The organism is Nitratidesulfovibrio sp. SRB-5 (assembly GCF_019931275.1).
In the GTDB taxonomy this organism is placed as follows: Bacteria; Desulfobacterota; Desulfovibrionia; order Desulfovibrionales; family Desulfovibrionaceae; genus Cupidesulfovibrio.
On the sequence record NZ_JAIOTY010000001.1, the window covers coordinates 173014 to 230086 of the forward strand.

Consider the following 57073-nt stretch of genomic DNA (forward strand, 5'->3'; position numbering starts at 1 on the left):
TGGCCTTTCTGGGGCGGCAGGACAGCCGCCGCATGCTGCCCGACTGCGACGCGTTGCTGGTGCCTTCCGTACACGGCGAAGGCAGCAGCGGGGTGATCAAGGAAGGCTGGGTAACCGGGCTGCCGGTGATCTGCTCCGGCCTGGCCTCCAATCTGGAACTGGTGCGCGACGGCGAGAACGGCCTGGTGGTGCCCCCCGGCGACGCCGAGGCGCTGGCCTGCGCCATGCGCCGCCTCGCCACCGACGCAGCCCTGCGCGAACGCCTGGCGGCGGGCGGCACGGCCAGCGTCGCCCACTACACCGACGCGCGCATGGCCGAATCTTACATGGCCCTGTACCGCCGCCTGCGCTAGGACGCTTCATCCGCCAGCGAGGCCGCTGGCATTCCCATGCGTTTCCCTCTGACGCCCATCGTTCCTGTCCCCCCCTTCGTTCCTGCCGTCACGCCTTGTCACCCCCCCCCTGTCACCCCTGTCATCGCTGTCGCCCGGCCCCCCCTGTCGCCCGGCCCCCCAGGTCATCGCGGCCCCCTCGCCACGCCGGTCGCCACCGCTCACCTCCTGTGGCCCCATGGCCCCTCGTGGTTGGCGCGCGGGCGCTTTGGCGTCCGTTCCCGTCGTCCCTTTTGTTGCCATTGCGGCGGCTGCCGTCGGGATTTCCGGCGAACGGAGGGGAAACCTCGCTCCATGCGCCATGTACGTGCCCACGCCATGCGTATTGCACGTCACAGCGGATATGAGGGCGGATACTGTCGAATCCGCCAGGCAGCACATGTTCTGATGATGTGTGTTCTGTAACGTTGGGGGGAGCATCAGTAGTGCGCGGCTTGCGGCGTATTTGGAAGGCGCGCAAGGCGCATGTCGATGTTTTTATGAAAATATGCCGCAATGCATGGAGATGTGTTTGCCGGGAATGCCCTGTGCGATGTCGCCAAAGGTAGGGTTTTCCCGCAGTGACATGCAGCACAGTGCGGTGTAGACAGGTCGCAAGTGAGTGGCGAGGGGGATTCTCCATGACTTGGGTGTTCATGGTCGTGGCGCTGGCGGTGCTGGTCATCCTCATCGCCCGCGACAGGTGACGCCCCTGCGGCAGCCGTGCGCCAGAGGCGAAACGGATACGGAAGGGGCAGGATCCGAAAGAAAGGGCCGGACGTTCATCGTCCGGCCCTTTCTCGCGCACGGCACCGCCGGTCTTGCGGCGTGTGCGTGCGCCGCCACGCAGGCGCAGGCGGCATTGACTGCCGCCGTCAGCGGCGGAGTGGGCGTGCCTTTCCCCCGCCCTGCGGGGGCATGTGTAAGTGACAAGGGCCGGACGTTCATCGTCCGGCCCTTCAGGTTATTGACAAAGTCTGTTTTTGGAAGCCTCCGGCGGCCAAGGACGGCAGCCGTTAGTCGAGCTTGCGAGCCTTACGGATGACGATCGCAGAGCGGCTACCGCCCTTTGGAACCCCATGCTTTGTGGTTTTGTAATATCCAGAAAATACAAATAAAAGTTTTTGGGGGAGGGGGTGCGGGGGAGGGACCCTTTTTCAAAAGGGTCCCTCCCCCGCAAGAATTTGGGTTTGTCATCAACCTGAAGGGCCGGACGAATATCGTCCGGCCCTTTCCTGTCATCTTCGGTTGGCGCCACGGAATGCCCGTCACGCCGTGCTCCCGGCTAGCTGGCCGGGGCCGCGGCGGGCGCGGGCGGGGGAATCAGGCGGGTCTGGCCGTCCCACACGCGCGGGGCCTTGGGGGTGAGCGGAATGTACTTGAACCACTTGTGGGTGGCCATGTGGGCCGGGTCCATTTGCAGTTCGCGGCTGTGCTTCAGGATGGGCGGCACGATCTTCTTGATGTCGCCGTCCAGATCCTTGGCGGTGGTGAAGGCTGCTGCGCGGATGGCCACGTCCACGGCCTTCTGGCTGTATTGCTGCGACTGGGCCAGGGTGTTCAGGGCCTTGGTGGGGTTGTGGAAGCCCACGCTGTTTTCGGCGGAGACGAGATCCCAGAAGAACTGGCCCTTGCGGCACATCTGGCGCGCCTCGATCATCAGGTCGTCGTAGTCGGCGGGCTTGGGCCCGGTGTATTCGGCGGCCATGCGGATGGCCTCATGCGCCTTCACCGAGATGTCCTGGGCCACCATCAGCTGTTCCCACACCTTGTTCTGGGTGAACAGCACCCGCTGGCGCAGGTAGTCGGGGGTCTTGTCGGTGTGGCACTGGCGGCAGGCGCGCAGGTCCGGATCCTTCAACGGCGACGTCCAGTGGTGGGTGGACATCTTCTTCTTGCCGTCAAGCCGGACGTACGACATGTGGCAGTCGGCGCAGGTGACCCCGGCGGAGCCATGCACGCCGTTGATCCACGTTTCGTATTCCGGATGCTGGGCCTTCAGCATGGGGGTCTTGGACACGGGGTGTACCCAGTCCACGAAGTTGCCCTCGAAGCCCTTGGTGGTCGTGTTGCCGTGGGTCTTGTAGTACTCGAACATGTCTTCGGGGTCGAAGCCGTTGGCCCACGGGAACACGGGCTTCTTGGCCGCGCCGAATTCCTTGTCCTGGAAATAGTATTCCACGTGGCACTGGCCGCAGACCAGGGCGCGCTTTTCGTTGCGGGGCAGGTTCTTGAATTCCTTGTTCTGGGACTTCAGGTAGTCCTTCAGCGGTTCGCTGTACAGGCGCAGTTCCATGGTCTGCGGCTCGTGGCAGTTGGCGCAGCCGATGGTGTGGTCGTCCACGTCCAGCTTCTGGCGGAATTCGTGGAAGTCCTTGGCCCAGAAGTCGTCGCCGTTTTCCTTCACCCATTCCATCATCTTGGGCGTCTTGCAGTTCCAGCAGGTGGAGGGCAGGCCCGCCTTTTCGCTGTAGTTGTTCAGCCGGTCGATGTGCAGGATGTCCTTCACCGCGTAGGTGTGGCCGCGCGCAGCGCGGTATTCGTAGCTGAAGGGGTACCCCAGCCACAGGTTCTTCAGGTACGGCTGGGCGTGCTTGTACCCTTCGGGCAGGGGATCCACGTTGTCATGCTTGTTGTACGGCACAGACCCGCCGTACTCGGTCATGATCTGCGATTCATTGTTGCGCAGGTACGTTTCGTAGTGCAGCGGGAATTCCGCCTTGAAGGCGGAATTCTTCATTTCTTCAGCGGAAAGTTTGGTCTTGTAGGTCGGTGTCATGGGTTCCGAGGGCTCGGAACAGCCCGCCAGCGCGGCGAGCGCCATGGCCATCAGCGCTACGAGAAGGCGACGGCTAGACATCGGCGGCACTCCTTCTGGCTATGGGCAGCTTGGGGGTATGGGGCACGTGACGGTGGCAGTCGGTGCAGTACTTCTTGGTTTCCATGGATACGGTCATGGTGGTGGCCACGTGGCAGCGCCTGCAGTTGGCCTGCACCACGTCCTTGGTCTCTCCGCCGGGGTGGATCAGGTCGGGGATGGTGCCAAGGGTTGTTGCGTAAATGTCGCGCGTGCCTTCCTTGGCCTTGAAGGGCAGCTTGGCGGCCAGGTTGTGCGGCGCGTGGCATTCATTGCACGCCAGCTTCGCGTGCGGCGAACGCTTGTGGGTAAGCGCCGCCTCGGCCATGGAGTGGCAACTGCCGCAGAACAGGGCCTGGTCCGTGGCAGTCATGGCCAGGGCCGCGCCTACGGTGACGGCAACACCCGCCAACGCGGCCACGAGCATGATGCGCCATGGTCGCCCGGTGGTGTCGCTCCGCAGAGCATGCATGGTTCCTCCTCCTGTTGGTGTGTCGTGCGTCTGCCCGCCGCGAAGGGCGGTGCGTCCCGCGTGCGGCCATGGACGGTTCGCGTGCCGACCATTGGTCGCAGGCGCTGCGCGGCGGGCGTGGCAAGGGTTCCCACCTCATTGTATGGGAAAACAACGTCCTGTGATACAATGATTTTTTTATGGAGCGGGGGAATCTGAACTTTTACAATTTTCTGATTAGATGCTTAATATGCTGTTTTGGCAGAGAAAAAATATGCTCATTGGTGCGCCGTACAGTCGGGCGACTTCGCCTGTCTCTGCGGTGGCTACAGGCTGTAAAAATAAAAATCTGCATGAAAACAGATTATTATCGTTGTATTGATAGTGCATCCCGCACGATCCGCAAACGAGTTGCTGTACGAATGTACAATATTCATTGTGCGGCCCCAGAAGGCTCTGGGGGGCGCAGTGCGCAAGCGGAGCAACCGGGTTGTGCCGGGGTAATTGCGTAATAAAAATGTTTTATTCAGATAGGTTGCAATTCATTCTGTGGCAAAAATGTAATATTTTGCAGTACAAATATGTAATAAAAAAACCAGTCTGGCCGCCATCAAAATCGCGTTCTTGCCGTTTTTGGAATTTTCCGCTATCGCACGTGAACCCGCTGCGGATTGCGCATTTGTGTCATTCCGGGGCGGAGTCCACGCCATCCGGAGAACGCGTCCATGTGTCGATTGTTCGCCTTGACTTCGGCGGAACCCGTCTCCCCCATGGTGGCCATCAATGCCCTGAATGTGATGAAGGAAGGGCATGACGGCTCCGGGGTCGGGCTCTATCTATCCGGTCTGTCGGGTCCCTTCGCGGAGCACCCCGAATATCCCATCCTTTCCGGCATCTTCACCGAAAAGGGCCTGAAGCGGCTCGACGGAATCATGGACGACCTGGGGTTTCGTCCGTTCCATTCGGTGTCGATCATCAAGTCCGATCCGCCCGCAGGCACGCCCAGGCGCGGCGTGTACCTGGCCCGCGCCTACGAGCCGCCGAAAGCCTGGGCCGACATGCCCGAGGCCGAGCGCACCGCGCAACTGGTGCAGACCCGCGTGGCCATCCGCCAGCAGGGCGAGGCCGAACGCGACATGATGGCCTTCTCGTTCTGGCCGGGCGTGGTGATGATCAAGGAAGTGGGCGATCCGCTCACCGTGGGCGAGTACCTGGGCCTTGACCGGCCCGACCTGCATGCCCGCCGCATCCTGTGCCAGGGCCGCCAGAACACCAACTACGCCATCAACCTGTACGCATGCCACCCGTTCTTCATTGAGGGCGTGTGCACCATGACCAACGGGGAAAACACGGCGTTCATCCCGATCCGCGAATACCTCTCGTCGCGCAACGTGCCCGGCTACACGGGCTACCAGTCAGACTCAGAGGTGTTCACGCACATCATGCACTTCACGCATTACAAGCTGGGCCTGCCGGTAGAGGCGTACAAGCACGTCATCACCCCGCTTTCCGACGCGGAAATGGCCGGGCACCCCGACCATGACATGCTGGCCCGCCTGAAGGTGCTGTGCCGCAAGATGATCATCGACGGACCCAACTGCGTCATCGGCTGCCTGCCGGACGGCACCATGTTCATGGTGCAGGACCGCAAGAAGCTGCGCCCCGGCGTGGTGGGCGGCAAGCCCGGCATGTACGCCTTTTCGTCCGAGTTGTGCGGCCTCGACGCCGCCATCCCCGACCGCGACAAGACCCTCGACTTCCAGCCCATGCATCTGGACACGGCCTACGTCCGTCCCGAATGCCAGGAGGTGACCGTATGCAGCCAACTGCAGGCATTACCCCGTCAACGCTGAGCGTGAAGGACCTGCCCTGGCAGGTCGAGTGGAACAAGGACACCTGCACCCTGTGCGGGCGGTGTACCTCCGTGTGCCCGGTGAGCGCCATCGAGCTGGCCGTGCACAGGAAGCGCGTGGTCGAAACCACCACCGGCCTCCTGCAGAAGCCCAAGAACATCTATTCGGTGTTCCACGGCATCCGCCAGCGCACCGACGCGGCCTACGCCTGCATCGGCTGCGCCATGTGCACCATGGTCTGTCCCAACAACGCCATCCGGCCCATGCGGCTGGATGAAGGCACCGCGCTGCGCTTCCACAACAACCGCGGGGGCCACGCCCGGACCCGTGGTGGCCGCCGCAACGCGCCCGACAGCCTGCTGGACCAGATCAAGTTCATCCGCATCTCCATGCTCACCGACCCCGCGCTGGACGCCGGGCGGCACGAGTTTGAACTGCGCACCCTGCTGGGCCGCGTGCTGCCGCCCGAACAGGGGCTGAAGGCCTTCCAGGAAAACGGCTGGGTGCCCGCGGTGCGCGAAATCTACCCGCTGGTCATCGGCTCCATGTCCTTCGGCGCGCTTTCGCCCAACATGTGGGAAGGCCTGCAGATGGGCGTGGCCTACCTGAACGAGGAAATGGGCATGCCCGTGCGCATGTGCACCGGTGAAGGCGGCTGCCCGCCGCGCCTGCTGCGCTCGCGCTTCCTCAAGTACGTCATTTTGCAGATTGCTTCCGGCTACTTCGGGTGGGATGAAATCCTGCATGCCATCCCCCAGATGAAGGAAGACCCCTGCGCCATCGAGATCAAGTACGGCCAGGGCGCCAAGCCCGGCGACGGCGGCCTTCTCATGTGGCACAAGGTCAACAAGCTCATCGCCTCCATTCGCGGGGTGCCGCCGGGCGTGTCCCTGCCCAGCCCCCCCACCCACCAGACCCAGTATTCCATCGAGGAATCCGTGGCCAAGATGATCCAGTCCATGAGCATGGCCTGGGGATTCCGCGTGCCCGTCTACCCCAAGATATCCGCCACCACCACCTCGCGCGCCGTGCTGAACAACCTGGTGCGCAACCCCTACGCGGCGGGCCTTGCCATCGACGGCGAGGACGGCGGCACCGGGGCGGCCTACAACGTGTCCATGAACCACATGGGCCACCCCATCGCCTCGAACATCCGCGACTGCTACCACGACCTGGTGCAGCAGGGTTGCCAGAACGAGATTCCGCTCATCGCGGGCGGGGGCATCGGCAAGAACGGCAACCTCGCGCACAACGCCGCCGCCCTGATCATGCTGGGCGCCAGCATGGTGCAGGTGGGCAAGTACGTGATGCAGGCCGGGGCCGGGTGCGTGGGGTCGGAAATCGACCGTTGCAACATCTGCAACCTGGGCCGCTGCCCCAAGGGCATCACCTCGCAGGATCCCCGCGTGTACCGCAGGCTGGACCCGGAAAAGGTGGCCGAACGGGTGGTGGACTTCTACCTGGCCTTCGACACCGAGCTGCGCAAGATATTCGCGCCGCTGGGCCGGTCCACCTCGCTGCCCGTGGGCATGTCCGACGCGCTGGGCATTGCGAACAAGGATGCGGCGGAGCGGCTCGGCATCCAGTACGTCGTCTAGCGAGCTGCGTCCTTTCGTTCTCCGGCGGTGTCAGGCTTCATCTTTCATTTCGGTCACGTACCAAAGAGTACGCTCCCTGCATGAAAGACTCGCCTTCCTGGCCGGAGAAACGAAATCACCGCAGCTCGCGTGGAGGAGGAAACTCCTCCAGATGCCGGAGAGGTGCAGCGCGTGCTGAAGGACATCGCCGCAAGACGAAATCCCGTCGGATGCACGGGCCAGATGAAGTGAATATCCGCGCGGCGGGACGGAAAACATGTCCGTCCCCGGCGCGGCGAATGAAGATAACGCCGGAAAGGCAACCATACAGCAGCGGAGTGACGCCATGTCCCCCAGCGAAGTGGTCCGCGTAAGCGGCATGGAAGACGGAAAGCGCATCGAATCGCGCATTCTCGAAGAGCGCCTGCAAGGCGTCGTGCGCGACGGCGCGCGTAACGTGGAAGTGGATGCCTGCGGTCAGCACGGCATCGGCGGGCGCTTGTGGATATCGGAACAGGAGCCCCTGCACGTCACCGTGCGCGGCTCGTCGGGCCAGCGGCTGGGTTCGCTGGGCAGCACCGGCACCACGGTGGAAGTGTTCGGCCCCGCGTCCGACGACGTAGGCTGGCTGAACGCGGGCGCCAACATCGTCGTGCACGGCAACGCCGGCAACGGCGCGTGCAACGGCATGGCCCAGGGGCGCGTGTACATCGGCGGCAACATCGGTTCGCGCGGCATGACCATGACCAAGCAGAACCCGCGCTTTTCCGCGCCGGAACTGTGGGTGCTGGGCGGCGTGGGCGACTACTTCGCCGAGTTCATGGCGGGCGGCACCGCCGTGGTCTGCGGCGTGGGCGCGCAGAACCCCGCCAACGTGCTGGGCTATCGCCCCTGCGTGGGCATGGTGGGCGGGCGCATCTTCGTGCACGGCCCGCACCAGGGCTTTTCGCAGGCCGACGCCAAGCAGGTGCCCATCGACGACACCATGTGGGCGTGGCTGGCCGAAAACCTGGCCGGGTTCCTGGCCGCCATCGGCAGGTCGGACCTTTTGGCCGGGCTTTCTGTGCGCGAGGACTGGCAGTGCATCGCCGCGCGCGGCCCCTTCGAGAAGGTGGGCAAGAAGCGCCGGGACGTGGCGGATTTTCGCCGCAACGTGTGGGAGAAGGAACTGGGCATGGGCGGCCTTGTGGGCGACCTGACCTCGGTGGACCGCAGCCCCATCCCGCTCATCACCACCGGTGAACTGCGCCGCTTCGTCCCGGTGTGGGAAAACGGCCAGCACATGGCCCCCTGCCAGTCCAGCTGTCCCACCGGCATGCCGGTGCAGGAACGCTGGCGGCTGGTGCGCGAAGGCCTGATCGACGAGGCGGTGGACGTGGCGCTGGCCTACACCCCCTTCCCGGCCACCGTGTGCGGCTACCTGTGCCCCAACCTGTGCATGCAGGGCTGTTCGCGCAGCCTGCAACGCATGAAGCCGGTGGACATCACGCAAATCGGCAAGGCCGGTGCGGCATCGCGCGCGCCCAAGCTGCCCCCGCTGACCGGCACCAGGGTGGCCGTCATCGGCGGCGGCGCAGCAGGCATCTCCGTGGCGTGGCAGCTGCGCATGCGCGGCGTTGCCGCCACCGTGTACGACATGGAAAAGGAACTGGGCGGCAAGATCAGCTCGGCCATTCCCGGCAGCCGCATCCCGCAGGACGTGCTGGACGCGGAACTGGCGCGCGCCCGCGAGGTGCTGCCCCACGTGCACCTGCAACAGCGCCTGGGCAAGGACGAGTTTGCCCAGCTGCGGTCCGACAACGACTTCGTGGTGCTGGCCACCGGCGCCAACGCCCCGCGCATGCTGCCCGTGCCCGGCAAGGAACTGGCGCGCACCGCGCTGGAATTCCTGAAGTCGGCCAAGTCCGGCTCCGGCAGCGTGGGCAAGCGAGTGGTCATCGTGGGCGCGGGCAACGTGGGCTGCGACGTGGCCACCGAGGCCGCGCGGCTGGGGGCGGAATCCATCACCCTCATCGACATCCAGACCCCGGCGGCCTTCGGCAAGGAAAGGGAAGAAGCGGAACACGTGGGCGCCACCTTCCGCTGGCCCTGCTTCACCAAGGAGATCACCCCCGAAGGGCTGGTGCTGACCACCGGCGAACTGCTGCCCGCAGAAACGGTCATCTTCTCCATCGGTGACGCGCCCGGCCTCGACTACCTGCCCGACGACATCGCCGTGGAGCGCGGCCACGTGGTGGTCAACGACATCCAGCAGACCACCGACGCGCGCGTCTTCGCCATCGGCGATGCGGTGCGCCCCGGCCTGCTCACCCAGGCCATCGGCATGGGCCGCAAGGCCGCCGAAGCCATCGTGGAGATGGCCGAAGGCAAGCGCCCCGTGTCCGACACCCGCAAGATGATCGATTATGCCCGCGTGAAGCTGGAATACTACGACCCGCGCATCGACAACTTCCAGGATCTCGGCCAGTGCGGCGATGCCTGCGCCAGTTGCGGCGCCTGCCGCGACTGCGGCATCTGCGAGACCATCTGCCCGCAGGCGGCCATCAGCCGCCGCGAAGTGCAGGGCGGTTGCGGTTTCGAGATGGCGGTGGACGCCGAAAAGTGCATCGGCTGCGGCTTCTGCGCCGGTGCCTGCCCGTGCGGCATCTGGAATCTGGTGGAAAACACGCCCATGGAGTAGGGCCTGCCACCACTACGGCCTTTTTGCCCTCTGCCTTCGTCAGAGTGCGTTTTTATTCCGGTCGAGTACGGTAAGAGTACACTTCCTCCATAAAAACGCATTCTTCCTCGGCAGAGAACAAAAAACCTCGTAGTGCTGACAGACCCAGGCGGGTGCAAACTCTAAGCAAAACGGGCGGTCCCTTCCGGTGAAGGGGCCGCCCGTTCGCGTTGTTGGCGTGGTGCTGCCAGTCTGGTCCTGTTTCGGCGGGCTGCCGCTACAGGGTGTCCAGCAGCCTGGTGACGGGGGTGTCGTGCATCCACGGAATGGTGGCGGTGTGGCCCGCGCTCAGCGCGTTGACCCTGTTGATCCAGCCTGCTTCGGCGGCAGCCCTGTGGCGCAGTATGGGGCTGTCCGTTTCAAGAAGCGAGAAGCACTGGTTGACGACCCACCATTGGGTGTGAATGCCCGCGCGGCGCAGATCGGCTTGCAGCCTCTCTGCCTCGAATACGGGGGTGGCCTCGGGCAGCGTGACGATGACGACTTCCGTTTGCCGAGGGTCGCGCAGCCGGGGAAGAAGGTTGCGCACGGAAGGCGGGATGATGCCCTTGGTCCGCTGCACTTCCTTGTGATGGCTCTGGGTGGCGTCCAGCAGAAGCAGCGTATGGCCCGTGGGAGCTGTGTCGATGATGACGATTTCCTCGCCGGCCTTTTCCACGATCTCAGCGAAAGCCCGGAACACGGCAATTTCCTGGGTGCAGGGGGAGCGCAGGTCTTCCTCGATGTATGCGACGTCGTCCTTGCTCATGACCTGCATTGCCGTGTCCAGCACCTCCTTGCGGTATCTGTCCAGTTCCTCTTTCTCGTCGATGCGGCTCAGGGTGATGTTTGCGGGATTCTTCAGGATGGTTTGCAGGTCGCTTGCCGGGTCGGTGGACGTAAGGTGCACCTTCGCCCCCTTCCGGGCCAGCCCCAGGGCGATGGACGCGGCGATGGTCGTCTTGCCCACGCCCCCCTTGCCCATGGTGAAGATGACCTTCTTTCCCGTGGCATGCAGATCGGCGACAAGGTCGCCCAGCGTTCGGGTGCGTTCCGGATGCTCCATGGCAGCGGGCTGTTCCGGGCGCGTGCCGGAGAGGAAGGCGCGCACCGCGTCCAGCCCGAGAATGGTGTAGGGCACCAGCGGAATGGCGTAGGTGCGGATTTTCGCCAGTTGTTGCGGCATGTCGCGCAGCGCGGCCTGCTGCTTCGCATGGAGCTTGCCCGAGACTGCGTCGGTGGGGTTTTCCAGAACGGCGTTGATGATGAGTATCTGGTTGCGTATCCCCAGCTCGCGCAGTTCCGCGCTGGAACGGTCCGCCTCTTTCAGCGGCGCGGCATCCGGCCGCGAGACGAGAACAAGTGTCGTCGCGGCGGCATCGCCAAGGGCGCCCACGGCGTGACGGTACATCTGCTGCTTGCCTTCCAGCCCGGCAAGCTGCCCCAGGCAGGATGCGCCGTGCGTGCTTTCGCTGATGAAGGAACTCCACGCCGAGGGCAGTTGCAGCATGCGCAGGGTATGTCCTGTCGGCGCGGTGTCGAAGATGATGTGGTCGTATTCCCGGTTGATGGCGTCGTTGGTGAGAAAGGTCGTGAACTGGTCGAACGCCGCTATCTCCAGGGTGCAGGAGCCGGAGAGCTGTTCTTCCATGCTGGCGATGGCGCTGTCGGGCAGTTTGCCCCTGTACGGCGCAACGACGGATTCCCGGTATTCCCGCGCGGCTTCTTCCGGGTCGAGGTTGGCGACCACCAGTCCGTCGACACCCCGTATCGGCACGCCATGGCCGTCGAGTTCGGTGTCGAATACGTCTTGCAGGTTGGAGGCCGGGTCGGTGCTGATGAGGAGGATTCTTTTCCCCTGATCGGCCAGCGTTACCGCAACGGCGCAGGCGACCGATGTTTTTCCCACGCCGCCCTTGCCGGTGAAGAACAGGTATTTGGTCAGCGGAATCGAGCCAAGGTCGAACGGCGCGAACATGATGATCCCTTTCATGTCTGTGTCTGCGACAGGTTTCATGGCGTTACAGCGGCATGAGCACCTTGCGGGCTCCGGTCCAGCTGATGAATTCCTCGTTGGTGGGGTAGGCGCGCGATTTGATCACCTTGCCGTCAACGAGGGTCAGCGGCAGTATTTCCGCCCCGTCCCGTTCAAGGGCCGCGCTCACCACGGGGTTTGCGATGAACTGCTGCGGCTGTTGCGCAAGGTTGAACCGCTCGCATTCCACCCCCTGTGCCTGCAACTGGCCGATCATGGTGGCCACCCGCAACAGTTCCGGGTCAACGCCCGGTCCGCATATGCCGGTGGCGCAACACAGGGCAGGATCGTAGATCGACATTTTGGCCATGGCGGCATCTCCCTGGCACGGCGCGGCACCGTTGGCGGCATTTCACGCCAATGCTTGTTGTACTATTGAAATGTTGGGGCGCAACAGGGCATGCCCCGCGCCTTGTCCATGTATGCTTCGGGTTTGTGCATGCTTCGGGTTTGTGCATGCTTCGGGCCTGTGCGTGCTTCGGGTTTGTGCGTGTCCGGGGCTATGCGTCTTCCGGCAGCATCTGGGGCAGCACCTGAGGCACCACCTTGCTCGCCTTGCGGAAGTTTTGGCATTGCTCGGGATTTCCGGAACAGCACTCGGAGGTCAGGTAGGCGATCAGGTTCAGCATGAGGGGGATTTCGGCGCGGTAGCGCAGGAACTTGCCTTCCTTCTCCATGGTGATCAGCCCGGCGTGCACGAGAGCCTTGAGATGGAAGGAAAGGTTGCTTGCGGATATGCCCAGCAGCCTTGCGATATCCCCGGCGACAAGCCCCTCTGGGGCGTGCCTGACCAGCAACCGGAACAGCTCCAGTCGCGTGCCCGAGGACAGCGCCTCGAAAAGCGTCACCGCATGTTTTGTTTCCATGTTTGAACAATACAACGAATGTTGAATTGTGTCAAGGGTGCCGTTCGGGGCGGGCACGGCTCAAGTCCGGGGGGCCAAGCCTGCGGAAGCAGGCCGGGGGAAGCGGGCCGGGCCGCGCTGGCGGATGGAGGCGAGCGCCGGGGAGGCCTTACTGCAGGATGAACCCCATGGCCTTCAGGTCCTTGGCCCAGCAGCCCCACGGACCGGTCAGGAAGGTGACCTGCATGGTCTTGGGGTTGAAGCGCACCTTGGCGTCCTGATCCAGATGGCACTGGCGGTCGTAGTTGGTGTGGGTGATGCGCAGGGTCCACGTGCCGTCCTTGTTGGGGCAGGTTTCCTCCACGTACACCGGGTGGCCGGTGGGCATGCCCCGGCCCTTGTTGGCATCCAGCACCATGACCGCACCCGGCGTGGGCGTGCGGGTGGTGGCCCCGTTGCGCTGGGCGCAGGCGAACCACTGCACCGGGCTGGTGTCGCCCAGGCGGCAGGTGTCGATGCCGGTGCGGCAGCGGGCGTAGATCAGGCTTTGCGGCTGGCAGCGGCCCGTGACTTTTACCGTCTTGCCCTTCTTGTCCTTTTTCGTGGTGGTGGCGCCGGGTCGCAGCGAATAGCACTGGCCGCGCGTCTTTTCCTGATTCATGGACACGCACTGGCCTTGCAGCACCCCGGTCAGCGGATCGCACGCGGCGTCATCCGGCGTGGTGGGCGAGTGGGGTTTGCGGGCCGTTTCGCGCATTCTGGCGGCCTCGGCATCCTGATCGAGCGCCTGCGTGGAGGCAGGGGGGGCGGCGTCGGGCACGGGCGCGGGAGTGGGTTTGGCGCAGCCGGAAAGCAGCAGGGCCGTGGTCAGGAAAAGTGCCAGCAGGGGCAGCGGGCCCCGCGTGGCGGCGGTGGGGGAAAGGCGAAACGGGCGAATGCCGGGCACGGTTCCTCCGTTGGACGGGTGAGGGCTGCGAATAAGGGACGGGGCCTGTCCTGAGCGGCGGGGCGCGGGCGGTTTGGTCCCGATCACGACCGCCAGTCTGGTTGGCGTATATCCGTTGTTGTCGTCTATCTGCGCGGGTGCGGGCCGTCAATTGGATGATGCCCGCCGGATGATGGCGGATGATGGCGGACGACGCCCCCACGGAAGGCCGGAGAACGGCGGTGGGCCGGTGCCTGACGGCGGGGAAGCGTCAGGCTGCCTGCGCCGGGTTGCGTGCATTTTCCGGAGCCCGTGCGGCCCCGGGGGGTTGCGGCGCGCTGCCGGTACGATATGGTGAGGCCAAGTACCGCAGGGACAACCGGAACGGACGGGGTGAACGATGCACGCGGCACAGAAGGCACACGCCCTGAAGGCATGCGAACGGAAGGCATGCGAACGGAAGGCATGCGAACGGAAGGCACGCGAACGGGCGCAGCGCGCCGGACACGTGAGCGACCGTGTCGACCACATCGGGCACATCGGGCACATCGGGCGCATCGGGCACGGCGGCGCAACCGGCTTCGTCCGCCGTGCGTCGCTGGCTGCGCTTGCGCTGCTGGCAATCCTGCTTGCTCCCGCCCGCCCCGCCATGGCGCTGGACGACATCGCCAACCTCAAGGGCATGGGCGTGGTGGCGGCGGGGCCGGTGAAACGGCTGGATTGCCCCATGTCGGGCCGGTTCGACTGCAACTCGTGGCCCACCAACTTCCTGAAGTTCGAGTACGAGAACATCTGCTTTGCCGTGGACCCCGGCGTGTGCGGCGCCTACTGCAAGGGCATTCTGGCCACGGACAAGGGCAAGACGGTGTATTTCTTCGAATCCCAGCCGGGGGGCGACCTGGCCCAGCGCCGCGCGCGCGGCTACGAGTGCCCGCCGGGGTTCTAGGGGCTGTTTCCGGATTGTCTCCGCCGGGCGCACGGCACGAAAAAATGGGCGGAACCGCATGCGGTTCCGCCCGTGTTTTCTGCTGCTGTCGGTTCTTCGCGTCTACTTGTCAGACGCGTTCTGCACGAACACCTTGAACTCGGTGTCTTGCTCGTGCTGCGGATGGTACGGCCCGTAGGGCATGGCGTTCAGGGCGATGGCGTTGGCCTGCATGGCGTAGGGCACGTAGTCGGCCATGGCCGTGTTCATGGCCGTGACCATCACCTGCACCAGCAGTCCTGCTAGGCCGCCACCGGTGTTGTGGCTGGTCAGGTCGATGACCACCGTTCCGGAATAGTTCCACATTTTTTCGCCGGTGGTGGTGGACTTCAGTTCGCATTCCACGGCCACGGTCAGGTGCGAGGCCACCACGGCGTACGAGGTGTCCCACTTCTTGATGCGGGTGAACAGCACCGCGTCGGCCCCGAAGTATTCCTTCAGGGTGTTCAGCGGCAACTCGTACAACTGGTGGCCGTCGGTGATGCCCTCGTGGGCCAGGATGTCCGACGATACTTCGTACGGCAGCACGTAGTACCCGGTGTACACCAGCGGCTCCTGGATGGTGGTGGAGTAGTATGTGGGCGCGTCGGCCGCCGTGGATTCGTTGATGGGCGGCAGCACCACGATGGAGCGCGGCTTCTGTTCGTACATTAGCGGAAAGAGTTCCGCCTTGGTGGACTGCTGCGCGGTGTGGGCGCAGCCGCCCAGCAGGGCAAGCGCCAGCAACAGCGCGGCGGCGATCAGTCTATTCATGGGCGGCCCCCTCCCCGGCGGGCAGCATGGGCGCGTCGGTCACTGCGTCGGCGGGGGTGATGACACCCCCCTTGCTGTCCATGGGCGCGCCCTTCGGGGTGGCTTCGGACGCGGGCTTATCGCCGTCGGTTCCGGACGAGGCGTCCGCCCAGGTCAGGAGGCGGGTGGTGAACACCTTGGATTCCGGGTACAGCCGGTTTTCCGCCTCGAAGTACTTCCGTGCCTCGGCCATCTGGCCCGCCTTCAGGTGGACGTAGCCAAGTTCCGCGAAGATGCCGGGCGGCACGCGCAGGTTGCGCTGCTCCGACTTGGCGACGATGTCCTCCATGGCCTTGACATGCTTGTCCTGCTGTTCCTGCGCGGGGTTCTTGCGGCAGGCGTAAAGAGTGGAGGAGTAGTTGTCCATGCAGTACATGGAGTCCGCGCGTTTGGCGCAGCCGGTGCACAGGATGCACACGGCGGCGGCCAGCAGCGCCAGTTGCACGGTCCGCAGGGGGCGTCGGGTCATATGGGCGGTCTCGTGCGGCATGGTCATGGGACGAGAATCTCCTTGGTCATGCCTGCGCCGACCAGCACGGTGCGGTTCACCACCACCACGCCGTCGCGTTCGACGATGACGGTGTAGCGACCGGGGGCCACCTCGTAGATGGTGTCCTTGGTCTTGGGGGTGGTGTTCCAGTCCTTGGCCCCGCTGGACTGCCCCAAGGTGAAGGCGGGCAGGTCGTTCAGGCGGGCCACGGCGCCCTTGGCGTTGCCGGTGAACCAGAAGTAGGCCTTAGTGTCGCCCTGCACCACGCCCTCGCGAGAGGCGCAGCCCGCGAACAGTCCGGTCAGGAGGAGTACGGCGGCCAGCGCCGCCAGCGTGGCGATGCGTACGGATGTCTTGCGCATGAAGCCTCTCCCTAGCGTACTTCGCGGATAAAGAGTTTGCCGTAGTCGCCGCTGGCGTCCCACGTGACCAGCGACCCTTCCTGCAGGGCGCAGGCGGAAACTTCGCTCTCCGGCGTGTCGCCCAGCGTGGCTGCCACGCGCAGTCTGCCCACCACCTTGCCGGGTAGCGTGATCTCCATGTTGGTCTGGGGGTTGCGTACCTTCTGCCCCTCGGCCACCACATCGAACAGATCGCCCGCCTTGATGTTCTGGGTCTTGCCGCCGGAAATCAGGTACTGCCCGCTCTCTTGGGCCAGGATGTAGCCCTTCCACGGGCGCTCCAGCAGGTTTTCGATGATGTTGGACGAGACGTTGGTGATGGCGGCCTCGATGGCCTTGTCGTTGAGCGTGGTGTCGTACCCGGCGCGGCTGCCCACGCCCATGACGCTGCCCGCCTCGGAATAGGCTTCGCCGCTGCCTTCTTCGGAATGGATGATCTGACCGGTGGAAACCTCCACCAGGCGGATGTGCACCTTGGCGAAGGCCACCTGGCGCTTGGTGCGGCTGAACACGCCCACGTCGCCCACGTCCTTGCGCCCGAATTCGGTGACGGAACCCAGAATCAGGTAGTCCGCCATGTTGCGGTATTCGCCCGCCCCGCCGATGCCCAGTTCCTTCTGGATCTTGTCCAGGTCGGCCCGCTCGATGAGGATGAATTTTTCGGTGGCCACCAGCTTGGAGGACAGGATGTCCACGGCCTGCTTGCCCAGGCGGTCGCGCGAATCCTTGTCCAGAAAGAAGCTCTGGCCGTACTTAGTCTCGTTGGTAAAGCGGCCGATGGCGACTTTCCGCTTCACGCCTTTCTTGTCCATGGCGGTGGCCTGCTGCACGGTGGGGCTCACCGCTGCCGGAGCCCCCTCCACGCGTTCCGCCTTGGGCCGCTCGGTAGTGGCGCACCCCGTCACAAGGAGCGCCGCGGCCAGTATGGGAATCAGCCTTTTCAACACGTTGTACCTCCCCATAAGGTTAGAACGGAATATGAAAGTGATTGCTTACCAATAGATACGTGCCGTTACAATATGCATGGATGGTTGCGGACTGGATTTGCGAATTTGTATAGTGCCGGCGGATGGGAAGCGGCCCGCCACCATTGCCCCCGCGTGGCCGGGCAGGGCAACCCTTCCGGTGCCCGCCGCCGGAGCGCGCCGGGATGTCATGCTTTGCCCGTACCTGCCGATATGCTACGGAAAGCGCACGCCTCGCCGCGCGGGGCCGCGTCCGTACATTTTCCGGAGGTTCCATGCCCGCCACCGACGCCCCCCTCGCCAAATGGATGTTCCTGCACCTGCTGCACGGCCTCAGCCAGTCCGGCTACGCCATGGCCGGGGCCAACGAGCTGCTGGGCGAACTGGACAAGCTGCCCCCGCAACAGCAGAAGGCGCGGGTGTTGTTCGGCACCGGGCTGCTGCGTCAGGCCCTGCTGCTGAACCCGCTGGACGCCGGGCTGCGCGGGCTGGTGGGGCAGCTTGGGGCCATGGCCGCGCCATCGCCCGCCTATGCCGCGTGGCTGAAGGCGTCCGCCGCCGTGCTGGACGGCCAGCCGCAGGTGCCCGCCAACGAGGCCTTCGGCAGGGCCTGGGACCTGCCCGCCGACCCGGACGCGGTGCTGGCCGAGTGCCGCGCATCCGCCGCCCCCGGCGACGTGTTCGCCTGCCTGATGCGCCTGTGGGAAATGGGCACGTGGGAGCATGCGGCGGCGGGCATCGCGCATTTTCTCGCATTCCCGGCGGCTCCGGCGGGCGCGGGCGTGCTGGCCCACGCCGCCCACGCGGCGGGCGATGTCGCCCTGCGCGACGAACTGCTGGGCAAGGCGCTGCCGTGTCCGTTGACGATTCTGCTGCGCGCCCGCATGGCCGAGGCCGCCGATGACCTTTCCTCGGCGCGCTCCCTGTACATGGAGGCGCTGGACGCCGAGCCCGCCCTGCTGTTCCTGGTGCGCCACCTGGCCCAGATGGGCAGGCCCGAGGCTCCGGCCTCGGTGCTGGAGGGGCGGCGCATCGGCGTGGGGTTCTACACCTGGAACAAGTTGCAGGTTACCCTGGATACCCTGGCCAGCCTGCTGGATTCGGACATTGGCGGGGCGCACGTGGCCCTCATCAACAACGGGTCCACGGCCTTCCCGCGTGACGAGTTCGAGGCGGGCGTGCGCGCGGTGGCCGCCGGGCGGCAGGTGGAACTGATCCAGCTGCCCATCAACATCGGCGCGCCCGCGGCCCGCAACTGGCTGTGGCACCTCGATTCCATGCGCGACAGGGATCTGTTTGCCTTTCTGGACGACGACGTGCTGCTGCCGCGCACCTGGCTGCGCAGCTACGTGCAGGACATGGACGAGATGCCCGGCACCGTGGTGGTGGGGCCGCAGGGGGTGAACCCCGGCAGTCTGCCCACGGTGCAGTATGTGGCCCGGTACTTCGAAAAGACCGGCAAGCACCTCATCCGGTTCACCAACAACGCCCCGCTGGTCATGGATTTCGGTCAGTACGGGCAGCGCCGCCCGTGCCTTTCGGTGATGGGCTGCTGCCACCTGCTGGACAAGGCGGCCTGCGCCCGGCTGGGCGTGCCCGACTTCGACCTGCGGTTCTCGCCCTCGCAGGTGGACGACCTGGAGCACGACATCCAGGTGTGGAAGGCGGGGGGCCGGGTGGTCTACGACGGCAGGGTACGCGTGGTGCACCGCCAGGATGCCGGGCGCGCCGCGCCGCTGTCCGAGGCCTCGTGGGGGCATGTGTGGGGCAACCACTACAAGATGGAACGCAAGTTCACCGAGCAGGAGTTGGCCAGCGTTGACCGGGCCACCCGCGCCGCCGACGTGGCAGACCTGGTCACGGCCTACGAGTCGGTGGCCGCGCAACTGCCCTCCGCCGCGCGGTCGTACGTGGGGCTGTGCGTGCGCACCCTTCAGGCGGCTGCGCGGGAAGGCATGCTGTAGCCTGGCGCAGCCGGGCGGATGCAACGCAGGAAAGCGGGGGGTGTCGCCACTCCCCGCTTTCTGTTTTTCGTGCGTTGCCCAGTCATGCCAGCCACACCTGTCACGCCCGTCTCGTATCGCCGGGCGCGGCGGGGCAGGGCCGGGCGGCTACCGGTGGGCCTTGGCGGGACCGCTGGTGTAGTTCAGCAGTCGGGCCTGCATGGGATGCTCGCCCAGCCATTCCACCTTGCCGTCGTCAATGTGGTAGATGGCGCCGACAACCTTCAGCTTGCCCGCGGCAACGCGGGCGCGAATGATGGGGCTTTGGCGCATGGTGTCGTCGATGGCCTGCCAGACATTGGCTTCGATGACCTTGGGCACAAGGGCCGCGCGGTCGTGCTTGGGGTTGGACTTTTCGACGGCGGTCACGGCGGGGACAATGGGGGCCACCAGCATGGGGATGGACCCGTGCACCTCGGCCCCCTGCACCACGGCGGTAACGGCCCCGCACTGGGTATGGCCCATCACCACCAGAAGCGGCACGTTGAGGTGGTCCGCGCCGTATTCCGCGGTGCCGACCTCGTCGGTGGCGGCCACATTGCCCGCCACGCGGATGACGAACAGGTCGCCGACCCCTTCGTCGAAGATAAGTTCCACGGGTGCGCGCGAATCGGCGCAGGAAAGAATGGTGGCGTACGGGGTCTGGCCGTGTTGCGAAGTGGCGAGGCGCTTGGCCGACAGGTTCTGCCTGGTCGGTGTCTCGGCCACGAACCGGGCGTTGCCTTCCTTCAGGCGTTGCAGGGCTTCATCGGGGCCGATGCCTGGCCCCGTACTGCTGGCGAGTGCCGTGCCGACCATGGCGACCACAAGAAGCAGGGCGGACAGGAAGCGAAGACGCATGGGTATCCTCCGGATATGGGGGTGCAATACGGGATTCTTCTCCCTGCACGATCCCGGAGAAAAAGAAAAGACATCTTGCATTGGGTGAGCATGCAGTTGCATGCGTGACAGTCATGGTCTCGCGGTGATGGTTTCTTCCGGGATGGGGCTGTCAGGCGTGGCGGGCGCGTACCGTCCGGAACAGTTCGGGCATGCGGTCGTACTGGTGCACCATGACGGCGGGCAGGCCCGCGTCGTTCAGGATGTCGCCCCGTGCGTCGATGGCGGGTGGGGCGGCCTTGTAACCCAGGGTCAGGATGGGTCCGGCGTTGTCGTGCACGGTGACCGTGGGCAGGAGACCGCCGTGCAGCAGGTGATTGTGCACCCCCTGGTCGTACCCGGCCATGCCGATGGGCGGCGGGGGCGTGCCGCCGGATGAGGATGCCGATGGCGGGGGCGCGGGAGAGAACGGCAGCAGCAGTCCGGTCAGCCGTTCCAGATAGTCCGTCATGGCCGCGTGGTTGCCCACCGTGGTGCCGGAGCAGGAAATGCGCTGTCCTGCCAGCACCCGCCAGGCCGTCTCGCCCAGATGGCCGGTGACCCAGCGGGTCATGTACGGGCAGGTGCCGATGGTCATGCGGGCGTCCTCCAGCGTCACGTTCAGGCCGTCGGCCCACGGAAAGGAGAACGGGTCGCGCTGGAAGACGACGTCGCGCACGTCGGTGACCAGAACGCGGGCGTACGGGCGCGGGGCCTGCCGCAGCAGGTCCAGGTACAGGAAGTAGCGCAGGGCGTTGTAGGGCAGGTGGGCCAGCGCGGGCGGGCGCTCGAAGGGCCGGATGTCCGCGCCCATGTCGGCCATGCGGTCGGTGTCGCGGGTGGTGGGCGAGGTGAACAGCACGCAGCGCCCCGCGAAGCCGGTGGCCCGCAGGGAAGCGAGGAACGGCCGCACGTCGCCCGCGTGGTATCCGGCGGCCAGCCCCATGATCAGTTCAGGACCAAGGTCAGGACCAAGATCGGGGCCAAGATCGGGGCCAAGATCGGGGCCAAGATCGGGGCCAAGGTCGGGGGCGGACCCGGAATCGGGCCGGAGGTCGGAAGCGTTGCACGCGGACGCGCCGTGCAGGCGGGTTGGGCGGTTGTCCGGCCCGGCGGCGTTATTGTCCTGCGCTGCGCGGGACGTCTCGTGGGTGGGGGGTGTGGTCACGCCACAGGCTTGCCCCGCACCGCGCCAAAAAGCAAGCGCTGCGGGGTCGCGCCATGCGGGCCAGCCCGGCGGGTTGTGCCAGCGCGGGGCGCTGTCGTGCCGCCCGCGTCCGCGTGCAAGCCAAAGGCCCGCGCACGGGGCTGTACCTCGTTCATGGAGTCGAGCCGGGTGGCGGTTTTTCCGGGGGCCTGATCGCCCTGCGGTTGATTGCCCTGCGGCTGACCGGGCGGGGCCTTGCTAGCGTGGCGCGCTTGCGGGCAGGGCGGGCAGAATGGCCGCATGGAGCGCGTCATACACAGCCTGATGCGGGGCAGCCTGATGCGGGGCCGCGTGCCGCGCGCCCCCCCGGTGCGGGGCCTGCGGCGCGCTGGCCTGCGCGCTGGCGTGCATGTCCACCGGGGCCACCCGGCCTTCGGCAAGCACGGCGGCCTCGTCGCAGAACAACGGCACCAGCCGCACGTCGTGGGTCACGAACAGGTAGGCGGTGCCCGTGGCGCGGCGCAGCTCGGTCAGCAGATCCAGCACGCGGGCCTGCACCAGCATGTCCAGGCTGCTCAGGGCTTCATCCAGCAGGATCAGCCGGGGCCGGGGCGCCAGGGCGCGGGCGATGCACACCCGCTGCAACTGCCCCCCGCTCAGGCGGTGGGGCAGGCGGTCCAGCAGGGTGGGGGAAAGGTGCACCTGTTCCAGCAGTTCACCGGCGCGGGCGCGGCGCTGGCGGCGGTTCAGCGTGGTGAAGTTTTCCAGCGGCTCGCCGATGATGCGTTCCACGGTCAGGCGCGGATTCACCGCGTTCACCGAATTCTGGAAGACCACCTGCACGTGGCGGCGGTCCTTGCCGAGGCCGTGGCGCACATCCCGGCCCATAAACCGCACCATGCCGTCGTCGGGCCGTTCCAGCCCCAGGGCGATGCGGCACAGGGTGCTCTTGCCCGCGCCGCTGGGGCCGACAACGCCGGTGCAGCCGCCTTCGCGCACGGTCAGGTCCACCCCGCGCAGCACCTGCCGCTCCTGGCGCGGGGCAAACCACCCGCCGGTGCGGTAGCTGCGGGTGACCCCGCGCAGTTCCAGCAGGGGCGGGGCGTCGTTGCCGGGCGTACCCGTCACGGAAGAAGCGGACGGCGCGGCGGGCATGGCGGGAACAGCATCGGGATGCATGGCGGTATCCTTCATGGGCGGCCTGCGGCGGCGGGAGTTGTGGCGGGATGGAGCGACGCGGCGCAGGCCCCGTGCGGCGGGCACAGGCCGTACAGGCGATGGTGGGCGGACAGCAGGGCGCGGGTGTACGGGTGGCGCGGCGCGGCGAACAGTTCGCGCACGTCGCCCTGTTCCACCACCCGGCCATGGCGCATGACGGCCATGCGGTCTGCCATGCGGGCCGCCACGCTGAGGTCGTGGGTCACCAGCAGGATGGCCATGTTGCGGCTGCGCCGCACCTGGTCCAGCAGGTCCAGCACGCGGGCCTGCGAGGGCAGGTCGAGGTCGGTGGTGGGCTCGTCGGCGATGAGCAGGGGCACGTCCAGCACCAGCGCCAGGGCGATCATCACCCGCTGGAGCATGCCGCCGCTCATCTGGAACGGGTAGTGGCTCAGGATGGCCCGCGCGTCGTCAAACCCCACCTCGCGCAGGGCGGCAAGGGCCGCCGCGCGCCAGTCGGGGCGGGTGCTGCTTCCGGGTGCCGTGGGCAGGTGGGCGGCCAGGGTTTCCTGGAAATGCGCGCCGATGGTGAACACCGGGTCGAAGCAACTGGCCGGGTTTTGCAGCACGTAGGCGGCCGCGCGCCCGCGCAGCAGGCGCAGCCGTTCCGGCGGGGCGCCGTACGCGGCCTGCCCGTCCACCGCCTGTCCGTGCATGGCCTGTCCGTCCACAGCCTGTCCGTCCACGGCCTGCCCATGCACGAGGATGGTGCCCGCCGTGCGGGTTATGCCCTGCGGCAGCATGCCCAGCAGCGACATGCAGGTCAGCGACTTTCCGCAGCCGCTGGGGCCAACAAGGCAGACCACCTGGCCGCGTTCCACCGCAAGGTCCACAGGCCCGACCAGTGGGGGAGCGGGAGGGGCCGTTGCCTCGCCGGTGCCGGAACGCTGGCTGTTGCCGGTTTCCGCATCGCCGGGACGGGCGGTGCGGCGTAGTTCCAGCCCGCGTACCACCAGTGCGGGCTCAAGCACGGAAGCGGGGCCGGGCGTGGAGCCGCCGGGCCAGGCCGTGATGTCGTTCATGCCGCCCCTCCGCGCGCACCCGCGCGCACGCCGTGGAAATCCGCAGGGTTGTCGTATTCGCCGCCTTCCGCGTTCACCGCATCCGGATCGTCCAACAGATCCGGCTCATACGGTCCGTCAAACCCGTCAGTCCCATCGGGGCCGTGCGCCGCGTAGGCCGCGTCCCGTTCCGTGTCGCGCGCTGCGGCAGGGTCCAGCGCGTCACGCAGGGCGTCGCCCAGCAGGTTGAAGGCCATCACCGTCACGAAGATCATCAGGCCGGGGTACAGCAGCTGTTCCGGGTGGGCGCCGATGTATTCGCGCGCATCGCCGATCATGACCCCCCATTCCGGCGTCGGGGGGCGCACCCCAAGACCCAGGAAGGACAGGCCGGAGACGTGCAGCAGCATGTGGCCCACGTCCAGCCCGGCCATGACCAGCAGCTGGGCCAGCACCGGCGGCAGGATGTGCCGCAACACCAGCCGCGCCGGGCGGGTGCCCGCAGCACGCGCGGCCAGCACGTATTCGCGCTGCTTCAGCCCCAGCACCAGCCCGCGCGCGAACCGCGCGTACCAGGCCCAGTGGGTGCAGGCCACGGCGATGATCACGTTGGTCAGCCCCGAACCCAGCACCCCCACCAGAAACAGCGCCAGGATGAAGGTGGGAAAGGTCATGAACACGTCGCAGGCGCGCATGAGCAGGCTGTCCACCCGGCCCCCCGCGTAGCCCGCCACGCACCCCGCCGTCAGCCCCACGGCCACGATGCAGGTCAGGATGGCCCCCACGGCGAACAGCGAAACCCGCGTGCCATGGCACAGCCGGGCCAGTACGCTGCGGCCCAGGTGGTCGGTGCCCAGGGGTTCCTCCAGGCTGGGGGCCTCGAACTTGCGGGTGATGTCCACGTCGTCGGGGGCGCGGGGAGAGAAGGCGGGCGCGAACACGGCCATGGACACGATGATGCACAGCAGGGCCAGCGCGGCCAGGGCCGTGGGCCGAGACAGCAACTGGCGCGGCAGGGTGTTGTCCGGGGCCGCGTCCGGGACGGTGGCCGGGGCGGTGGCGGGGACAGGCACGGTGAAGGGCGCGTCGGCGGTGGGGGGTTGCGGACCGGACGGCAGGCCGGTGCGGCCGGTGCTGGTGGTCATGCGCGATCCTCCCCCAGCCGGATGCGCGGGTCGGCCCACGCGTACAGGATGTCCACGGTCAGGTTGCACAGCACGAAGATGGCCGTCATCAGCAACATGAAACACTGCAATATGGGGTAGTCGCGGTTGTACACGGCGGACACCGCGTAGCGGCCCACGCCCGGCCAGGCGAACACCGTTTCCACTATCACCGCGCCGCCCAGCAGTTCGCCCACGTGCATGCCGAGCGAGGTCAGCACCGGGATCAGCGAGTTCTTGAACATGTGCCGCCACACCACGCCGCGTTCGGGAATGCCGCGCGCCCGTGCATACATGATGTGCCGGGCGTGCATGTTTTCCAGCAGGCTGGCGCGGATGAGCCGGGTGTTGATGCCCATGGACATCAGCGACAGGGTCACGGCGGGCAGCACCAGGTGTTCCAGGCCGCCGCGCCCCAGGGCGGGCAGCCAGCCCAGCTTGACCGCGAACAGCCACACCAGCAGGAAGCCCAGCCAGAAGTTGGGCAGGGACACGCTGGTGAAGGACAGGGCGCGGGCCGCGTTGTCCAGCGGGCGGTCGCGGTGCAGGGCCGCGCCGACCCCCAGGGGGATGCTGACGATCAAGGTGAGCAGCAGGGCCGCCCCGGCCAGTTGCAGGGTGGCGGGCAGGTAGTGCAGCACCTCGCCCAGCACCGGGCGGCCCGTGACGTAGGAATTGCCGAAGTCGCCGGTTACGGCGCGGGCCAGCCAGCGGGCGTACTGTTCCCACAGGGGCAGGTCCAGTTCCAGCATGCGGCGGGCGGTGGCCAGGGCCTCGTCGGTGGGGGGGATGCGCGACAGGCGCAGGTAGGCCATGGCCGGGTCACCCTGTGCGGCGCGCAGCAGCAGGAATACCACCACCGAGACCAGCAGCAGCAGGGGGATGAGGGCGGCAAGGCGTTTCAGTATGTAGGCGGGCATGCGTGTGTTCCGGGGCTGGGGGATGAGGAGGGGTGGGTACGCCTCCGTCCCGCGCTCACGCAGCTTGTGGAATCCGCGCGCTGCGGTCGCCATCCGTAAGATTCGCGCTTCGCGCTCGTCTAACGGATGGCGCCTTTTGGGGCCGGGCGGCGTTGGCGCTTGTTTTTCACTGCTCACGTACGTCAGTACGGCGTTGCTTTCGCCATCCGTACGACTCGCGCGTTGCGCTCGTCCAACGGCTGCCGATCTCCGCGTGAAATTCGCGCGCCGCCTTGCCCGGCCTCAAAAATCGTAATTCCTTGCTTCGCGACCGCACCAGCCATCCGCACCGGGAAGACCGGCGCGGAGTATAAGGAAGAAAGACAGTTCCCCTCTGAAATATCAGGAAGACAAATGCCGCGAACGCGAAAGGCGCCCATGCGTCTTCGCGGATGGGGCAAGAGGAGGACGGCGCGTGGCCGCCCTCCTGCTTCCCGCTTCTATTTCAGGCGCATGTCCTCGAAGGGAATTTCCGTGTCCATGGCGCCGAAGTGCACCCCGTCCACGCGAGCGGTGTGCACCACCATGCTGGTCTGGTAGGTCAGCGGCAGGTACACGGCCTGCTCGTGCAGGGTGGTCAGGATGTCGCGGTACAGGTTCTGGCGCGTGGCTTCGTCGGTGGTCACCAGCACCTTGCCGATCCTGGCGTCGATGTCGGCCTTCATGGGCAGGCCCAGTTGGGCCTGGTAGTCGGCGTGGGTGGGCACGCGCATGCCGCTGACAAAGGAATGCGGGTCGTAGGGCGCGCCCCAGGTGTCGCCGAAGATCATGCCGAAGGCCCCGCTCTTCTGGCGTTCGCCGATGGCGTCTTCTTCCTCGCCGATGAGGTTGGCCTGCATGCCCACGCGCGCCAGCTCCGATTGCAGGAATTCCGCGATGGCCTTTTGCAGGGCGTTGTTGCCCACGAAGCACAGGTCCACGGACAGCGGCTTGCCGCCCTTCATGCGCGGGCCCTTGGGGTTGGTACGCTTCCAGCCCGCGCCGTCCAGCAGGGCTTCCGCCCTTGTGGTGTCATGGGCGTAGGGGGGCAGTTTCAGGTCGCAGTAGGGGGACGTGGGCGGGAACAGGGCGTCGGCGCGGGCTTCCGCGTTCAGAAAGATGCCCTTGACCATGGCGTCCTTGTTGATGGCATGCAGGATGGCCCTGCGCACGGCAGGATCGGCGGTGGGGCCGCTCTTGCTGTTCAGCGCGATGACCCGGCTGGCCTGCGGCGGCGAAAGGTAGGTGGCATACGTGCCGGCCTTCTTCAGGGCGTCGAAGGCTTCCAGGCTGATCTGGCCGCCGCCGTGGCCGCCGCCCCCGAAGACAAGGTCAAGCTCGCCCGCCTGCAGGGCCACCAGCCGGGTGTTGGGGTCGGGGATGACCTTGACCACGATGCGCTTGATGGCGGGCTTTTTGCCCCAGTACGCGTCGTTGCGCTCGAACACGTCGTATTCGCCCTTGCGGGTTTCCACCAGCTTCCACGGGCCGGTGCCGATGGGGGCCTTTATGCCGTCGTTGGTGTTGCCCGACGGCGGGAACGCCGAGGGCGACAGGAAGCGCACGGGCCGGATCAGCGCCAGTTCCTGCAACGCGGGGTAGTATGCGTTCTTCAGCACAAGGCGCACGGTGCGCGCGTCGGGCGTTTCCACCTTGTCGATCTGGGCCACCAATTCCAGCCAGTCGTGGCGGGCGCGGTTGGCCAGCACCGTTTCAAGGTTCATGCGCACGGCGCTGGAGTCGAAGGGCGTGCCGTCGGAAAAGGTCACGCCCTTGCGCAGCGTGAAGGTGTATGTCTTGCCGTCGGGCGACACGGTCCAGCTTTCGGCCAGCCAGGGTTCCATGGCGCCGCCCTTGGCGTACTTGACCAGCGGCTCGTACACCATGCCCTGGGCGAACATCTGGTTGGGCGAATACTTGTGCGGATTCAGCTCGCCCACGTTGGAGGGCCAGGAATAGCGCAGGGTATCCGCCGGGGTGTCGGCGGCATGCGCGGCAGGGGAGGCGGCCAGGCCGCCCGCCAGAGCCACGGCAAACAGCATGAGGACGGCGAACATCGACCGCAGAAGTGGGCGCAGCCAGCGGCGCGGAAACGGGGCGACAACGAAAGGCGACCAGGGCAGCATGTCGTTCTCCAAAATTTGAACGTGCATCATGAATAAAAAAATACAAAGTGTGCTACCATGCATGCCAGAGTGAAAAAATCATGTCAACGACGTGGCGACATGGTGCGTTTTCCTTTCTGACCGCGCCGGGTTTTACGCGGCTATGTGGGATGCGCCCGTGCTGGGGGCAACGACGGCGATGACAGGATTGCGGACCGGGGGCTGGGGGGGCGGCATGTCGGGACCCCGCAGGGGCTGCGCGGCATGGTGTGGCCTGGGGCAGCCACTGCATGTTCGCAGTCCGGGGCGTGCGAGCATGATATTTTCACAAAATACTGTCGCGGCACTTTCGTGATTGTTCTCCGGGATGTATGATCGACGTTGAAAAACCCGGAAACAGTCACGAATTTTCAGGACAGGCAATAGTCACGATAATTTTATTTTGCATGACTCTGCACAGGTGTTATCTTGTATGCATGAATCCCCCTGCGGCGAGCCGTTCGCGCAGGAAGTTGCATAATCACGCATAGCACACGGCCATGATCTGTCATGGCAGGAGAACCAACATGAAAGTCAGCGCCCGCAACCTGATCCCCGGCAAGGTCAAGGAAATCACCGTCGGTGCCGTCAACTCGGAAGTGATCATCGAAGTGGCCCCCGGCATCGAGGTGGTGTCCATCATCACCAAGCGCTCGGTGGAAGACATGGGCCTCAAGAAGGGCTCGGACGTGAAGGCCATGGTCAAGGCCTCCAACGTCATGATCGTCACCGACTAGCACGTTCGGCACACGGGCCACGGGCATGCATGCCCGCCGCCCGTGGCTCCACGGCAACGAAGCCCCCGCTCCGCAAGGAGCGGGGGCTCTTGATTCGTGCCGTTTTCCGCAGCAGTTGCGGCGTTCGGTTGTCATGTGCAACTTGATTGATAGTGCACCCTGCTGATAATTGAAGTGCACCGCATGGCAGGACATTGTCGGCGTTCCGCATGCGGCATGAACCATGCAATTTCCGGCAGTCCATTGAGAGTGCATACAGCGTTGGCAGTTGCACCATTCGCGTGCCGAAAGGAGCGGCTGCCAGGCGTGTCGCCCCTCCCTGTAGCGGCTTCACGGGCACAGGCGGCAGATGCAGGAGGCCCCGGCAATGCGTTCGCGGGCACTGTGTCCGGACATGCAGCCGGCCCTGCCGATTCGCTGCCGCTGTGCGCATCACTGCCAGCATCGTTGACGGCGTCAGCCAGGCCGCGCGCAAGAATACGCTTGCCGTGCGGGCGGCAACGGATTGCGGGCCAGACCCGCGCGGTACAATCACCACGGAGGACCGATGGAAGCCATCGACAGGGTATTGCGGGACTTTGGCGCACGCATGGGCATGGACGGCCTTGCCTTTGACGGGGATGGCATCTGCGTGCTGCGCTTCGACGATGTGACGGTGAATCTTGAGCTGGAGCGGGACAAGGGCGCGGAAGGCCTGCTCCATGCCTTCAGCGTCATCGCGGATCTGCCGCGGGACGAGGCGCAGGCTGCGGCGGTGTGCCGCCATGCCCTGGAGCAGAACGTGGGCCTGATGCTGGCGGGGGCCGGGGCCGTGGGCTTGCGCCAACCGCATGGACTTGTGCTTGCCAACACCGTTGGCGCTGCCGGTCTGGACGTCAACGGACTGGAGGCGTTTCTGGAGCGCCAGGTGACGGTGGCCGAGGGCATGCGCGAGGCCGCCGTGTCGCTCTGCGACAAGGCCGAGGACGCTTGCACCATGCTGATGCCGGGTACGGCGCTGCGCATCTGATTGCCGGTGCCCATGGCGGCGGCACGTTTGTTGTAATTGCCCGGTCATCACCAGTACCGATGGCGTCGGGGCGCGTGCGCGGATACGGTGTCCGCCGCGTCGGAAACTGCCCGGCACAATCCGAAGGAGAAAGCGCATGGTCGGCGATTTGCAGGTTCTCGGAAGGATGCACGCCTCGCTGGAGGCCATCGGCAACGAGCACGTTGGCGCCCAGGGCGGCGATGTGGTGGCCTCCACGCGCGGGGCGTTCGGACGCGCGGTGAACTGGATGCGTTCGGCCTTTGGCGGGGCTGGTGAACGGGCGAACCGGGGCGTCATTGGCAACCTGGTGGCCCAGATGCGTGCCGCGCACGTGAGCGACGCGGCGCTGGACGTGGCCCAGCGGCTGCTTTCCGCGCAGTCTGCGCCGGGCAAGCCGCTTTCCGGCAGGGCAGCGGCCCAGGTGCTGGATACCGTCATCAAGTGGACCAGCGAGGAGCAGGCGCAGTCGGCCAACCTCGATATCAACATCACCGGCCTGCAGGATCACCTGGCCGACGAGTTCGACACCATCTTCACGCAACGGTACGACCGCTTCGGCATGAAGGACGTGGCCCCCACGGCGGAAGACCGTGGCGCCATCATGGATGCCTTCCGCACGAAGTGCCGCCAGTGGGGCGAGAGGCACGGCATGCACGCTCCCGGCATTGCCGAGGCCCGCGAAATGCTGGGTGATGCCTGCCGCGTGCGCGGGCTGGCCCGGCTTGACGCCTCCCTTGCCGCCCGTCTGGAAGAAGTCGGCGGCCATGCGACGGCCGATGCGCCGCTGTGCCAGCGGCTGCGCACGGCCATGCAGACGCGCGGCATGGAATTCGATTTCGCCCCCGCGGACCTCGACAAACTGCACTCGCGCCTGAAGGCCAAGTTCGAAACCGCGTTCAAGATAGTCAACACGCATCCACCCACCGCAGAAGAGGCTGCTGCTGCGGCAGACAAGGTTGTCGGCGCGTTTCTGGACTCGGTGCAGGTGATCGACGACGCGCAACTGAGCGCGGAACAGAAGGCGGCGGCCCGGGCAATGGTGCTGAGCGCACCATTCACCATCAATACCGCCATGGCGCAGGCGTTGTGCGAATGCCTGCCCCAGGTTTCGCAGGCGGTGGGGCAACTGGTGGCGGGCGGCCAGGATGCACAGGCCATCGCCACTACCCTTCGCGCCATCACCGACGCGGCGGCGCAGGCGGTGGAGATACCCGGCGGCGATCCCATGCGCCCCGCCCTGCGACCGGGCCTTGAAGGCGCCGACGAAGTGACCGCCGTGCGGGCCTTTGCCATCGGTGCCGGGCTGCAACTGGCCGGTGTGAACAGCAGCGAGGGCGCGCAGGCGCTGCTGAACGGCTTTTCGCAGATCGGCAGCGAATTTCAGGCCTGCCGTTTTGCCCTGGCCCAGAGCGACCCGGGCGACAGGCGCCGGGCCAACGACACGGAGGCGGCGGTCCATGTGCTGGACACTCTGATCAGAACGGCCGGGGTGGGCGGCGTCGACCGTTCGCTGCTGCTCGAAATGCCGGGCGTGGGCCAGCTGAACATGGCGCAGGTGCGCGCGGCGATTCCCGCCAACGTGCATGGCGTGGGAAGAATGGAAACGCAGCCCCAGGTGGATACGGCGCTTCTGGGGCAGCAGGTGGCCGCAGAGATGACGAAGGAAGCCGCGCGCCACGGCAGCAGCCTGCCCATTGCCAATGTTTCCCAGGAGTTCCAGCAGCACTACCTTTCGAAGTTCGGCGCTGATTTCCTGAAGGATTTTTTCCGCAACGGCATCATGCTGGACGGGCATCAGTACGGCGCCACCGGCACGCAGGATTCTGCGGCCATGGAGCAGGCCCTGCGAAACTTCGCGGATGCCTTCCCCAGCGTCGACGTGGCGGCGGACATCAGCCGTTCGCTGCATCAGGGGGTGGTGCCCATGGTGCTGACAGGGCTTTCCTCGCAGCCCGGCGCCCAGGGGATGACCATGGCCGTGCTGACCGGGCAGGGCACGCGGCTGGCGGAGGGCAACCGCATTTCGCTTGCCACTCGCCAGGACGGCAGCTACACGGCCACCGTGGCCATCAACATGCAGTATGGCGAATTTGATCCGGAGGGGCTGCCGGCGCCCGGCATGGGCATGTGCGTGGAACTGCAAATGTCCATGCGCGCCGGGGAAGGGAACGTTGCCGTCCAGCCTCAGGGTTGCGATGTGGTCTTCAGTCAGAATCAATGGGGGCGTTAGGCGCCCCCGGACGGCCAATGCCGCACGGACGGAATGAAATGCCGCGCCCCTTGCCGGGGCGCGGTTTTGGGGAGATGCGCATGACGGGACTTGGTTGGGGGCCGCGCGCCCGGATGTTGTCTGCCCGGATGGTGTACGCCCACATGCTGTGCGCCCGGATGTTGTCTGCCCAAATGCTGTGCGTCGTGCTGCTGGCGGCATGGTTCTGCATGGCCGCATTGCCCGCGCAGGCCGCCGCGCCGGAAGCAGGCGCCAGGGTGTGGCGGGTGGCCTACATAGAGGGCGGCCCGTACACCGACTACCAGCAGATACTGGCGGGCACGGTGCGCGGGCTTGCGCGCCTTGGCCTTATTCCCGACGGCAACGTGCCGGTGCCGCAGGGCACGGAAAGCACGCGCGAGATGTGGCAGTGGCTGACCGCCCACGCCAACGGCGGGCGCATCGAATTCCTGGCCGACGGCTACTACACGGCGGACTGGGATCCGGCCCGCCGGGCGGCCAACCGGGCCGAGCTGCTCAAGCGCATCCGCGAGCGCGGCGACGTGGACATGATCTTTGCCTACGGCACATGGGCCGGGCTGGACATGGCCACCGACGACCATGCGGTGCCCACCTTTTCCATGTCGGTAACCGACGCCGTGGGCGCGGGCATCGTGAAGTCGGTGGAGGATTCCGGCCACGACCACGTGCACGCCCAACTGGAGCCGGGCCGCTACGAGCGCCAGCTGGCGGTGTTCCACGACGTGTTCAAGTTCAAGCGGCTGGGCGTGCCCTTCGACGATACCCCGGAGGGGCGCGCGTCCATCGCCATGCCGGTCATAGAACGCACCGCCGCGGAACTGGGCTTCACCATCGTGCCGTGCCCCGCCCGCTTCGACGTGCCCGACCTGGACGTGGCCTTCGGCAACCTGCTCCAGTGCATGGAAACCCTGTCCAGAACGTCCGACGCCGTCTACCTTACGGTCAACACGGGCATGCAGGGCAAGCGCATGGTCGAGCTGTTGCAGCCGGTGATCCGCGCGGGCGTTCCCACCTTTTCGCAGAGCGGGCCGGAAGAAACCAAGCTGGGCGTGCTGCTCAGCCTTGCGCAGGCCAGCTTCGACGACGTGGGCCTGTTCGAGGCAGAGGCCGTGCAAAAGGTCATCAACGGCGCGAAACCGCGCGAGGTGAGCCAGGTGTTCGAAGGCCCGCTGGGCCTCGCCATCAACCTGCGCATGGCCATGCTGATCGGCTGGAATCCGCCGTTCGACATCCTGGCGGCGGTGGATGAAATCCACCAGCAGATCCAGAATGCGGAAAACTAGCGGCCGCGCCATGAGGCAGGATATTACCCCCACCGGGCCGGGTGCCGACGCGGCATCCACCACGTCTTCCCCCATGTCTTCCGCCACGGCGTCCGGTACGGCGTCCGGCACGGCTCCCGCCGCTCCCGCCGCTCCAACGGACGGCGCGGCCCTGCGCGGCCTGCGCGCACGCCTGCTGGCGTGGGGCGTGCTGGCGCTGCTGTGCGCCCAGCTGTTCTACGGCGTGCTGGTGGGCTCGTCGCTGCACCGGCAGTACCGGGGCCCCATGCTGGCCGTGCAGGCCCTGACCTGCGACGACCTTGCGCTGCGCCTGGGCCGCATGGCCCGCCTCGGCAAGCCGCTGGACCGCATCCGCGACCTTTCCGGCATGCTCGCCCCCTTCCGGACCGCATCGCCCGCCGCCGACCTGCTGGTGACCGACGCCGCGGGCACCGTGCTGGGCGCTTGGGACGCCGCCCGCGTGGGGACGTCCATGACCGTCCCGCGCGATGCCGCCCCCGTGCCGGGTTCCAACGCCTTCGAATTCGCCGCCGGGGGTGACACCTGGCTGTCCCGCCCCATTCCCGGCAAGGATGGCGCGGCCGTGGGCCACGTGCTGCTGCGGCTGGACGCGGCCCGGCTGGACGCGGACCTTGCCGGGGCTGCCGCCCACCTGCCCCTGTTCGGGGGCATCGCGGCGGGGTCGTGCCTGCTGCTGGCGGTGCTGTGCTTCGTCCTGCTGCCCGGCGGCGGCAGCACCCTGACGCAGGCGGCGTGGCGGCGCAGGGCGCGCATGGTCCTGCTGCTGCCGCTGCTGGCCGGGCAGGTGTGCCTGATGGTGGTCATGGGCGGCCCGCTGAAGGACATCCACGTGCGCCAGAGCGGGGACATAGCCACCCAACTGGCCGGACAACTGGGGCGCGATCTTTCGTCCATCGTGGCCAAGGGCGTGCCGCTGGAGCGGCTGCCCGGCATCGAGACGCACCTGCAAAGCCTGCAACGCGGCCTGCCGCAGGTGGTGGGCATCGGCATGCTGGGCGCCGACGGCACGTTGCTGTCCGCCGCCAGCGCGGCGGGCCCCCTGGACGCGGCGGCATGGTCCGGCCTTGGCGCGGATGCGCCCCAGGGCATCAGCGTGGTGCCGGGGGTGGCGCTTTCCGGCGGGCAGGGCGATGCCCCGGCGGCGGGCACCGTGCGGGTGCTCATGTCGTCCGACGCCATTGCCGCTGGCCTGCGCGAGGCCCTGCTGGACACGGCCACGGTGTCCGTGGTGGCCATGCTGCTGCTGGTGGAGCTTGCCTCGCTGCTGCTGGTGCAGGCCGAGCGGGGCGTCATGTCGCCGCGTCCGGCGCTGGCGGACATGCCGGGCTTCATGCGGGCGGTCATCTTTTTCTGCATGTGCGCCATAGATCTTTCCGTGTCGTTCATTCCGCTGCGGCTGGCGGAACTGGACGCCGGGCTGTTCGGCCTGCCACGCGACGTGGTCATGGGCCTGCCGGTGTCGTTCGAGATGTTCATGGTGGGCATTGCCATCGTGGCGGGGGGCACCCTTGCCGCGCGGCACGGCTGGCGACCGCTGCTGCTGGCGGGCGTGGCGCTGGCCGCCGCCGGGGCCGCCGCCAGCGGCGTGGCCGCCACCCCGCTGGGCTACATCCTGGCGCGCGGCGTGGCGGGCGCGGGGTACGGGTGCATCAACCTTGCCGCGCAGGTCCACGTGGTGTCCCATTCCACAGCCCGCAACCGCGCAGCCAACCTTGGTTCCATGTTCGCCGGGCTGTTTGCCGGGGTGATGTGCGCCAGCGCCACGGGCGGCCTGGTTGCCGACCGGCTGGGCTACGGTCCCGTGTTCCTGGTGTCGGCGGTGCTGTTGTGCGCGGTGCTGGCATGGCTGCTGCTGTGCCCCTCGCGCGACGTGCCCGGCGCCCGCGTCACCACCGACGAACCGCAGGCTCCGGCAGAGCGGCGTGGCGGCGTGGCGGCCTTCCTGCGCGACCGGCGCATGGCCGCGCTGCTGCTGTGCAACATCATGCCGCTGTCCTTTGTCACGGTCTGCCTGTTCCAGTTCTTCGTGCCCGTGTACCTCAATGCCGACGGGGCAAGCCCGGCGGACATCGGGCGCGTCTCCATGCTGTTCTGCCTGGTGGTGGTCTATCTGGGACCGTGGTGCGGCAGGCTGGTGGATGCCTCCCCGCGCAAGTACCGGGCGCTGACCGTGGCCGGGCTGCTGGGCGCGGCATCGGTGGCCGCGCTGCTGGCGGGCAGCGGCATCGGCGTGGCCGTGGCGGCGGTGAGCCTGCTTGGCATGAGCAACGCCGTGGCTTCCAGCGGGCAGGGGACGTATGCGCTGCAACTTCCCGCCGCCGCGATCATGGGCCGGTCGCGCACCATGAGCCTGTACAACGTCATGGAGCGGGTGGGGCAGGTGCTCGGCCCGGTGTCGTTCGGCGTGGTGCTGGCGATGTGGGGGCGTGACGCCGGGCTGGTGGTCATGGCGGCGGGGATGGGCGCGGCAAGCCTGTTGTTCTTCGCCTGCACGGCGGGCCGATCCGATGCGGTCCCCGGTGCGGTCCCCGTGGCGGCCATGCCCGGTGACGCACGTCCCGACCACGGGGAGCGACCGTGACAACCGCAGCATCGCGCACGGCTGGCGGCACGCCGCCAGGAGGCAAGGGGAACGACCTGACCGCGCTCTGGGCCGTGTTGCCGCACCTGCCGGACCTGCTGGAGGCGTGGCGCGGGCGCACCGTGGGCGAGGTGGCCGGGCAGTTCGGCGCGCCGGGCGCGGCCCCTGCCCCGTCAGGTGCGCTGATCGACGCCATGGCCGACCTTGCCGCCGCCAGCATGGGGCAGGGCACGGCACGCGCGCTGCGCCGCAGGCTGGCGCGGACGCCGTCGGTGCTGTCCGCCAATCACCACGCCATCGAATGCTTTCCCGAACTGGCCCAGGCGGTGCATTTCTTCGGCCTGGCGGAACTGCTGGCCCGGCCTGACGAACCGGCGGAACCGACGGAACCGACGGAACCGGCTGGACTGGCAGAACGGGCTGGAATGGGCGGGACCGGCCAAAGGGGCGCAGCGGTCGCCGTGCCGCCTTCCGTCCCGGAGCCCGGCGAGCCCCGGCGGGTCATCCCGGTGCTGTCCTGCACCACGGTTTCGCTGCAAAGTCAGGTCTATCCGCGCGGGCTCATGCTGTCGCGCCGCGTGGCGCGCGACGGGCACATGGTGCGCCTGCCCCTGTTTTCCGCCGCCGAGCAGGATACCATGGTGGGCGCGGCCCCGCCGCTGACGGCTGCGGGCGTTGCGGCCATGCGCCGCCGCTGGGGGCAGGTGGGGCTTGCCGCGTGGGAGCGGGATGCCGCCAACGCGCTGGTGGACGCGCACGTGGACCGGGCGGAGGTGTACGACCTGCCCACCTTCACCGCGCAGGTCGGCCACATCAACGCCAGCCTGTGCCGGGCGCGCTTTTCCGACACCCCCGACGTGGCCGTGGCCTACGTCGGCCTGGAGACACTGGCGGCGCGCCTGCTGGAGCGCGACCTGACCGACCCCGGCTCGCCCGTTGCCGCGCTGCTGTTCGACGGCGCGCTGCGGCACGGGCTGCTGGAGGCGCTGGCGGGCGCGCGGGCCTGCTGGGAGCGCGACGTGTTCGACGGCGGCACGGCCTCGTTGCCGCGCACCGGTCGCACGGGCACGGCCTTTTTCTGGTGGGTGGACGATGCGGGGCGGCGCTGTCCGTTGCGTTGCGCGCGGGACGGCGCGGGGATGGCGCTGGTGCGCGACGGGGTGCGCATTCCGCTGGAACCGCAGGCCATCACGGACGCACTGGGGCGGGGGCGCATCGTGCCGGGGCTGTTCTGCTCGTACGCCACGCTGGTGGCCGGGCACGGGCTGCGCTGCCACGGGGGCATCTTTTTCGCCGCCTATCTGCCCGTCATGCTGGCGGCGGTGGGACGGGTGCTGGGCCATGCGGACGACGCGGCAAGAAGCGGCGCGGCTGGCGGGGGAACCTGCGCGGGGGGAGGGGCCGGATTTGCCAGATGTGCCGGATTGGCAGGAATTTCCGGAGGGGCCGGGCTTCTCGCGGCCCTGCCGCTGACGGTGCTGTTCGATGCCGGGCGCGGTCCGCGCCGGGTGGCGGGGGCGGTGGAGATGTTCGCCGCCGGTGGGCTGGCCCGCCGCCATCTGGAGCACCTGGCCGCGTTGCCCATGGATGCCGTGCTGCCGGTCAGCCTGCGCGAATGCTACATGGAATGTGTGCCGCAGGACGCCCGTGCGCCGGGCTGGTCGCGCCGTCTTGCCGCCCCCATGGACGAGGGCGCGGGCGTGGTATTGTCGCTTTCGCGCTGACGCTTCCCGCAGTCGCCGCCCCCCGGACGTTGCCGTGCAGACGCCGTCCCCCAGCCATCCCGCAGCCGCCGAGTATTCCGCCCCTGCCTGATCACGCGGCGCCGCCGACGCGATCGTTTCCTTCCCCGGACTCCCGGCCCGTCTCACCCGGCCCGTCTCACCCGGCCCGTTTCATCCGTCAGGGCGTGACCGCAACGCGCCGGGCACGTTCCCGTCCCTTTCCGCGCACCCTTGCGTCCTTTTTCCTGCCGTTCCCTGCTGTCTTTCCAGCGGTCCTTCTCCACCAGTCCCCAGCGGTCCTTCTCCAGCGGCTGGCCCCGTCTTCCCTTGCCGGTCAGGCCGCCTCGCGCGTGAAGCAGAGCATGGTGATGTCGTCGGACTGCTCCGCCGCGCCCCGGAAGGCCACCGTGGCCTCGTGCAGCGCCCGCAGGATCCCGGCGGGCGTATCCTCGCGGTGGGCGTGCAGCACGTCCATCAGCCGCGGCAGGTCGAACAGCTCCAGCCTTTCGTTCATGGCCTCGGTCACCCCGTCGGTGTACAGCAGGCAGCGTTCGCCCGGCGCGATGACCGCGTGCAGGGTTTCGTACTCCACGTCTTCCATGGCCCCCACCAGCGGGCCGCTGATGCCCGGCAGTTCGCGCGGGGCCTCGGCGTCCGGCCCGGTGACGCAGGGGGGGCAATGCCCGCCGTTGGCGAACTCCAGCGCGCCCGTTGCCGGGTCGAACAGCCCGATGAGCAGGGTGACGAACATGCAGCCGGGGTTGTTGGCGGCAAGCTGGGCGTTGATGCGGGTCATGGCCGCGCCGGACGCCAGGCCCGAGGCCACGGCGTACCGGCACAGGGTTACCGCCATGGACATGAACAGCGCGGCGGGCACGCCCTTGCCCGACACGTCGCCGATGACCACCACCTGCCTGCCGTCGGGCGCGATGAAGAAGTCGTACAGGTCGCCGCCCACCTCCTTGGCCGGTTCCAGCAGGGCCGAGGCGGCGTAGCCCGCCTGCTTCGGCGCGGCATCGGGCGCGGGCAGGATGCCCATCTGGATGTCGCGCGCGGCGTTCAGTTCGCCCTGCATGCGTTCCTTGACGGCGGTGGTGTCCATCAGCGCCCGCACGTTGCGGGCCAGCGCCCGGCCCATCTGGGTGAAGGCGCGGGCCAGCTGCCCCACCTCGTCGGAACGCGACGTGGGCAGGCCGTTTGCTGTCAGGGTTTCCGCGTCGGGCGCGGAAAAGTCCGTCTCGGCAAGGGCATGGGCGCGCCCCGTCAGGGCGCGCAGCGGGGCGATGAGCCGCGCGGTAAGCAGCAGGGTGCCCGCTGCGCTGACAAGCACGGCGGCCAGCGCGATGAAGGCCAGCTTGCGCACCAGCGCATTGGTGGGGGCCTCTATTTCGGCCTGCGGCGCGGCGGACACCACGTACCAGTCCAGGGCCTTGAAGTAGGCGGCGCGAAAGATGGCCACGCCGAAGGCCGGGCCGGTGTCCGCGATGGTTTCCGTCCGGCCCCTTTCCCTGGCTTCCGCAAGGGCGGGCGGCGGAATGAGCGCCACCTCGCGTCCCTTGGGGTTGCCGTGGTGGGCCAGCAGTTCGCCCTTGCCGGAAACCAGCGCGATGAACCCGCTTTTGCCCAGGGACAGGGTCTGGAATTTTTCCTGGGTGCTGCGGATGATCTGCTGCTCGTTGTACAGGGCCTGCCGTTCGATGTCGGACAGCAGCATGGCGGAAACCACCACGCTGTCCGTTTCAGGCATGGGCAGGAAGTACACCAGCAGCGGCTCCGACGCTCTGCCCGGACCGGGAGTGCCGGGCAGGGTGTCGAACACGGCGAATTCGCCCTCGGGCGAAAGCTGCGCCAGCGAAAGCAGCGACCCCACGGGCCGCCCCTTGAAGTCTGTCATGTTCGGGCGGGCGGACAGCAGGGCCAGCTGCGGGGTGCCCGCGCGGGGGGCGCCCTGCGCGTCGAAGATGTCCATGTGCACGCCAAAGCTGCCCAGCCGCTCTATCCAGTTGGCGATGAACCGCTGGCGGGCGTCGCCCGGCAGTGCGGACACGTCCTGCCACGCGGAGCGGGCCAGCTGCGAGTAGCGGCGCAACTGGTCCTTGCGCAGCAGCACGTCCATCACCTTGTTGGTGAGGTGGCCGAGGTAGCGCGACCCGATGTTGTCCTCCATCAGCACGATGACGTTGCCGAACGCCTCTCGTTCCAGTTCGGCGTTGGATTCGCGCAGGTCGCGGTAGGTGAAGGAGATGACCGGCACCACCGCCAGGGCGATGGAGGCAAGCACCAGGATGAACAGTTTGGAGCGCAGTGAGAAGGTCATGTTCCGTACCGTGGGCTAAAGCCCGTTCTGGCCGCCGTCGGCAATGCCGAGACGCAGCAGTTTCTTGCGCAGCCCTTCGCGGGTGATGCCCAGCAGCTCGGCGGCGCGGCTCTTGTTGCCGCCGGTGCGGTCCAGCGCGCGGATGACCATGTCGCGCTCCATGTCTTGCAGGTTCAGGCTGCCGTCCGGTGGGGGCGTGACGGCGGCGCGCGCATCGGGCAGGGGCGTGGCGGGTTTGGTGAACGCGTCTTCCGCGCCCTGACTGCCCTGTATGTCTTGCCCGGCGGCCTCGGGTTCGCCCGGGCCCGGCGTGGCGGTCAGCAGGCGGGGCGAAAGGTTGGCGGCCTCCACCCGGTCGCCCAGGGTGAGGGCGGCGGCGCGCTCCATCTCGTTGTTCAGTTCGCGCACGTTGCCCGGCCACGGATAGCGCAGCAGCCGGTCGCGCGCGCCGTACGAAAGGGCCAGCCGGGGCCTGCCCATCAGCGTGCAGTGCCGGTCCAGAAAGGCCTGCGCCAGCAGCAGGATGTCGTCACCCCGTTCGCGCAGGGGGGGCAGATGCACTTCCGCCACGTTGATGCGGTAGTACAGGTCCTCGCGGAATTTTCCTTCGCGCACGGCGCGTTGCAGGTCCACGTTGGTGGCGGCGATGACCTTCAGGTCCACCGGCACCGCCTTGCTGCTGCCCACGCGCTGCACCTCGCGCTCTTCCAGCACCCGCAGCAGCTTGGCCTGGTGGGGCAGGGGCATGTCGGCCAGTTCGTCAAGGAACAGGGTGCCGCCGTCGGCTTCCTCCACCAGCCCCTTGCGCGCGCCCACCCCGGTGGCCACGCCCTTTTCGATGCCGAACATTTCGCTTTCGAACAGCGCCTCGGGAATGGCCGTGCAGTTCACGGCGATGAACGGCCCTTCGCGGCGCGGCGAATTGTAGTGGATGAGCTTGGCCACCACTTCCTTGCCCGCGCCGGTGGGGCCCAGCAACAGGGTGTTGATGGGCCGCCGGGCGATGGACAGGGCCATCTCGATCAGCTGGCGCATGGCCGGGCACTGCCCGATGACCCGCCGGGCCTGAAAGCTTTCCTGCAAGGTGTGGGTGAGGCGCGCGTTGCGCTCTGTGAGCAGGCGGCGGGCTTCTTCCAGCTCCGCGTTGCGGGCCTTCAGTTCCTCGATGAGTTGGGCCTGCTGGTATTCGCGCGCCTCCACCTTGACCAGCATCATCCCGAAGGCTTCTGCGAGGCGGGTGGTGCTGGCCGGGGCGGAACCGGCTGCGGTGAGGGCGAACAGCCTGTCCTCGCTGGCGGGACGCGCCCAGGCGAGGTCGTCGCACAGGTCTATGAGCACGTCGAGCAGTTCATTCTGGCTCATGGGCATGGTCCTTGAAAGATGGGGAGGGGGTGCGGTGCGCGCGGCAGGGGACGGGCCGGTCCTAGCGCCCCTGCAACGACTGCACCCAACGCAGCACTTCGGCCACGGGCCCGATGAGGTCCTTGGGGATGTAGGCGTTCTCGGTGCCTTCGGCGAACAGGCTGCGCGCCAGCGGCACGTTCTGCATCACGGGTATGCCTTCCTCGCGGGCGATCTCCACCATGCGTTTGGCCAGCAGGCCTTCGCCCTTGGCCAGTATGACGGGCAGCGGGGTGCGGTCCTTTTCGTAGTCCAGGGCCACGGCGTAGTGGGTGGGGTTCGTCACGATGACCTTTGCCTTGCGGACGTTGGAAAGAGTGTTCTGGGTGATCATTTCCTGGTGCAGTTGCTTGCGCTTGCCCTTGATGTGCGGATCGCCCTCCATTTCCTTGTACTCGCGCTTGACCTCGTCCTTGGTCATCATGTGCTGCTTGTTGTACTGCCAGCGCTGGTACATGTAGTCCAGCGCGGCAATGACGCAGAACACCGCGGCGGAAATCAGCACCATGTCGCGCGCGGTGATGCCAAGCACGGTCAACAGCCCGCTTATGCCGCCGTCGGGTATGGCGAACAGGCCGCGCATGTGGTCGGAAAGCACCTTCCACACGGCCCATCCAAGCACGGTCACCTTGATGCAGTTCTTCAGCATCTCCACGGCGTTGCGCACCGAAAAGACCTTCTTGAACCATTTGCCGGGGCTCATGTTTTCCAGCTTGGGCATGGCGGCCTTGAGCGCGAACAGCACCCCGGTCTGGGCCAGGTTGGCCAGCAGGCCCACGCACATGGCCAGCCCCACCACCGGCAGCACGATGCCGATGGCCCCCCGCGTCACCGCCGTGGCCAGCAGCGGCAGCGCCTGGTCGAAGGGCAGGGACATCTGGCGCATGGAAAGCTCGGTGACGGCCATGATCTCGGCGAAGATGTCGCCGCCCTTGATGGCAAGGTACGCCCCCACGGCCAGCACGGTCAGCGCGGAGCCCACGTCCTGGCTCTTGCAGATGTCGCCCTTTTCGCGCGCCTCGCGCAGGCGTTTGGGTGTTGGCTGTTCGGTCTTGTCGCTCATGCGTTCCCAGGGGCTGTTTCTAAAGTAGGATTTTCGTTCGTTGGCAAGGAAAACGAGCCCGCCATGAGGGAGTATGCCTCAGCCGTTTGGCGAGCTTGCGAGCCTTACGGATGAGGACCGCAGCGCACTCTTATCGTATTTGACCGAGCCTTAGCCGTTAGGTGAGCTTGCGAACCTTACGGATAAGGACAGCAGAGCTATGGCAGGTGAAGTTTGACCTCGTTGCGCACGATGTCCGTAGGGCTCGCAGGCTCGCCCGACGGCCACGCTTCACGCCCTTCGGGTCGGATGCCAACGGGCGAAAGGACAATTTGGAAACTGCCCCTAAGGCAGCAAGCCTTGCAGGCGTTGCAGGTCGGCGGCGACTTCGGCGAACAGGTCCGGCGTCTTGGCCGCCAGCGCGCCGAAGTACAGCACCAGCAGCAGGCTGGCCACCGCGCTCTTCACCGGCATGGCCAGCACGTACACGTTGAGCTGCGAGGCAAAGCGGTTGACGAGGCCCAGCGAAATGTCGGCCAGCAGGCAGGCCACCACGAGGGGCCCGGCCAGCAGCACCATGTGCGACATCAGCCACGCCACCCGCCCGGCGAACAGCAGGGGCACCTCGATGCTCCATGCCAGCGGCGCCAGCGAGGGCACGGGCCAGATCTCGTACGAGGCGTACAGCAGGCCCAGAAAGGCCAGGAAGGCCCCGCTGGTGTAGAACAGGTACATCATCGTTTGCAGCAGGAAGGCCCCGGTGGGCGTGGTCTGTTCGCCCGACATGGGGTCGGATTCCTCCGCCATGGAGGCCCCGCGCTGGTTGTCGATGAGAAAGCCCGCGCTCTGCACCGTCCAGAAGGCGATGCCCGCCAGCAGCCCCAGCACCAGCCCCATCAGCGATTCCTTCAGCACCAGCGCCCCGTAGTGGCCAAGCAGGGTCAGGTCGAACACGCTGCCCTTGGGCAACTGCCCCAGTATCACGGGGTGCACCGGCAGGTAGCAGGCGAACACCAGCACCATGCGCAACTGCCCGGTCACCACGCTGCCCGCCAGAAACGGCGCCACCTGGGCGACCATGAACAGTCTGGGCATGCCCGCCACCACGGCCAGCAGGTGGTCGAACAGGCCCAGCTGGTCGAACAGGGCCTGGATGGGCAATGCCGGTACGTGGGGGGCCATGGCGTGCCTACAGCAGGTAGAAGCGCACGAAGATCTCGTCCGCGAAGCGCAGCAGTTCCGCGCCGAACCACCCGCCCATCAGGAACAGCGTGAGCACCACGGCGATGAGCTTGACCCCGAAGGTCAGCGTCTGTTCCTGCAACTGGGTGATGGCCTGCACGAGGCTGATCAGGATGCCGATGACCGAGGCCACGACGATGGGCGGCATGGACAGCATCAGCACCAGGTACAGCGCCTTCACCGCGTAGGTCATGGCCATGGATTCCACGTGGGTTCTCCTGCGGCCCGGCTACAGCCGGATGCGGTTGACCGGCTGCACCGATATTTCGGGCGTCAGTTCCTGGTACGAGATCACCGCCAGCCCGTAGTGGTCGCCCTCTATCAGCCTGCGCACGTAGCGCCGGATGTCCATGGAGGTCATGATCACCGGCTTCTGGGCGTGGCTTGCGTAGCGCCCGGCGGCATCGCCCACGGCCTTCATGAACCGCTCGGTCACCGAAGGCTCCAGCGCCAGGAACGCCCCCGCCGAGGTCTGGCGGATGGCCTTGCGGATGGTTTCCTCCACCTGCGGGTCCAGCAGGATGGCGGGCAGCATGTTCTGCCCGCGCGAATGCATGTAGCTGATCTGCCGCTTCAACGCGCCGCGCACGTACTCGGTCAGCATGACCGTGTCCTTTTCCTTGGGGCTCCATTCGATGAGCGCTTCCAGGATGTTGCGCAGGTCGCGGATGGAAATCTGTTCCTGCACCAGGCGCTGGAAGATTTCCGCGATGCGTTGCACCGGCAGCAGGCGCGTTGCCTCGCGCACCAGGTCGGGCGCGCGTTCTTCCATGCGGTCGAGCAGGTACTTGGCCTCCTGCATGCCCAGGAAGTTGCTGGCGTGGCGCGAAAGCACCAGCGACAGGTGGTAGGCCAGGATGCGCGCGTGGCTCATGTGTCCTATGCCCGCCTTGTCCAGCAGGTGCAGCTGCTCGTCGGGCACCCACAGGGGGTCCACGTCGGGCAGGAAGCGTTCGCCCGTCTTTGCGGCAACGCCCAGCATGGCCAGGTTTTCGCTGGTGTCGCGGGCCAGGGACATGCCCCGTTCCAGCGTGCCGCGCGACATGGGAATCTCGTTCAGGTTCAGGACGTAGGAAAGCCCTTCCAGGCCGGGACTGGGCCGGATGTTGATGCCCGGGAACGGCACGCCGAGGTCGAAGTACAACGCCCGGCGCAGGTTGATCAGTTCCTCGTTCAGGGCATCGTAGTGCAGGGCCTCGCCCAGTTCCGCCGAAAGGTCCAGGATGATGGGCACGGTGGGGGCGAAATCGTCGCCGGGCTGCCCCGTGCCGGGGCGCGGCGTGCGTGGCCGCGCGGCCGGGGCCAGCGAGCGGCTCAGTTCCGCCCTGGGGTCGGCGGCCACGGGGGCCTCGGCCATGCGTTGCAGCACGTAGCCGAACCCGCCGATGGCAAGGGCCAGCCCGAACAGCTGCGGCTTGGGAAAGCCCGGCACCAGCGCGAACAGGAACACCAGCCCGCCCGCCATCAGCAGCGCCTTTGGCTGGCCGAATATCTGCCCGCCGATCTGCGCGCCCACGTTGCCGCCCGAATCGCCCGTGCGGGTAATCAGGATGCCCGCCGAAATGGACACCAGCAGCGAGGGTATCTGCGAGACCAGGCCGTCGCCGATGGTCAGGATGCCGTAGGTGTGCAGGGCGTCGGCCCCGGTCATGCCGTGCTGGGTGATGCCGATGACCGTGCCGCCCACGATGTTGACCACGGCCACGATCATGCCGGCGATGCTGTCGCCCTTGACGAACTTCATGGCGCCGTCCATGGCGCCGTACATCTGGCTTTCCTGCGACACCATGCTGCGGCGGCGCTGGGCTTCCTCCATGTCGATGACGCCCGCGCGCATGTCCGCGTCGATGGACATCTGCTTGCCGGGCATGGCGTCCAGGGTGAAGCGCGCGCCCACTTCGGCCACGCGTTCGGCGCCCTTGGCGATGACCAGGAACTGCACGATGGTCAGGATGACGAAGACCACCGCGCCCACCACGAAGTTGCCGCCAAGCGCGTATTCGCCGAACACGAAGATGATTTCGCCCGCGTCGGCCTGCAGCAGGATGAGCCGGGTGGTGGTGATGTTCAGCCCCACGCGGAACAGCGTGGTGAACAGCAGCATGGTGGGAAACACCGAAAAGTCCAGCACGCTGCGCACGTACATGGACATCATCAGCATGACGAACGAAAGGGCCATGTTGGCGCCGATCAGCGTGTCCACCAGCGGGGTGGGCAGCGGCAGGATCATCAGCGCGACCACCACCACCAGCAGGGCGACGATGGCCAGGTCGTTGTGCCGGGTAACGGCATTCACGGCGGTGTTGGCGCGGGCAAGCATGGTCATGCCTGCACCCCCGCCATGTGCCGGTACGTGTCCATGGCGGTGCGCGCCTCGTCCTGCCGCCCCTGCTGCCACAGCGCCTGGGCGCGCAGCAGGTGCAGGGCCGCATCGGCAGAGGACAGGGTCACCCCGTCCATGGCCGCGTGCAGGTGTTCGAGCGCGGCACCGCCGTCGCCTTCGGCCACGGCCACGGCGGCCAGGCAGCGGCGCACCCGGCTTGCCTCGGCGCGGGGCGCGTCGGGCGGCAGCACGGCGGCCAGCGCCGCAAAGGTGCGGCGGGCGCTGTCGTTGCGGCCCATGCGCAGAAAGAGATAGCCAAGCACGTGCAGGGTGTTGCGGCACTCCGGGGCGATGGGCACGACTAGCCCCCCACCATCAGTCCGGCATAGGCCCGGAGCAGTTCGGCGTTTTCCAGCAGGGGGGCAAGGTCGTTGCGCACGAAGTCGCGCACGGCGGGGTCGCGTTCCATGGACAGCGCGTCGAGGCAGGCGCTCAGGTTGGCCCCGAACACGTCGGGGCGCAGCATCTCGCCGTCACCCACGGGCGGGCACAGCGCCTGTTCCACTATCTGCCGGGCGTTGCGGGGGGCGTACAGTTCCTCCAGCCCCGCCTCGCGCAGCACGCTGGCCGCCAGGGGGCGGGCCTTGGGCATGGGGTCGCGCCCGGCGTCCACGTCCAGCACGGTCTGGATGCCCAACGACCCGTCGAAAATGCCTACATTGCGGCTCATGCGCCACCATTCCTGCCGGTTGCTTCATCCATGATGCGCGCCAGAAGGTCCGTCGCCGTCTCCATGGCGGCGGCGGTGGCCAGCCGCTCCGGCAGGCGCGTGAGAAGAATGGCCTGCCCCGCGTGCACTCCCGCCTGCAAGGGCAGGGGACGGGCGTGCCGGTAGTGGCACAGGGCCAGCATGCGCCGGGGCATGTCCGCGTCGTGCGCGGGAAAGGGGCGCGAAAGATAGATCAGCAGTTCGCCGTCGGTGGCCTCCAGGTGCAGGCGGCCCATGCCGTCCACGTCCAGGGCGATCAGGCGCGGCGCGTCGGGCCGCGCGGGGTCGGCCCCGGGCAGTTGCAGCCCGGACATGCCCATGCGCTGTCCGAATGATGCGATGGCCTCTTGCAACATCATTGTCCCCCGTCCTGTGCCGCCAGCCAGGCGTCTTCTCGTTCTATGGCCTTGTCCACGGCCTCCTGCACGGCGTCGAGCAGCTTCATGCGCCCCTGCACGCCGTTGAACAACTGCGGCGGCACCGAGCGGGCCATGCGCAGCATCTCTTGCAGGAACAGCACCTCGTGTTCGATGTCCGGCGCCTTGGCCTGCGCGGCGATGCGCTCGATATGCATGGCCCCCAGAAAATTTTCCGACCGCAGGGTCACCATCTGCTCCAGCAGCGCCCGCGAGGTGAGCGGGCAGTCGGACACGCCGTGCACCCGTTCCCAGCGGGACATCACGTCCGCGCACAGGGCGTGGGCGCTGTGCAGCAGGCGCAACTGGCCAAGGCTGGTGTTGACGCTTTCGAGGTGGGTGCTTTCCATGCTGGGCGCATCGGAGGCAAGGTCGTTGCCGAGCGCCCGGTACAGGAAGTCCACGGCGGTGTCGAAGCTGGCTTCGCCGTAGCGTTCGGTGAGGTGCGCGAACACCTGCTCGACCGAGGAAAAGCCGCACACGGTGTCGCGGTACAGGTCGCGCAACTCGTCGCTGCCGCCAAGCGCGTCGAACCCGGCAGAGGCCAGCGCCCCCTGCACCCCGGCCCGGATGGCCGGGCCCTGCGTGGCTTCCAGTTCTGCGATGGCGGCACGGATGCCGTCAATGGTGCCGGGGGCCACGCCCGGGTCGCCTTCGAATTCGCGCAGGGCATCGGACAGCGCGGCCCATGCGTCGCTGGGGTCCGGAAAGTGCGAAAGGGCTTCGCGCAGGGCGTCTTCCTTGCCCTGCTTGGCGCGCAGGCCGTCCTTCATGCGGTCGAGGGCCTCGCCCTTGCCCGCCTGGTGCATCAGTTCCTTGTACAGTTGCACGCGCTCGGCCAGGGCGTCTTCGGTGCTCTGGCGTTCCTTGCGCTCGGACAGTTCGAAGTCGTCGGTGGTGTCCGCGCCAAAGGTCAGTTCCTCGGCGGCGTCGGCCAGCAGCGACATGGGCGATTCGGCAACCGTGGCGGTACGGCCGAGCAGCGAACCGGTGGCCGCGTCCGCCGTCTGCCTGTCACCCCGCGCGCCGCCCACGGTGGTGGAAGCGGCCTGGGTGTTGACACGAAAATCGAAGCTCATGGGTATCGTCCTCTCCTTGGCCGGGGGCCGCGTTGGCGCGGCCCATGCGAGAATCACGCCATGACGAGGAACAGGTCTTTGCGGTCAGGCTCTTGCCGTGACGCGGCGACCTTGATAACTGGACACCAGTGGATTGCGGCGTGCACTCCGGAATATGAACGTCGAGGCGAAAATGCCACAGTAACGGGATATTCGGCAACAGTGCACACATGACAAACAGGCGGCGCAGCCGTGTCTCGCGACCCGCGCGAAACTGCACGGCACGGGGGCTCCGCAGTGCCCGCCTGCCTCATGCACCCTTGCAGCCCCTGCCCGCATTTTTGTTCCATTCGCGCGTCATGGGCCCGGTGTCGCTTGCGCTGCGCGCTCTCTGCATGCCCATATTTTTTGCAGACTGCCTTTCGTGTGCTAACGTTGTTGGATCGGGAATGGCAAGTTGGTTTGCAGCGGTTCGGTTGCCCGGGGCCGGAATCCACGCGGACAAGGGGTTCGCGCCTGGGCCGGGTTTGGCATCCTTGCTGCAATGGCGGGTTCATTCACTTCACCAGGCAGGAGGACACCATGGCTTTCACCGAGAAGGATTTCGAGGATCAGCAGGAACAATTGCGGCAGCTCGAGGACGAACTGTCGCGGCTGAACGCCCGGTTCGACGCGCAGATGAAGGAAGGCGGCATCGCCGCCGCGGATCTTGATTCCATCGACATGGACAAGCTGCCCGCCGAAGTGCGCACCGCGTTCGACGCGGCGCAGCAGGCTGCCCGCCGCGAAGGCGAAAGCCGGGCCGCCCAGGGCCGCCCCGCCGCCTCCGGCCCGGCCAAGGCTCCCGGCGCGGGCCGTCGGGGCGCCGTCCGCCTGTAGAGCCCGTTCACGTTGCACATGCCCTGCCGCCCGGCGCATGCACCGCCGGGAGCGCCACGAGGCGCAGGCGGAATGCGCTTCCGCCGACCACGCCGGGCAGCGCGTTGCAACGTCAGCCTGCTCCAGTCCGCTGCATCCGGGCGCTCTTGCCCGCTCCCGCACGCAATCCCAAGGAGTTTCCCATGTCGCAGGTCAACAACAACAGCGTTTCGTCGATCATGGATTCCATCGACCTTGGCCCCACCGGCAGCCTGCAAATGCTGTTCGCCAAGCTGAACCTGGCCCAGGCCCAGTTGGCCAAGAACGGGGCCATGGAGAACATCAACAAGATCCAGAAGAGCCAGGAAGCGCAGAAGGAATGCGCCGCCATGATCGCCAAGGCGCGCGACCTGCAGAACCAGGCCAAGGCCGGCGACAAGGCCACCGACATGCCCGCCGACATGGTGGCCTACTTCAACAAGAACGGCCTGAAGTATGACACCAAGGGCAACGACGTCCATCACAACAAGGACGAGTGGGAATACAACATCCAGTCGCTGACCGCCTACCGCGACCAGCTGGGCACCGACACCCAGCAGCTGATGGTCTTCGTGCAGGATTACATGGGCCAGTACAATTCGTACCTGCAAGGCGCCAACTCGGCCATCCAGCAGGGCAACCAGACCTTGCAGGCACTGGCCACGGGCCGCTAGCGCGCCGCGCACCGCCCGCTGTCCGGCCCGTGCGGCACCGCAGCCGGGCACAGCCATCCCGATCGTCCACCTACCCAGATTCGTTCGAGGAGTTTGTATGCGTCCCAACAGCGAAGCCGGCGCCGAGCCGCAGTTCAGCGAAGAGCAGTTGAAGACCATGGTGGAGGGCTTCTTTCAGGGGGCCTCCGTGGGTGCAGTGTGCAACGTGCAGCAGGAACAGCTGGAGGCGGGCTACGCGCTGGCCTACAACCTGTACACGGCGGGCAGCTATGCCGACGCGGAAACCATGTTCCGCGCGCTGTGCCTCTACGACCACAACGACGAACGCTACTGGATGGGCCTTGCCGGGTGCCGCCAGGCCCTTGGCCAGCATGCCGCGGCCATCGACGCCTACGGCATGGCGGGCATGGCCAGCGCCCTTTCGGACCCCACGCCCTTCGTGCACGCCGGGCTGTGCTACATGAAGCTGGGCGACAAGGAGAACGCCAGGGCGACCTTTGCGGGGGTGGAAGTGATGGGCGACCCCGCCAACGAGGCCCATGCCGTCATGCACCGCAAGGCCAAGGCCATGCTCGACCTGCTGGCCGGGGAGGACGCATGAGCGCCCTGACCATCGGCGGCCTTGGGGCCGCTGGCGGTGTGTCGGGCGTATCCGGCGATGACCTGACCACGCGGCGCACCACTGCCAACGGCACCCTGCCCCCTGCCGGTGACGGCGCGGGGGGAGCCGCCGTGGGCGACCTGCCGGTGCTTGCCGCCCCCGCCGGTGCCCTGGCCCTTGAAACGCTCATGGCCGCCATCGGCAACGCCGAGCGCCGTCAGGCCTGCCAGGCCGGGGTGGACCAGATCAAGGGCAAGGCGGCCGAACAGGCCAAGGTCAACCAGGACAGGCTGGAGCAGATCGCCAAGCAGCTGGATGAGATGCGCTCCAAGTCCGTGCTCAACGGCTTTCTGAAGGCGTTCAAGATCATCGGCATCATCGTCGGGGCCATTGCCGCCATCGCCACCACGGCAGTGGGCGTGGCCACCGGCAACCCGCTGCTGATCGCGGCGGGGGTGATGGCCGCCGCCATGACCGTTGACGCCATCATGAGCGAGGCCTCCGGCGGCAAGATAAGTTTCATGGCGGGCATGACCGAGCTGGGCAAGGCCTGCGGCATGGATGACGAGACGGCCAAGTGGTTCGGCTTCGCCATGCAGATGGTGGTGACGGCCGCCTCCGTGGCGCTCAGCCTGGGCGCTGGCTTCGCCAACGCCGGGGCCTCTGCCGCGACCATGTCGTCCAAGGCGGCGGAAACCGCCCTCAACGTGGCCTCGCGCGCCCAGCAGATTGCCCAGTTCACCAGCGCCGGGGTGGCGGTGGGGACGGGCGCGGGCACCATCGCAGGGGCGGTCATCGACTACAGGATCGCCTCGTCGCAGGCCGACGCCAAGGAACTGGACGCCATTCTCGAACGCATCCGCCAGGCCATCGACATGGAACACGATTTCCTGGAGTCCGAAATGCAGCGGGCAGAGGACCTGATGGGCAAGGTGGGCGACATCGTGAAGGAAAACGCCGAGGCGCAGACGGTCATCCTGGGCGGTGCGCCCGCCCTGGCATAGGAGCAGAGTCATGGCCAACATAACCAATGTCCGGGACATCCCCGGATTCAATGCCACCCAGTACGACGCGCTGGTGCAATCCGCCCGCAGCGAAAACGTGGACGTGGCCGCGCTGGACATGGCGCTGCTGCGGGCCGTGAACGCCGGAAGCAACTTTTCCGACGCCGTGGGCAGCGTTACCACCGAGTTGCCGCGCCTTGTCCTGCCGCACCAGAACGCGCTGACGCATCTGGGGTCGCTGAGCATGGCGCCTTCGCCGGGGGCCACCCTGATGTCGCTGATCACCTCGCTGACCTCCGAGGAACGCAGGCAGAACGCCGACATCCGCAAGGAACAGACCGAGGCCATCGTGGACCGGATAAACGACCAGGCCGACGAAATGCGCTCCAAGGCCGTGGCTCAGCTGGTCATGGGCGTGGTTTCCGGGGCGCTCAGCATCGCGCAGGGCTTCGCCGTCATGAGCGTGCAGGCCTCCGGCATGAAGCAGGCCGGGAATTTCCGCGAGGGCGCGGCCATCGCGGAGTCGCACAACCTGCCGAAGATGTCCGCCTCGTTCACCAGTTCCGCCGCCGCCATGGAGGCGCGGACCAATGCCCAGATCGGCGTGCTGAACAGCGGGGCGCAGGGCATGAATTCGGCGCTCGGCGGCATCGGCCAGGCCGTGGGCGGGTTCTTCGACGCGGCCATCAAGGAAATGGACGGCGACATCGAACGCATGCGCGCCGCACGAGATGCCATGAAGGATCTGGACGAATCCCTGTCGCAACTCATACAGAAGACGTTGTCGAGCATGGACACCATTCAGCAGAACATGAACCAGACCCGCGCGCGGATTCTGGGCTGATGCGCCTGTCGGGGGCGTGGGGCCACGCGGCTCCACGCCCCCGGCGGCGCCCGCGAGATTGCGTCACCATCAGGGAGGCTGCATGTCCATCATGCGTACAACGGCGGAAGCCATCGCCAACGCGGCGGGCTGGAAACCACCCGTTCCCGTGGGCCAGCCCGGCGATGCCACGGGCGGACGGTACCTGTTCCGCCTTGATGGCGGGCTGGACATGGAGCTGCTGTCGCCGGACGGCAGGATGTGCATCCTGCGCGGCAAGGTGGGCGATCTGCCCGCCGACGAAAACGCCGCCAACGCCCTGCTGGCGGAATGCGCCCGGCGCGCCGTGGCGCGTGCCCGCACCCGCGGCGCCGTGCTGACCCTGGAGGACGGCGCGCTGGTGCTGTTCCGGCAACTGTCGCCGGAAGAGGCCGCATCGCCCGACGAGGCGCCCCGCAAGGCCGGGGAGTTCCTGAACGACCTCGCCTGGTGGCGGGGGCGGGTGCAGGCCCAGTCGGCTGGCGGCGGCCGGTCGGGCGACCGGGCGGGCAGCGGGGGCAGCGGGGGCGGCTACGATGCGAGGTTCGCGGGCATGTCGGCCACGTGGTTATCAGGTCGTTGAAAGGTGGTTTCCTTGCAGCCAGAACATCCGTCGCTCGTCCTGCGGTCGCGACTTCCTTCCGTTCCTCGTCTTGCGGTCGCGGGGGCCGTCGCGCGGGTCGTGCGCGGTGCGCTGCCGATCCTTGCCCTGCTGCTGTGCCTGCTGGTGGCGGTTACGCCCTGCATGGCCGCGCCCGCCGCGTCTCCCGTGTCTTCCGGACCTGGCGCGTCTCCCGTATATGGCGGCTCTGGCGGGTTCGTGGGGGCGTACACCCACTATTCCGAGCAGGAGGACCTTACCGTCCTGCTCATGGATTTCGCCCGCTCGCAGGGGCTTGGGGCGTCGTTCTCGCCCGGCGTCACCGGCACGGTGAGCGGCAGGTTCGACGCGGTGCCCCCGGAAAAGTTCCTGCAGGGCATGCGGGCCGCCTTCGGCGTGCTGTGGTACCGGGTGGGCGCCACGCTGAACTTCTACAGCGAGGCGGAAACCAGCCGCATCTTCATTTCGCCCCGGGTCATGAGCGCCGAGGCGTTGTATCAGGCGCTGAAGCAGTCGTCGGTGCTGTCGCCGCAGTTGCCCGCCGACCTCATGCCCGGCGGGGGCATGATCGTGGTGGCCGGGCCGCAGGGGTACCTGGACCAGGTTTCCGCCGCCGTGTCCGCCTTCGAGGAAGCGCAGACCAGCAACTTCGGGATGCGGGTCTTTCCGCTCAAGTACGCCTGGGCCGAAGACATTTCGGTCAACAGCATGGACAAGACGGTGACCCTGCCGGGTGTGGCCAGCATCCTGCGGGCCATGGTCACAGGTTCGCCCGCCAGCGCCTCCCGCGTCACGCAGGAACCGGCCACGGTGGACAAGCTTTCCGGCACCGGCCTGGTGGCGCAGGGGCGGCAGCAGGCCCAGCCCCAGCAATCCCAGGCCCCGCAGGGGCAGCAGGGGGGCCAGCAGCCCGCCCAGGCCAGGGGGCAGCAGGTCAGCATCATGGCCGACCCGCGCGTCAACGCCGTCATCGTGCATGACGCCGTGTACCGCATGCCCTACTACGAATCGGTCATCGGCGACCTGGACAAGCCGGTGGAACTGGTGGAAATCCACGCCGCCATCGTGGACATCGACAGCGACTACAAGCGCGACCTTGGCGTGACGTATCAGGGCACGGCGGGCAGCGGACAGCGCTGGGCGGGCGGTGGCGACTTTTCCACCGGCACGGACGCCTTTCCCACCCTGCCCAGCCCCGGCAAGCCCCTGGGCAACGGCCTTACCCTGTCCACCATCTACACCATGGGTTCCGACTACTTCCTCGCCCAGGTCACCGCGCTGGAAAAGAACGGCGAGGCCCGCATGCTGGGGCGCCCCTCCGTGCTCACCGTGGACAACGTGCAGGCCACCCTGGAAAACACCAGCACCTACTACATAGAGGTGCAGGGTTATCAGGCCGTGGACCTGTTCAAGGTGGAGGCGGGCACCGTGCTGCGGGTCACCCCGCACATCATCCGCAACGAGGACGGCGGGCAGTCCATCAAGCTGGTGGTCAGCGTGCAGGACGACCAGAACGACAACAGTTCCGCCACGAGCACTTCCAATTCCACCGCCATACCGCCGGTCAAGCAGACCAAGATCAATACCCAGGCCATCGTGGGCGGCGGCCAAAGCCTGCTTATCGGCGGCTACTACTACGAGCAGAAGTCCACCACCGACACGGGCATTCCCATCCTGATGGACATTCCCGTGCTGGGGCACCTGTTCAAGACCAATTCCAAGACCAGCAAGCGCATGGAACGGCTGATCCTGATCACCCCCAAGGTGGTCCGGCTTAACGAACTGCCCGCCACGCCGGAACGGGTGGACGATCCTTCGTTCCACCGCTCGGCCACGCAGGGCGACTACAACGAGAAGGTGCCCGCGCCCGCCCCGCGTCGCAGCGGCGGGTGCACCCGCAGCGTGACCACGGTGGACCCCGCGGAGCCTGCCGCGCCCGGTTCCTCGCCCGCTGCCCCCGCCAGGGCTCCGGCAGAGTCGCAGCTGCGCAGCCAGATGGTGCCGGGATATCCGGCGGCGTCTGAACCCGCCGTGCCCATCGTGTATGCCGTGCCTGTGACGGACGCCGGGGGGCGGGGATGAGCGCGTCCGCCACCGTATTGCTGCGTATTTTCACCGGCCCCCACGTGGGGGCTGAGGTCGTTTTGCCTGAAGGCGTCCATGTCGTCGGCACGGATGATTCGTGCGACATCATCCTGAGCGATGCGGCCCTGGCCGCGCGGCATGCCGCGCTGACCGTGGCGGCGCGCGGGGAAGGGCCGGGTGCCGCGCCCGAAGTGCATGTGGCGCCTCTGGACGGCGCCGTGCGCGCGGGCGATGCGGAGATTCCGGCCCAGGGTGCCCCGCTGGCGGCGGGCACGGGCTGCTGGCTGGGCGATACCTGTCTTGCCTGGAACCGGCCCGGCGCCGAATGGGACGACGTGCTGGCCCGGCCCCGTGCGGGCGGCGAGGGCGGCGGACCCGTTGATGGCGCTTCGCAACCTTCCCCACCAGCCGAAGACCTTTCCGGCGGCGTCGCGCCCGGTGATGCCACTCCCGGCGCTCAGCCAGCGCCAACGAAGTCGCAGGATTCGCCCGCTGCGGATGCCCACGATGTTGGCGGCCTGACCCTGCCCGGCGGCACCGTTGCCGCTCCCCCACCCCGGCGTGGCAGATCCGTTGTGGCGGGGCTGCTGGCCCTGGTGTGCGCCGTCGCCATCGTCGTCACCGTTGAAACGCGCCCGCCAGCCCCCGCCGAACGCGTGGCCGCCGTGGAGGAAGCCCTGCGCGGAGCCGGGGTGACCAGCCTGGAGGTGGCCTCCGGCGACGGCGGCGTGGTGGTGCGCGGGCTGCTGGACAACGACGGCCAGCGCGCCGCCGTGTGGAAGGTGGCACGGAACCTGCTGTATCCCGTCCAGATAGATGTGGCCGTCCGCGACGACGTGGTGCACGCGGTGCAGGCGGCCTTCAACAGCAGGGCACTGTATCCGGAGGTCGAGTTCATGGACGCGCAGTCCGCCGCACGGCAGCAGGGCGAAGCGCCTGCCCCCCTCAAGGTGGCTGGCTATGTCCGTGACGGGTTGGTGGAAGCCTGGGCCTTCAGCGCGCTGCGCGACGACGTGCCCAGTCTGCCCCCGGTGACCCGCGACATCCGCTACGCCAGCGACGTTGCGCCCGTGCTCGACGGGCTTCTGGGCGGCGCGGGGCTGCGCCATGTGCAGGTGCGCTACCTGCCGGGCACCGTGGAACTGGCGGGCGACCTGGATGCGCGCCAGCGCGAACGGCTGGACGAGGTGCTGGCCTATGCCCGCGCCCATCTGGGGGTGCCCGTGCGTTTCGCGGTGGTGCGTGCCGCTCCGGTGGTGCAACCCGTGGCGGCGCAGTCGGGCGGGCGCCCGCAGCCTGCGCTGTCGGCAGTCTCCGGTCCGGCTGCGGCCTCCGATTCGGCGATGGCCGCCGCGCAGGCTGGCGACCCGCTGGAGGGATTGCAGGTGCGCGGCGTGACCCTGAACCCGTTGCGCTTCGTCACCATCGGCGACGGGCAGCGCATTTTCGAGGGCGGCATGCTGCCCGGCGGCTACGTGCTGGAGTCGATTTCCACAAAAGAACTGCATTTGCGCAAGGATGGACGTTCAACCACCTACCGGCTGCGAGGTAGCCATGAGTGATGCATTCGTGTCGGCGTTCGATCTCGCCGACGACCCTTCGGGCAGCAAGGCCAAGGCCGTCGGCGAAGAACTGCTGACCATGGACATGTCGGTCAAGCGCGCCATGGACGCGGGCATGACCCCGGATGAAATGAAGGTGGCCCAGGCGGCCCGAGCCGCCGTGCAGGCCGCGCAACGCGTGGTGGAAGCGCTGTCGCGCACCGCCGGGTAACCACACGGAGGCAGTCATGAACATAGGCAACAAGGCGCCCGGTCTCGATCTTGGCAGCATGTTCCAGACGGGCGTGAACAGTATCGGCGACAAGGGCAAGGAACTCCAGGCCCGCATGGAAAACCTGATGAGTCAGGATCAGGTCAGCCCGGAAGACATGATGCAGATCCAGTTCGAGATGGGTCAGTACAATGCCGCGCTGGAAGCCCTTTCGTCGGTCACCAAGAGCATGACCGACATGCTGAAGAGCCTGTCGCAGCGCACCGGCTAGGGTCTGCTTTCGGATCGCTCCCGTCGCACAAAGGAGAAACCAATGTTTTCGGATGCCGAGATCAAACGGCTGCTCGACGTGGCCAACGCGGGTTGCCATCATGGCCGGGTGGCGGAAGCCCGCCAGGTCTACGAAGGCGTGCTGGCCGTGAAGCCGGGCTTTCTGCCCGCGCGCATCGGGCAGGCCCTCAGCCACGTGGTGGTCAACGAGTTCGAGGAAGCGGAACGCATCATCATGGATGACGTGCTGAAGGCCGCGCCCGACGATGCCGAGGCGCGGGCGTTGCTGGGCCTGTCGTACCTGCTGTCCGGACGCGGTGACGAGGCCGCGGAACTACTGCGGGCCGTGTCCGACGTTGATGGCCCCGCAGGCGAGATGGCGCGCGGGCTGCTG

At 67.2% G+C, this 57073-nt stretch carries 50 protein-coding genes (2 of these 50 running past the window's edge); 23 read left to right on the forward strand and 27 right to left on the reverse strand.

All coding sequences use genetic code 11. The features are described from left to right. On the forward strand, window positions 1–353 hold the end of the coding sequence (locus K6142_RS00615) for a glycosyltransferase family 4 protein (protein WP_223380708.1). 772 nt of this gene lie to the left of the window's left edge; the window shows 353 of its 1125 coding nt (coding positions 773–1125); the start codon falls outside the window, past its left edge; its stop codon occupies window positions 351–353. Between the two features lie 1303 nt (window positions 354–1656). Here the strand turns inward: K6142_RS00615 and K6142_RS00620 are convergent. Then, entirely contained in the window at window positions 1657–3231 is a 1575-nt protein-coding gene (locus tag K6142_RS00620; RefSeq protein ID WP_015946018.1) for an ammonia-forming cytochrome c nitrite reductase subunit c552, read from the reverse strand. Then, on the reverse strand, window positions 3224–3700 hold the full coding sequence (locus K6142_RS00625; RefSeq protein WP_015946019.1) for a cytochrome c3 family protein: 477 nt from the start codon (window positions 3698–3700) through the stop codon (window positions 3224–3226). Before K6142_RS00625 ends, K6142_RS00620 begins: the two co-directional genes overlap by 8 nt. A 704-nt stretch (window positions 3701–4404) precedes the next feature. On the opposite strand from K6142_RS00625, the gene K6142_RS00630 reads away from it, so the two are divergent. The 3 genes from K6142_RS00630 (at window position 4405) to K6142_RS00640 (ending at window position 9789) form a co-directional block, all read left to right on the forward strand. Further along, window positions 4405–5532: a glutamate synthase gene (locus K6142_RS00630; protein ID WP_223380709.1), complete on the forward strand. Its 1128-nt coding sequence runs from the start codon at window positions 4405–4407 to the stop codon at window positions 5530–5532. Beyond that, a complete protein-coding gene (locus K6142_RS00635; protein ID WP_190245357.1) occupies window positions 5496–7130 on the forward strand; it encodes a glutamate synthase-related protein in 1635 nt (544 codons plus the stop codon). Before K6142_RS00630 ends, K6142_RS00635 begins: the two co-directional genes overlap by 37 nt. Window positions 7131–7455: 325 nt before the next feature. Further along, window positions 7456–9789, forward strand: coding sequence for an FAD-dependent oxidoreductase (locus tag K6142_RS00640; RefSeq protein ID WP_190245356.1), 2334 nt, complete (start codon window positions 7456–7458; stop codon window positions 9787–9789). Window positions 9790–10045: 256 nt separating this feature from the next. Here K6142_RS00640 and arsA read toward each other — a convergent pair whose 3' ends face one another. From arsA to K6142_RS00660, 4 genes are all read right to left on the reverse strand, one after another. Next, entirely contained in the window at window positions 10046–11800 is a 1755-nt protein-coding gene (gene arsA / locus K6142_RS00645) for an arsenical pump-driving ATPase (RefSeq protein ID WP_317846362.1), read from the reverse strand. Between the two features lie 28 nt (window positions 11801–11828). Further along, window positions 11829–12152, reverse strand: a complete 324-nt coding sequence (gene arsD / locus K6142_RS00650; RefSeq protein WP_190245355.1) for an arsenite efflux transporter metallochaperone ArsD — start codon at window positions 12150–12152, stop codon at window positions 11829–11831. Window positions 12153–12342: 190 nt separating this feature from the next. After that, the gene (locus K6142_RS00655; protein WP_223290401.1) at window positions 12343–12690 is read right to left on the reverse strand and encodes an ArsR/SmtB family transcription factor; all 348 of its coding nucleotides are present in this window, start codon (window positions 12688–12690) and stop codon (window positions 12343–12345) included. Window positions 12691–12856: 166 nt separating this feature from the next. Next, a complete protein-coding gene (locus K6142_RS00660) occupies window positions 12857–13633 on the reverse strand; it encodes a hypothetical protein (protein WP_190245353.1) in 777 nt (258 codons plus the stop codon). Window positions 13634–14120: 487 nt separating this feature from the next. Here K6142_RS00660 and K6142_RS00665 point away from each other — a divergent pair, with 487 nt between their 5' ends. Further along, the gene (locus tag K6142_RS00665; protein ID WP_223290400.1) at window positions 14121–14558 is read left to right on the forward strand and encodes a hypothetical protein; all 438 of its coding nucleotides are present in this window, start codon (window positions 14121–14123) and stop codon (window positions 14556–14558) included. A gap of 102 nt (window positions 14559–14660) precedes the next feature. Here K6142_RS00665 and K6142_RS00670 read toward each other — a convergent pair whose 3' ends face one another. Genes K6142_RS00670 through K6142_RS00685 form a run of 4 tightly spaced genes read right to left on the reverse strand, consistent with a single transcriptional unit; the run spans window position 14661 to window position 17227 of the window. Continuing rightward, complete coding sequence (locus K6142_RS00670) at window positions 14661–15350, reverse strand: GNA1162 family protein (protein WP_190245352.1); 690 nt, start codon at window positions 15348–15350, stop codon at window positions 14661–14663. After that, entirely contained in the window at window positions 15343–15858 is a 516-nt protein-coding gene (locus K6142_RS00675; RefSeq protein WP_190245351.1) for a DUF4810 domain-containing protein, read from the reverse strand. Before K6142_RS00675 ends, K6142_RS00670 begins: the two co-directional genes overlap by 8 nt. A 23-nt stretch (window positions 15859–15881) precedes the next feature. Beyond that, window positions 15882–16241: a hypothetical protein gene (locus K6142_RS00680; RefSeq protein ID WP_190245350.1), complete on the reverse strand. Its 360-nt coding sequence runs from the start codon at window positions 16239–16241 to the stop codon at window positions 15882–15884. 11 nt (window positions 16242–16252) lie between these two features. Next, complete coding sequence (locus tag K6142_RS00685; protein ID WP_223290399.1) at window positions 16253–17227, reverse strand: CsgG/HfaB family protein; 975 nt, start codon at window positions 17225–17227, stop codon at window positions 16253–16255. Between the two features lie 293 nt (window positions 17228–17520). Between K6142_RS00685 and K6142_RS00690 the strand changes: the two genes are divergently transcribed. Beyond that, window positions 17521–19209 (forward strand): glycosyltransferase, encoded by a 1689-nt coding sequence (locus tag K6142_RS00690; protein WP_190245348.1) that lies wholly within the window; start codon window positions 17521–17523, stop codon window positions 19207–19209. Between the two features lie 147 nt (window positions 19210–19356). On the opposite strand, the gene K6142_RS00695 is transcribed toward K6142_RS00690, so the two are convergent. From K6142_RS00695 to nikA, 7 genes are all read right to left on the reverse strand, one after another. Beyond that, on the reverse strand, window positions 19357–20088 hold the full coding sequence (locus K6142_RS00695) for a carbonic anhydrase (protein ID WP_190245347.1): 732 nt from the start codon (window positions 20086–20088) through the stop codon (window positions 19357–19359). Between the two features lie 151 nt (window positions 20089–20239). Next, window positions 20240–21274 carry a hypothetical protein gene (locus K6142_RS00700; RefSeq protein WP_317846363.1) on the reverse strand — a complete coding sequence of 345 codons (1035 nt, stop codon included), beginning with the start codon at window positions 21272–21274 and terminating at the stop codon, window positions 20240–20242. Between the two features lie 237 nt (window positions 21275–21511). Beyond that, entirely contained in the window at window positions 21512–22447 is a 936-nt protein-coding gene (locus K6142_RS00705) for an ABC transporter ATP-binding protein (RefSeq protein WP_223380710.1), read from the reverse strand. Then, window positions 22444–23493, reverse strand: coding sequence for an ABC transporter ATP-binding protein (locus K6142_RS00710; protein ID WP_190245819.1), 1050 nt, complete (start codon window positions 23491–23493; stop codon window positions 22444–22446). The genes K6142_RS00705 and K6142_RS00710 overlap by 4 nt, the downstream gene beginning before the upstream one ends. Then, a complete protein-coding gene (gene nikC / locus K6142_RS00715) occupies window positions 23490–24617 on the reverse strand; it encodes a nickel ABC transporter permease subunit NikC (protein WP_190245818.1) in 1128 nt (375 codons plus the stop codon). Before nikC ends, K6142_RS00710 begins: the two co-directional genes overlap by 4 nt. Further along, entirely contained in the window at window positions 24614–25555 is a 942-nt protein-coding gene (nikB, locus tag K6142_RS00720; protein ID WP_190245817.1) for a nickel ABC transporter permease subunit NikB, read from the reverse strand. Before nikB ends, nikC begins: the two co-directional genes overlap by 4 nt. A 479-nt stretch (window positions 25556–26034) precedes the next feature. After that, a complete protein-coding gene (gene nikA / locus K6142_RS00725; protein WP_223290455.1) occupies window positions 26035–27699 on the reverse strand; it encodes a nickel ABC transporter substrate-binding protein in 1665 nt (554 codons plus the stop codon). A gap of 545 nt (window positions 27700–28244) precedes the next feature. Between nikA and K6142_RS00730 the strand changes: the two genes are divergently transcribed. The 6 genes from K6142_RS00730 to K6142_RS00755 all read left to right on the forward strand — a co-directional run bounded on the left by K6142_RS00730 (window position 28245) and on the right by K6142_RS00755 (window position 37344). Continuing rightward, window positions 28245–28454, forward strand: a complete 210-nt coding sequence (locus K6142_RS00730) for a molybdopterin-binding protein (protein ID WP_035068085.1) — start codon at window positions 28245–28247, stop codon at window positions 28452–28454. Between the two features lie 547 nt (window positions 28455–29001). Then, on the forward strand, window positions 29002–29463 hold the full coding sequence (locus K6142_RS00735) for a CesT family type III secretion system chaperone (protein WP_190245816.1): 462 nt from the start codon (window positions 29002–29004) through the stop codon (window positions 29461–29463). 136 nt (window positions 29464–29599) lie between these two features. After that, window positions 29600–31714, forward strand: a complete 2115-nt coding sequence (locus tag K6142_RS00740) for a hypothetical protein (RefSeq protein WP_190245815.1) — start codon at window positions 29600–29602, stop codon at window positions 31712–31714. 80 nt (window positions 31715–31794) lie between these two features. Then, entirely contained in the window at window positions 31795–33018 is a 1224-nt protein-coding gene (locus K6142_RS00745) for an ABC transporter substrate binding protein (RefSeq protein ID WP_223290454.1), read from the forward strand. Further along, complete coding sequence (locus K6142_RS00750; RefSeq protein ID WP_223380711.1) at window positions 33005–35620, forward strand: MFS transporter; 2616 nt, start codon at window positions 33005–33007, stop codon at window positions 35618–35620. The genes K6142_RS00745 and K6142_RS00750 overlap by 14 nt, the downstream gene beginning before the upstream one ends. After that, complete coding sequence (locus K6142_RS00755; protein ID WP_223380712.1) at window positions 35617–37344, forward strand: hypothetical protein; 1728 nt, start codon at window positions 35617–35619, stop codon at window positions 37342–37344. The genes K6142_RS00750 and K6142_RS00755 overlap by 4 nt, the downstream gene beginning before the upstream one ends. A 334-nt stretch (window positions 37345–37678) precedes the next feature. On the opposite strand, the gene K6142_RS00760 is transcribed toward K6142_RS00755, so the two are convergent. From K6142_RS00760 to sctW, 10 genes are all read right to left on the reverse strand, one after another. Then, complete coding sequence (locus tag K6142_RS00760) at window positions 37679–39661, reverse strand: SpoIIE family protein phosphatase (RefSeq protein WP_190245885.1); 1983 nt, start codon at window positions 39659–39661, stop codon at window positions 37679–37681. 15 nt (window positions 39662–39676) lie between these two features. Continuing rightward, complete coding sequence (locus K6142_RS00765; RefSeq protein ID WP_190245884.1) at window positions 39677–41023, reverse strand: sigma-54 interaction domain-containing protein; 1347 nt, start codon at window positions 41021–41023, stop codon at window positions 39677–39679. A gap of 61 nt (window positions 41024–41084) precedes the next feature. Beyond that, window positions 41085–42125, reverse strand: coding sequence for a type III secretion system export apparatus subunit SctU (gene sctU, locus K6142_RS00770; protein WP_190245883.1), 1041 nt, complete (start codon window positions 42123–42125; stop codon window positions 41085–41087). Between the two features lie 324 nt (window positions 42126–42449). Further along, window positions 42450–43286 (reverse strand): type III secretion system export apparatus subunit SctT, encoded by an 837-nt coding sequence (sctT, locus tag K6142_RS00775; RefSeq protein ID WP_190245882.1) that lies wholly within the window; start codon window positions 43284–43286, stop codon window positions 42450–42452. A gap of 7 nt (window positions 43287–43293) precedes the next feature. Beyond that, complete coding sequence (gene sctS / locus K6142_RS00780) at window positions 43294–43554, reverse strand: type III secretion system export apparatus subunit SctS (RefSeq protein WP_015946047.1); 261 nt, start codon at window positions 43552–43554, stop codon at window positions 43294–43296. Between the two features lie 21 nt (window positions 43555–43575). Continuing rightward, the gene (sctV, locus tag K6142_RS00785; protein WP_190245881.1) at window positions 43576–45672 is read right to left on the reverse strand and encodes a type III secretion system export apparatus subunit SctV; all 2097 of its coding nucleotides are present in this window, start codon (window positions 45670–45672) and stop codon (window positions 43576–43578) included. Next, the gene (locus tag K6142_RS00790) at window positions 45669–46028 is read right to left on the reverse strand and encodes a tetratricopeptide repeat protein (protein WP_223380713.1); all 360 of its coding nucleotides are present in this window, start codon (window positions 46026–46028) and stop codon (window positions 45669–45671) included. Before K6142_RS00790 ends, sctV begins: the two co-directional genes overlap by 4 nt. Window positions 46029–46030: 2 nt before the next feature. After that, entirely contained in the window at window positions 46031–46399 is a 369-nt protein-coding gene (locus K6142_RS00795) for a type III secretion protein (protein WP_190246083.1), read from the reverse strand. Next, window positions 46396–46797, reverse strand: coding sequence for a type III secretion chaperone SycN (gene sycN / locus K6142_RS00800; protein ID WP_190246084.1), 402 nt, complete (start codon window positions 46795–46797; stop codon window positions 46396–46398). The genes K6142_RS00795 and sycN overlap by 4 nt, the downstream gene beginning before the upstream one ends. Next, the gene (gene sctW, locus K6142_RS00805; RefSeq protein ID WP_190246085.1) at window positions 46794–47933 is read right to left on the reverse strand and encodes a type III secretion system gatekeeper subunit SctW; all 1140 of its coding nucleotides are present in this window, start codon (window positions 47931–47933) and stop codon (window positions 46794–46796) included. Before sctW ends, sycN begins: the two co-directional genes overlap by 4 nt. A 561-nt stretch (window positions 47934–48494) precedes the next feature. Between sctW and K6142_RS00810 the strand changes: the two genes are divergently transcribed. The 11 genes from K6142_RS00810 to K6142_RS00860 all read left to right on the forward strand — a co-directional run. Beyond that, window positions 48495–48791: a hypothetical protein gene (locus tag K6142_RS00810; protein ID WP_015946053.1), complete on the forward strand. Its 297-nt coding sequence runs from the start codon at window positions 48495–48497 to the stop codon at window positions 48789–48791. Between the two features lie 182 nt (window positions 48792–48973). Beyond that, window positions 48974–49483: a hypothetical protein gene (locus K6142_RS00815; protein WP_190245205.1), complete on the forward strand. Its 510-nt coding sequence runs from the start codon at window positions 48974–48976 to the stop codon at window positions 49481–49483. A gap of 97 nt (window positions 49484–49580) precedes the next feature. After that, complete coding sequence (locus K6142_RS00820; RefSeq protein WP_190245206.1) at window positions 49581–50084, forward strand: SycD/LcrH family type III secretion system chaperone; 504 nt, start codon at window positions 49581–49583, stop codon at window positions 50082–50084. After that, complete coding sequence (locus tag K6142_RS00825) at window positions 50081–51088, forward strand: type III secretion system protein (RefSeq protein ID WP_190245207.1); 1008 nt, start codon at window positions 50081–50083, stop codon at window positions 51086–51088. The genes K6142_RS00820 and K6142_RS00825 overlap by 4 nt, the downstream gene beginning before the upstream one ends. A gap of 10 nt (window positions 51089–51098) precedes the next feature. Next, complete coding sequence (gene sctB / locus K6142_RS00830; RefSeq protein WP_190245208.1) at window positions 51099–51932, forward strand: type III secretion system translocon subunit SctB; 834 nt, start codon at window positions 51099–51101, stop codon at window positions 51930–51932. A gap of 82 nt (window positions 51933–52014) precedes the next feature. Beyond that, window positions 52015–52533 carry a CesT family type III secretion system chaperone gene (locus K6142_RS00835; protein WP_190245209.1) on the forward strand — a complete coding sequence of 173 codons (519 nt, stop codon included), beginning with the start codon at window positions 52015–52017 and terminating at the stop codon, window positions 52531–52533. A 99-nt stretch (window positions 52534–52632) separates the two neighbouring features. Then, complete coding sequence (gene sctC / locus K6142_RS00840; protein ID WP_190245210.1) at window positions 52633–54633, forward strand: type III secretion system outer membrane ring subunit SctC; 2001 nt, start codon at window positions 52633–52635, stop codon at window positions 54631–54633. Continuing rightward, a complete protein-coding gene (gene sctD, locus K6142_RS00845) occupies window positions 54630–56198 on the forward strand; it encodes a type III secretion system inner membrane ring subunit SctD (protein WP_190245211.1) in 1569 nt (522 codons plus the stop codon). Before sctC ends, sctD begins: the two co-directional genes overlap by 4 nt. Then, the gene (locus tag K6142_RS00850; protein ID WP_190245212.1) at window positions 56191–56409 is read left to right on the forward strand and encodes a hypothetical protein; all 219 of its coding nucleotides are present in this window, start codon (window positions 56191–56193) and stop codon (window positions 56407–56409) included. The genes sctD and K6142_RS00850 overlap by 8 nt, the downstream gene beginning before the upstream one ends. 16 nt (window positions 56410–56425) lie before the next feature. Then, window positions 56426–56680 (forward strand): EscF/YscF/HrpA family type III secretion system needle major subunit, encoded by a 255-nt coding sequence (locus K6142_RS00855; protein ID WP_015946062.1) that lies wholly within the window; start codon window positions 56426–56428, stop codon window positions 56678–56680. 42 nt (window positions 56681–56722) lie between these two features. Next, a protein-coding gene (locus K6142_RS00860; RefSeq protein WP_190245213.1) for a tetratricopeptide repeat protein crosses the window boundary here: on the forward strand, window positions 56723–57073 show its 5' portion. Its footprint extends 15 nt past the window's final position; 351 of the gene's 366 nt are visible here — the first part of the coding sequence; its start codon is at window positions 56723–56725; its stop codon lies off the right edge, out of view.

What these genes read in the sequence shown, in the direction of transcription:
- K6142_RS00705 (WP_223380710.1), bottom strand. Translation starts at nt 22,447, where the DNA reads ATGAAGGATACCGCCATGCATCCCGATGCTGTTCCCGCCATGCCCGCC.
- arsA (WP_317846362.1), bottom strand. Translation starts at nt 11,800, where the DNA reads ATGAAAGGGATCATCATGTTCGCGCCGTTCGACCTTGGCTCGATTCCG.
- K6142_RS00735 (WP_190245816.1), top strand. Translation starts at nt 29,002, where the DNA reads ATGGAAGCCATCGACAGGGTATTGCGGGACTTTGGCGCACGCATGGGC.
- K6142_RS00815 (WP_190245205.1), top strand. Translation starts at nt 48,974, where the DNA reads ATGTCGCAGGTCAACAACAACAGCGTTTCGTCGATCATGGATTCCATC.
- arsD (WP_190245355.1), bottom strand. Translation starts at nt 12,152, where the DNA reads ATGGCCAAAATGTCGATCTACGATCCTGCCCTGTGTTGCGCCACCGGC.
- nikC (WP_190245818.1), bottom strand. Translation starts at nt 24,617, where the DNA reads ATGACCACCAGCACCGGCCGCACCGGCCTGCCGTCCGGTCCGCAACCC.
- K6142_RS00795 (WP_190246083.1), bottom strand. Translation starts at nt 46,399, where the DNA reads ATGAGCCGCAATGTAGGCATTTTCGACGGGTCGTTGGGCATCCAGACC.
- K6142_RS00640 (WP_190245356.1), top strand. Translation starts at nt 7,456, where the DNA reads ATGTCCCCCAGCGAAGTGGTCCGCGTAAGCGGCATGGAAGACGGAAAG.
- K6142_RS00820 (WP_190245206.1), top strand. Translation starts at nt 49,581, where the DNA reads ATGCGTCCCAACAGCGAAGCCGGCGCCGAGCCGCAGTTCAGCGAAGAG.
- K6142_RS00750 (WP_223380711.1), top strand. Translation starts at nt 33,005, where the DNA reads ATGCGGAAAACTAGCGGCCGCGCCATGAGGCAGGATATTACCCCCACC.
- K6142_RS00760 (WP_190245885.1), bottom strand. Translation starts at nt 39,661, where the DNA reads ATGACCTTCTCACTGCGCTCCAAACTGTTCATCCTGGTGCTTGCCTCC.
- K6142_RS00810 (WP_015946053.1), top strand. Translation starts at nt 48,495, where the DNA reads ATGGCTTTCACCGAGAAGGATTTCGAGGATCAGCAGGAACAATTGCGG.
- K6142_RS00745 (WP_223290454.1), top strand. Translation starts at nt 31,795, where the DNA reads ATGACGGGACTTGGTTGGGGGCCGCGCGCCCGGATGTTGTCTGCCCGG.
- sctW (WP_190246085.1), bottom strand. Translation starts at nt 47,933, where the DNA reads ATGAGCTTCGATTTTCGTGTCAACACCCAGGCCGCTTCCACCACCGTG.
- nikB (WP_190245817.1), bottom strand. Translation starts at nt 25,555, where the DNA reads ATGCCCGCCTACATACTGAAACGCCTTGCCGCCCTCATCCCCCTGCTG.
- K6142_RS00695 (WP_190245347.1), bottom strand. Translation starts at nt 20,088, where the DNA reads ATGCGTCTTCGCTTCCTGTCCGCCCTGCTTCTTGTGGTCGCCATGGTC.
- sctB (WP_190245208.1), top strand. Translation starts at nt 51,099, where the DNA reads ATGGCCAACATAACCAATGTCCGGGACATCCCCGGATTCAATGCCACC.
- K6142_RS00740 (WP_190245815.1), top strand. Translation starts at nt 29,600, where the DNA reads ATGGTCGGCGATTTGCAGGTTCTCGGAAGGATGCACGCCTCGCTGGAG.
- K6142_RS00855 (WP_015946062.1), top strand. Translation starts at nt 56,426, where the DNA reads ATGAACATAGGCAACAAGGCGCCCGGTCTCGATCTTGGCAGCATGTTC.
- nikA (WP_223290455.1), bottom strand. Translation starts at nt 27,699, where the DNA reads ATGCTGCCCTGGTCGCCTTTCGTTGTCGCCCCGTTTCCGCGCCGCTGG.
- K6142_RS00730 (WP_035068085.1), top strand. Translation starts at nt 28,245, where the DNA reads ATGAAAGTCAGCGCCCGCAACCTGATCCCCGGCAAGGTCAAGGAAATC.
- K6142_RS00765 (WP_190245884.1), bottom strand. Translation starts at nt 41,023, where the DNA reads ATGAGCCAGAATGAACTGCTCGACGTGCTCATAGACCTGTGCGACGAC.
- sctD (WP_190245211.1), top strand. Translation starts at nt 54,630, where the DNA reads ATGAGCGCGTCCGCCACCGTATTGCTGCGTATTTTCACCGGCCCCCAC.
- K6142_RS00835 (WP_190245209.1), top strand. Translation starts at nt 52,015, where the DNA reads ATGTCCATCATGCGTACAACGGCGGAAGCCATCGCCAACGCGGCGGGC.
- sctT (WP_190245882.1), bottom strand. Translation starts at nt 43,286, where the DNA reads ATGGCCCCCCACGTACCGGCATTGCCCATCCAGGCCCTGTTCGACCAG.
- K6142_RS00710 (WP_190245819.1), bottom strand. Translation starts at nt 23,493, where the DNA reads ATGAACGACATCACGGCCTGGCCCGGCGGCTCCACGCCCGGCCCCGCT.
- sctU (WP_190245883.1), bottom strand. Translation starts at nt 42,125, where the DNA reads ATGAGCGACAAGACCGAACAGCCAACACCCAAACGCCTGCGCGAGGCG.
- K6142_RS00635 (WP_190245357.1), top strand. Translation starts at nt 5,496, where the DNA reads ATGCAGCCAACTGCAGGCATTACCCCGTCAACGCTGAGCGTGAAGGAC.
- K6142_RS00620 (WP_015946018.1), bottom strand. Translation starts at nt 3,231, where the DNA reads ATGTCTAGCCGTCGCCTTCTCGTAGCGCTGATGGCCATGGCGCTCGCC.
- K6142_RS00670 (WP_190245352.1), bottom strand. Translation starts at nt 15,350, where the DNA reads ATGAATAGACTGATCGCCGCCGCGCTGTTGCTGGCGCTTGCCCTGCTG.
- K6142_RS00630 (WP_223380709.1), top strand. Translation starts at nt 4,405, where the DNA reads ATGTGTCGATTGTTCGCCTTGACTTCGGCGGAACCCGTCTCCCCCATG.
- K6142_RS00850 (WP_190245212.1), top strand. Translation starts at nt 56,191, where the DNA reads ATGAGTGATGCATTCGTGTCGGCGTTCGATCTCGCCGACGACCCTTCG.
- sctV (WP_190245881.1), bottom strand. Translation starts at nt 45,672, where the DNA reads ATGACCATGCTTGCCCGCGCCAACACCGCCGTGAATGCCGTTACCCGG.
- K6142_RS00680 (WP_190245350.1), bottom strand. Translation starts at nt 16,241, where the DNA reads ATGCGCAAGACATCCGTACGCATCGCCACGCTGGCGGCGCTGGCCGCC.
- K6142_RS00625 (WP_015946019.1), bottom strand. Translation starts at nt 3,700, where the DNA reads ATGCATGCTCTGCGGAGCGACACCACCGGGCGACCATGGCGCATCATG.
- K6142_RS00825 (WP_190245207.1), top strand. Translation starts at nt 50,081, where the DNA reads ATGAGCGCCCTGACCATCGGCGGCCTTGGGGCCGCTGGCGGTGTGTCG.
- K6142_RS00675 (WP_190245351.1), bottom strand. Translation starts at nt 15,858, where the DNA reads ATGACCCGACGCCCCCTGCGGACCGTGCAACTGGCGCTGCTGGCCGCC.
- sycN (WP_190246084.1), bottom strand. Translation starts at nt 46,797, where the DNA reads ATGATGTTGCAAGAGGCCATCGCATCATTCGGACAGCGCATGGGCATG.
- K6142_RS00690 (WP_190245348.1), top strand. Translation starts at nt 17,521, where the DNA reads ATGCCCGCCACCGACGCCCCCCTCGCCAAATGGATGTTCCTGCACCTG.